At 38.4% G+C, this 57,671-nt stretch carries 62 protein-coding genes, 1 tRNA gene and 1 riboswitch (1 of these 64 running past the window's edge); of the genes, 48 read left to right on the top strand and 15 right to left on the bottom strand.

Going from position 1 to position 57,671, the window contains the following annotated elements:
* A protein-coding gene (locus R8923_RS06925) for a peptide ABC transporter substrate-binding protein (RefSeq protein WP_485872041.1) crosses the window boundary here: on the top strand, positions 1-1,014 show its 3' portion. 648 nt of this gene lie to the left of the window's left edge; the window shows 1,014 of its 1,662 coding nt (coding positions 649-1,662); its start codon lies beyond the left edge, outside the window; its stop codon occupies positions 1,012-1,014.
* Between the two features lie 51 nt (positions 1,015-1,065).
* On the opposite strand, the gene yeiL is transcribed toward R8923_RS06925, so the two are convergent.
* The gene (gene yeiL / locus R8923_RS06920; protein ID WP_485872040.1) at positions 1,066-1,719 is read right to left on the bottom strand and encodes a transcriptional regulator YeiL; all 654 of its coding nucleotides are present in this window, start codon (positions 1,717-1,719) and stop codon (positions 1,066-1,068) included.
* A gap of 89 nt (positions 1,720-1,808) precedes the next feature.
* On the opposite strand from yeiL, the gene R8923_RS06915 reads away from it, so the two are divergent.
* Together R8923_RS06915 and R8923_RS06910 are read left to right on the top strand one after the other, a co-directional pair.
* On the top strand, positions 1,809-2,492 hold the full coding sequence (locus tag R8923_RS06915; RefSeq protein WP_485872039.1) for a YjjG family noncanonical pyrimidine nucleotidase: 684 nt from the start codon (positions 1,809-1,811) through the stop codon (positions 2,490-2,492).
* Between the two features lie 36 nt (positions 2,493-2,528).
* Positions 2,529-3,185, top strand: a complete 657-nt coding sequence (locus R8923_RS06910) for a protein with hydrophobic anchor (protein ID WP_485872038.1) — start codon at positions 2,529-2,531, stop codon at positions 3,183-3,185.
* A 10-nt stretch (positions 3,186-3,195) separates the two neighbouring features.
* On the opposite strand, the gene R8923_RS06905 is transcribed toward R8923_RS06910, so the two are convergent.
* Positions 3,196-3,555 (bottom strand): MerR family transcriptional regulator, encoded by a 360-nt coding sequence (locus tag R8923_RS06905; protein WP_485872037.1) that lies wholly within the window; start codon positions 3,553-3,555, stop codon positions 3,196-3,198.
* A 122-nt stretch (positions 3,556-3,677) separates the two neighbouring features.
* Here R8923_RS06905 and R8923_RS06900 point away from each other — a divergent pair, with 122 nt between their 5' ends.
* The 8 genes from R8923_RS06900 to R8923_RS06865 all read left to right on the top strand — a co-directional run bounded on the left by R8923_RS06900 (position 3,678) and on the right by R8923_RS06865 (position 10,587).
* Positions 3,678-4,502 (top strand): aldo/keto reductase, encoded by an 825-nt coding sequence (locus R8923_RS06900; RefSeq protein ID WP_485872036.1) that lies wholly within the window; start codon positions 3,678-3,680, stop codon positions 4,500-4,502.
* 359 nt (positions 4,503-4,861) lie between these two features.
* Positions 4,862-5,407: a DUF5626 family protein gene (locus R8923_RS06895; RefSeq protein ID WP_485872035.1), complete on the top strand. Its 546-nt coding sequence runs from the start codon at positions 4,862-4,864 to the stop codon at positions 5,405-5,407.
* Between the two features lie 18 nt (positions 5,408-5,425).
* A complete protein-coding gene (locus R8923_RS06890; protein ID WP_485872034.1) occupies positions 5,426-5,524 on the top strand; it encodes an LPXTG cell wall anchor domain-containing protein in 99 nt (32 codons plus the stop codon).
* Between the two features lie 177 nt (positions 5,525-5,701).
* Positions 5,702-6,856, top strand: a complete 1,155-nt coding sequence (locus R8923_RS06885; RefSeq protein WP_485872033.1) for an acyl-CoA dehydrogenase family protein — start codon at positions 5,702-5,704, stop codon at positions 6,854-6,856.
* 1 nt (position 6,857) lies between these two features.
* Entirely contained in the window at positions 6,858-7,070 is a 213-nt protein-coding gene (locus R8923_RS06880; protein WP_485872032.1) for an acyl-CoA carboxylase biotin carboxyl carrier protein subunit, read from the top strand.
* A gap of 1 nt (position 7,071) precedes the next feature.
* On the top strand, positions 7,072-7,833 hold the full coding sequence (locus R8923_RS06875) for an enoyl-CoA hydratase-related protein (protein ID WP_485872031.1): 762 nt from the start codon (positions 7,072-7,074) through the stop codon (positions 7,831-7,833).
* Between the two features lie 3 nt (positions 7,834-7,836).
* Positions 7,837-9,312, top strand: coding sequence for an acyl-CoA carboxylase subunit beta (locus tag R8923_RS06870; protein ID WP_485872030.1), 1,476 nt, complete (start codon positions 7,837-7,839; stop codon positions 9,310-9,312).
* A gap of 12 nt (positions 9,313-9,324) precedes the next feature.
* Complete coding sequence (locus R8923_RS06865) at positions 9,325-10,587, top strand: hydroxymethylglutaryl-CoA reductase, degradative (RefSeq protein WP_485872029.1); 1,263 nt, start codon at positions 9,325-9,327, stop codon at positions 10,585-10,587.
* 4 nt (positions 10,588-10,591) lie between these two features.
* Here R8923_RS06865 and R8923_RS06860 read toward each other — a convergent pair whose 3' ends face one another.
* The 5 genes from R8923_RS06860 to R8923_RS06840 form a co-directional block, all read right to left on the bottom strand.
* Positions 10,592-11,326: an endonuclease/exonuclease/phosphatase family protein gene (locus R8923_RS06860; RefSeq protein ID WP_485872028.1), complete on the bottom strand. Its 735-nt coding sequence runs from the start codon at positions 11,324-11,326 to the stop codon at positions 10,592-10,594.
* A 340-nt stretch (positions 11,327-11,666) separates the two neighbouring features.
* Complete coding sequence (locus tag R8923_RS06855; protein WP_485872027.1) at positions 11,667-12,761, bottom strand: RES family NAD+ phosphorylase; 1,095 nt, start codon at positions 12,759-12,761, stop codon at positions 11,667-11,669.
* Positions 12,748-13,701: a sce7725 family protein gene (locus R8923_RS06850; protein WP_485872026.1), complete on the bottom strand. Its 954-nt coding sequence runs from the start codon at positions 13,699-13,701 to the stop codon at positions 12,748-12,750. Before R8923_RS06850 ends, R8923_RS06855 begins: the two co-directional genes overlap by 14 nt.
* A 3-nt stretch (positions 13,702-13,704) precedes the next feature.
* Entirely contained in the window at positions 13,705-14,562 is an 858-nt protein-coding gene (locus R8923_RS06845; RefSeq protein WP_485872025.1) for a sce7726 family protein, read from the bottom strand.
* Between the two features lie 310 nt (positions 14,563-14,872).
* Positions 14,873-14,956, bottom strand: a tRNA-Leu gene (locus tag R8923_RS06840).
* A gap of 110 nt (positions 14,957-15,066) precedes the next feature.
* A riboswitch (Fluoride riboswitch) is annotated at positions 15,067-15,127 on the top strand.
* A gap of 54 nt (positions 15,128-15,181) precedes the next feature.
* Between R8923_RS06840 and R8923_RS06835 the strand changes: the two genes are divergently transcribed.
* The 8 genes from R8923_RS06835 (at position 15,182) to tsaD (ending at position 20,485) form a co-directional block, all read left to right on the top strand.
* Complete coding sequence (locus R8923_RS06835; protein WP_485872024.1) at positions 15,182-15,559, top strand: CrcB family protein; 378 nt, start codon at positions 15,182-15,184, stop codon at positions 15,557-15,559.
* Positions 15,552-15,908: a fluoride efflux transporter CrcB gene (crcB, locus tag R8923_RS06830; protein ID WP_485872023.1), complete on the top strand. Its 357-nt coding sequence runs from the start codon at positions 15,552-15,554 to the stop codon at positions 15,906-15,908. The genes R8923_RS06835 and crcB overlap by 8 nt, the downstream gene beginning before the upstream one ends.
* A gap of 86 nt (positions 15,909-15,994) precedes the next feature.
* A complete protein-coding gene (locus R8923_RS06825; RefSeq protein ID WP_485872022.1) occupies positions 15,995-16,363 on the top strand; it encodes a hypothetical protein in 369 nt (122 codons plus the stop codon).
* A gap of 122 nt (positions 16,364-16,485) precedes the next feature.
* Positions 16,486-17,589, top strand: coding sequence for an Lmo2079 family surface lipoprotein (locus tag R8923_RS06820; RefSeq protein WP_485872021.1), 1,104 nt, complete (start codon positions 16,486-16,488; stop codon positions 17,587-17,589).
* A 289-nt stretch (positions 17,590-17,878) separates the two neighbouring features.
* Positions 17,879-18,337, top strand: coding sequence for a tRNA (adenosine(37)-N6)-threonylcarbamoyltransferase complex ATPase subunit type 1 TsaE (gene tsaE / locus R8923_RS06815; RefSeq protein ID WP_485872020.1), 459 nt, complete (start codon positions 17,879-17,881; stop codon positions 18,335-18,337).
* A complete protein-coding gene (gene tsaB, locus R8923_RS06810; protein ID WP_485872019.1) occupies positions 18,334-19,023 on the top strand; it encodes a tRNA (adenosine(37)-N6)-threonylcarbamoyltransferase complex dimerization subunit type 1 TsaB in 690 nt (229 codons plus the stop codon). The genes tsaE and tsaB overlap by 4 nt, the downstream gene beginning before the upstream one ends.
* Positions 18,996-19,463, top strand: coding sequence for a ribosomal protein S18-alanine N-acetyltransferase (gene rimI / locus R8923_RS06805; protein WP_485872018.1), 468 nt, complete (start codon positions 18,996-18,998; stop codon positions 19,461-19,463). The genes tsaB and rimI overlap by 28 nt, the downstream gene beginning before the upstream one ends.
* A complete protein-coding gene (gene tsaD / locus R8923_RS06800) occupies positions 19,460-20,485 on the top strand; it encodes a tRNA (adenosine(37)-N6)-threonylcarbamoyltransferase complex transferase subunit TsaD (protein ID WP_485872017.1) in 1,026 nt (341 codons plus the stop codon). Before rimI ends, tsaD begins: the two co-directional genes overlap by 4 nt.
* A 256-nt stretch (positions 20,486-20,741) precedes the next feature.
* Here the strand turns inward: tsaD and R8923_RS06795 are convergent, their stop codons facing one another.
* Both R8923_RS06795 and R8923_RS06790 read right to left on the bottom strand, forming a co-directional pair.
* Positions 20,742-21,236, bottom strand: coding sequence for a hypothetical protein (locus R8923_RS06795; RefSeq protein WP_485872016.1), 495 nt, complete (start codon positions 21,234-21,236; stop codon positions 20,742-20,744).
* A gap of 123 nt (positions 21,237-21,359) precedes the next feature.
* Positions 21,360-23,321 carry an ABC-F family ATP-binding cassette domain-containing protein gene (locus tag R8923_RS06790; protein WP_485872015.1) on the bottom strand — a complete coding sequence of 654 codons (1,962 nt, stop codon included), beginning with the start codon at positions 23,319-23,321 and terminating at the stop codon, positions 21,360-21,362.
* Between the two features lie 283 nt (positions 23,322-23,604).
* Here R8923_RS06790 and R8923_RS06785 point away from each other — a divergent pair, with 283 nt between their 5' ends.
* From R8923_RS06785 to R8923_RS06715, 15 genes are all read left to right on the top strand, one after another.
* Positions 23,605-24,249, top strand: a complete 645-nt coding sequence (locus tag R8923_RS06785; protein ID WP_485872286.1) for a redox-sensing transcriptional repressor Rex — start codon at positions 23,605-23,607, stop codon at positions 24,247-24,249.
* 222 nt (positions 24,250-24,471) lie between these two features.
* A complete protein-coding gene (locus R8923_RS06780; protein WP_485872285.1) occupies positions 24,472-25,176 on the top strand; it encodes a DUF2238 domain-containing protein in 705 nt (234 codons plus the stop codon).
* Between the two features lie 136 nt (positions 25,177-25,312).
* Positions 25,313-26,017 (top strand): sirohydrochlorin chelatase, encoded by a 705-nt coding sequence (locus tag R8923_RS06775; RefSeq protein WP_485872014.1) that lies wholly within the window; start codon positions 25,313-25,315, stop codon positions 26,015-26,017.
* A 2-nt stretch (positions 26,018-26,019) separates the two neighbouring features.
* Complete coding sequence (locus tag R8923_RS06770; protein WP_485872013.1) at positions 26,020-26,457, top strand: precorrin-2 dehydrogenase/sirohydrochlorin ferrochelatase family protein; 438 nt, start codon at positions 26,020-26,022, stop codon at positions 26,455-26,457.
* A gap of 96 nt (positions 26,458-26,553) precedes the next feature.
* Positions 26,554-28,959, top strand: a complete 2,406-nt coding sequence (gene nirB, locus R8923_RS06765; protein WP_485872012.1) for a nitrite reductase large subunit NirB — start codon at positions 26,554-26,556, stop codon at positions 28,957-28,959.
* Complete coding sequence (gene nirD, locus R8923_RS06760; protein ID WP_485872011.1) at positions 28,956-29,270, top strand: nitrite reductase small subunit NirD; 315 nt, start codon at positions 28,956-28,958, stop codon at positions 29,268-29,270. The genes nirB and nirD overlap by 4 nt, the downstream gene beginning before the upstream one ends.
* A gap of 2 nt (positions 29,271-29,272) precedes the next feature.
* A complete protein-coding gene (cobA, locus tag R8923_RS06755) occupies positions 29,273-30,235 on the top strand; it encodes a uroporphyrinogen-III C-methyltransferase (protein WP_485872010.1) in 963 nt (320 codons plus the stop codon).
* 158 nt (positions 30,236-30,393) lie between these two features.
* Complete coding sequence (locus R8923_RS06750; protein WP_485872009.1) at positions 30,394-34,068, top strand: nitrate reductase subunit alpha; 3,675 nt, start codon at positions 30,394-30,396, stop codon at positions 34,066-34,068.
* Positions 34,058-35,623 (top strand): nitrate reductase subunit beta, encoded by a 1,566-nt coding sequence (gene narH / locus R8923_RS06745; RefSeq protein ID WP_485872008.1) that lies wholly within the window; start codon positions 34,058-34,060, stop codon positions 35,621-35,623. The genes R8923_RS06750 and narH overlap by 11 nt, the downstream gene beginning before the upstream one ends.
* Positions 35,616-36,191 (top strand): nitrate reductase molybdenum cofactor assembly chaperone, encoded by a 576-nt coding sequence (gene narJ / locus R8923_RS06740; RefSeq protein ID WP_485872007.1) that lies wholly within the window; start codon positions 35,616-35,618, stop codon positions 36,189-36,191. Before narH ends, narJ begins: the two co-directional genes overlap by 8 nt.
* A complete protein-coding gene (narI, locus tag R8923_RS06735) occupies positions 36,181-36,858 on the top strand; it encodes a respiratory nitrate reductase subunit gamma (RefSeq protein ID WP_485872006.1) in 678 nt (225 codons plus the stop codon). The genes narJ and narI overlap by 11 nt, the downstream gene beginning before the upstream one ends.
* Before the next feature lie 64 nt (positions 36,859-36,922).
* Entirely contained in the window at positions 36,923-37,405 is a 483-nt protein-coding gene (locus R8923_RS06730) for a GAF domain-containing protein (RefSeq protein ID WP_485872005.1), read from the top strand.
* Entirely contained in the window at positions 37,389-38,426 is a 1,038-nt protein-coding gene (locus tag R8923_RS06725) for a sensor histidine kinase (protein ID WP_485872004.1), read from the top strand. The genes R8923_RS06730 and R8923_RS06725 overlap by 17 nt, the downstream gene beginning before the upstream one ends.
* Complete coding sequence (locus R8923_RS06720) at positions 38,423-39,073, top strand: response regulator transcription factor (protein WP_485872003.1); 651 nt, start codon at positions 38,423-38,425, stop codon at positions 39,071-39,073. Before R8923_RS06725 ends, R8923_RS06720 begins: the two co-directional genes overlap by 4 nt.
* Before the next feature lie 111 nt (positions 39,074-39,184).
* Positions 39,185-40,363, top strand: coding sequence for a nitrate/nitrite transporter (locus tag R8923_RS06715; protein ID WP_485872002.1), 1,179 nt, complete (start codon positions 39,185-39,187; stop codon positions 40,361-40,363).
* 36 nt (positions 40,364-40,399) lie between these two features.
* Here R8923_RS06715 and R8923_RS06710 read toward each other — a convergent pair whose 3' ends face one another.
* Positions 40,400-42,223, bottom strand: a complete 1,824-nt coding sequence (locus R8923_RS06710) for an LTA synthase family protein (RefSeq protein WP_485872001.1) — start codon at positions 42,221-42,223, stop codon at positions 40,400-40,402.
* A 185-nt stretch (positions 42,224-42,408) separates the two neighbouring features.
* Between R8923_RS06710 and bcaP the strand changes: the two genes are divergently transcribed.
* From bcaP to R8923_RS06685, 5 genes are all read left to right on the top strand, one after another.
* On the top strand, positions 42,409-43,812 hold the full coding sequence (bcaP, locus tag R8923_RS06705; protein ID WP_485872000.1) for a branched-chain amino acid transporter BcaP: 1,404 nt from the start codon (positions 42,409-42,411) through the stop codon (positions 43,810-43,812).
* A 72-nt stretch (positions 43,813-43,884) separates the two neighbouring features.
* The gene (locus R8923_RS06700) at positions 43,885-44,745 is read left to right on the top strand and encodes a VOC family protein (protein ID WP_485871999.1); all 861 of its coding nucleotides are present in this window, start codon (positions 43,885-43,887) and stop codon (positions 44,743-44,745) included.
* A gap of 50 nt (positions 44,746-44,795) precedes the next feature.
* Positions 44,796-45,749 carry a magnesium transporter CorA family protein gene (locus R8923_RS06695; RefSeq protein WP_485871998.1) on the top strand — a complete coding sequence of 318 codons (954 nt, stop codon included), beginning with the start codon at positions 44,796-44,798 and terminating at the stop codon, positions 45,747-45,749.
* Between the two features lie 21 nt (positions 45,750-45,770).
* Positions 45,771-46,412, top strand: coding sequence for a GntR family transcriptional regulator (locus R8923_RS06690; RefSeq protein WP_485871997.1), 642 nt, complete (start codon positions 45,771-45,773; stop codon positions 46,410-46,412).
* 393 nt (positions 46,413-46,805) lie between these two features.
* Complete coding sequence (locus R8923_RS06685; RefSeq protein ID WP_485871996.1) at positions 46,806-47,459, top strand: GntR family transcriptional regulator; 654 nt, start codon at positions 46,806-46,808, stop codon at positions 47,457-47,459.
* Positions 47,460-47,486: 27 nt separating this feature from the next.
* Here the strand turns inward: R8923_RS06685 and R8923_RS06680 are convergent, their stop codons facing one another.
* Complete coding sequence (locus R8923_RS06680; protein ID WP_485871995.1) at positions 47,487-48,017, bottom strand: GNAT family N-acetyltransferase; 531 nt, start codon at positions 48,015-48,017, stop codon at positions 47,487-47,489.
* Positions 48,004-48,846, bottom strand: coding sequence for a DUF975 family protein (locus R8923_RS06675; RefSeq protein WP_485871994.1), 843 nt, complete (start codon positions 48,844-48,846; stop codon positions 48,004-48,006). Before R8923_RS06675 ends, R8923_RS06680 begins: the two co-directional genes overlap by 14 nt.
* Positions 48,847-49,023: 177 nt before the next feature.
* On the opposite strand from R8923_RS06675, the gene R8923_RS06670 reads away from it, so the two are divergent.
* The 3 genes from R8923_RS06670 (at position 49,024) to R8923_RS06660 (ending at position 50,996) form a co-directional block, all read left to right on the top strand.
* A complete protein-coding gene (locus tag R8923_RS06670; RefSeq protein WP_485871993.1) occupies positions 49,024-49,227 on the top strand; it encodes an Lmo0654 family protein in 204 nt (67 codons plus the stop codon).
* 59 nt (positions 49,228-49,286) lie between these two features.
* A complete protein-coding gene (locus R8923_RS06665) occupies positions 49,287-50,015 on the top strand; it encodes a metallophosphoesterase (protein ID WP_485871992.1) in 729 nt (242 codons plus the stop codon).
* Between the two features lie 78 nt (positions 50,016-50,093).
* Complete coding sequence (locus R8923_RS06660) at positions 50,094-50,996, top strand: alpha/beta hydrolase (RefSeq protein ID WP_485871991.1); 903 nt, start codon at positions 50,094-50,096, stop codon at positions 50,994-50,996.
* A 424-nt stretch (positions 50,997-51,420) separates the two neighbouring features.
* Here R8923_RS06660 and R8923_RS06655 read toward each other — a convergent pair whose 3' ends face one another.
* The 3 genes from R8923_RS06655 to R8923_RS06645 form a co-directional block, all read right to left on the bottom strand.
* Positions 51,421-51,984, bottom strand: a complete 564-nt coding sequence (locus R8923_RS06655) for a DUF420 domain-containing protein (protein WP_485871990.1) — start codon at positions 51,982-51,984, stop codon at positions 51,421-51,423.
* A gap of 176 nt (positions 51,985-52,160) precedes the next feature.
* Entirely contained in the window at positions 52,161-52,976 is an 816-nt protein-coding gene (pdxK, locus tag R8923_RS06650; protein WP_485871989.1) for a pyridoxine/pyridoxal/pyridoxamine kinase, read from the bottom strand.
* Positions 52,977-52,993: 17 nt separating this feature from the next.
* Positions 52,994-53,860 (bottom strand): Cof-type HAD-IIB family hydrolase, encoded by an 867-nt coding sequence (locus R8923_RS06645; RefSeq protein WP_485871988.1) that lies wholly within the window; start codon positions 53,858-53,860, stop codon positions 52,994-52,996.
* Positions 53,861-54,013: 153 nt separating this feature from the next.
* Between R8923_RS06645 and R8923_RS06640 the strand changes: the two genes are divergently transcribed.
* The 6 genes from R8923_RS06640 (at position 54,014) to R8923_RS06615 (ending at position 57,455) form a co-directional block, all read left to right on the top strand.
* Positions 54,014-54,571 (top strand): maltose acetyltransferase domain-containing protein, encoded by a 558-nt coding sequence (locus R8923_RS06640; protein WP_485871987.1) that lies wholly within the window; start codon positions 54,014-54,016, stop codon positions 54,569-54,571.
* 3 nt (positions 54,572-54,574) lie between these two features.
* The gene (locus tag R8923_RS06635; RefSeq protein ID WP_485871986.1) at positions 54,575-54,847 is read left to right on the top strand and encodes a YwdI family protein; all 273 of its coding nucleotides are present in this window, start codon (positions 54,575-54,577) and stop codon (positions 54,845-54,847) included.
* A 13-nt stretch (positions 54,848-54,860) separates the two neighbouring features.
* On the top strand, positions 54,861-55,244 hold the full coding sequence (locus R8923_RS06630; RefSeq protein ID WP_485871985.1) for a DUF423 domain-containing protein: 384 nt from the start codon (positions 54,861-54,863) through the stop codon (positions 55,242-55,244).
* Between the two features lie 441 nt (positions 55,245-55,685).
* A complete protein-coding gene (locus tag R8923_RS06625) occupies positions 55,686-55,931 on the top strand; it encodes an SH3 domain-containing protein (protein WP_485871984.1) in 246 nt (81 codons plus the stop codon).
* A gap of 281 nt (positions 55,932-56,212) precedes the next feature.
* Positions 56,213-56,914, top strand: a complete 702-nt coding sequence (locus R8923_RS06620; RefSeq protein WP_485871983.1) for a hypothetical protein — start codon at positions 56,213-56,215, stop codon at positions 56,912-56,914.
* 274 nt (positions 56,915-57,188) lie between these two features.
* Positions 57,189-57,455, top strand: coding sequence for a hypothetical protein (locus tag R8923_RS06615; RefSeq protein WP_485871982.1), 267 nt, complete (start codon positions 57,189-57,191; stop codon positions 57,453-57,455).
* Positions 57,456-57,671: the final 216 nt, after the last annotated feature.

The following is a 57,671-nucleotide window of genomic DNA, read 5'->3' as shown; positions in this document are numbered from 1 at the left end:
TATAACGGCGCTTTTGTCATGAAGGGCTGGAACAATACAAGTAAAACATGGGAATTCGAGAAAAATGATAACTATTGGAACAAAAAAGACGTTAAAGTGGATAAAATTAATGTGCAAGTCGTAAAAGAGCCTGGTGCGGCAGTAAACTTATACAATACTGGAAAACTCGATCGCGCAACGTTAACGGGTGATTACGCGAAGCAAAAAAATGCTGATCCTGACTATCAAACCGAACTTGAAGCATTCGTTTACTATTTGAAATTCAATCAAATTTTAGATGGGAAAGATACACTCTTCAAAAATGCGAACGCGCGCAAAGCTTTTGCACTGGTTTTAGACAAACAGCAATTAGTGGACACGGTACTTGGCAATGGTTCAGAGGCAATAGACGGATTTGTCCCATCAGAATTTACCTTTAATCCAGAAACAGGGGAAGATTTCCGTAAAGAGAGTGGCAAATTACAAGAAACAGACCAAAAAGCGGCTAAAGAGTACTGGGCTAAAGCTAAGGAGGAACTTGGGATTGATAAAATTACGATTGAACTCCTTGCTGATGATCAAGATTTCAACAAAAAATCGAGTGAATTCATTCAAAACATGTTGCAAACGAATTTAGATGGTGTAACAGTGAAAATCAAGACGGTACCCTATAAATCTCGACTTCAACTCGACGAAAATAAAGACTACACCCTACAATTAACACGTTGGGGTCCAGATTATCAAGATCCAATTACGTTTTTAAATATTCAAACAACGGACAATAATTACAACCGCGCGAACTACTCCAATAAAGAATTTGATGCACTTATTGCGAAAGCATCTGGTGAACTTGCAACAAAACCGGAAGAACGCTTTCAGACAATGATTCAATCAGAAAAAATATTGCTTGATGATGCAGGCATTGCACCACTCTACCAAGCAGGTCTAGCAGTGCTTCAAAAACCAGAAGTAACAGGGGTTGTTCACCATCTATTCGGCGCTCCGTATAGCTACAAGTGGATTCAGAAAAAATGAATTTAAAAAAGCAAAAGCGAGTGAGAAATTCGCTTTTGCTTTTTTCTTTTCCTAAAGTTTAGTAAGTGCTTCTCGATTTTTAATGGCGTAGTTGCGCCCATTCTTTTCTAAAATTCCTTTTTGCGTGAAATCATGTAAAACAAAAAGTAAGTGGCGGTAGCTAACGTGTAAATATTCGGCAACTTCAGTATGTTTTTCGTGATATATGCCGTCTTCTTCTGTGAGCAGGATAAAACGTGCTAAGCGTGTTTGAAATGGCAAATTCAAACTTTTGGTTAGTGTTTCAGTGCGATGCAAAGCTTTTTTGCCTAAAAAAACAGCCAAATTTTTCATGAAAGTTGGATTTTCAAGTAGTTGCGTTTGATTTTCTTTTAAAGGAAGTGCGAATAAGACGCAATTTGTATGGGCGATAACGTCTTTAGGAGTGTCTTCGATGGCTAAAAGCGTTAATTCACCGATATAGGAAGGGGCGGAAATAAAATCGATAAGGGATATTTTCCCGTTTTCAAGCGTCATTTTAATTTTTGCTTTTCCAGAAATAAGGAAAAAAAGTTTTTCTGGAGTGATAGATTGGTGGACGATAAACTCATTTTTCTTCACAGCATAAAGTTCTAATTTTGAAAGAATCTCGTTTGGAAAAATGGCTTCTAGTTTGTTTTTTTTAAGTCTCTCTGAAATTTCGTGCGTATTTGTTATTTTTTTCATATTACATTCCTCGTTTTAGATGTGAGATTTCTCCTATTATTATACGGAAAACTATGATAAGATGCTAAAAAAGAGATGGGGGAGTCAACATGCGTTATGAGACATTGCTTTTTGATGTAGATGATACATTATTAGATTTCAAAAGAACAGAAGATGATGCGCTTATGAAATTGTTTGAAAGTGAAGGGATTTCAGAAACGAAGACGTTAACTTTTGTTTACAAAGAAATCAATGAATCGCTATGGAAGGCGTTTGAAAGGGGCGAGATTTCGCGCGATGAGGTGATTCAGACGCGTTTTGAAAAACTTTTCGCGACACAAAATAAAGCGGTTGACGGCGTTTTGCTTGAGGCAAAATATCGTACTTTTTTAGAGGAAGGACACGAACAAATTGCAGGCGCCGCTGAATTAATCGCACATTTAGCCCCTCATTATTCGCTTTATGTTGTGACAAACGGTGTATCGAAAACACAGTACCGAAGGTTGCGTGATTCTGGCTTAGATATTTTCTTCCAAAAAATCTTTGTCTCAGAAGATACGGGCTATCAAAAGCCGATGATTCAATTTTTTGACTACTGTTTTGCGCGGATTCCTGCTTTTGATAAAAAGAAAACACTGCTAATTGGTGATTCGCTAAGCTCTGATATTTTTGGTGCGCGTGTTGCGGGCATTGATAGTTGTTGGTTTAATCCGCATGGTGCGGTGTTTGATGTGGAAACTACGCCAACTTATGAAATTCATTCACTGCCTGAGCTCTTAAATGTTTTAAGTTAGATAGAAATCATGGTAAGCTAGAAGCGGAGGTTTGACATGTTACGATTAATTATACTTATGAGCACGATGCTTCTTCTTACGGGCTGTGCCGATGTTATTAACACTGTGAAAATAAATAAGGACGGAACGACTGATTTGAATTTTGATGTGGGGCTTGGCGCGACAGCGGGATTTCTTGCGGGGCCGGCAATTAAGGAGCTGACACCAAAACTTAAGGATGCGGGATTCACCGTTAAAAAAATATCGCAAAACCAGTTTTCTATTCATAAAAAAATTGAAAAATCGGCTAAAAAGATGGATTTTAAAGAGGAAGCTACAAAATACGGGGTGAAATTTCAAGAAAAAGATGGTTTTTTCATGAAAAAAATACGTTTAGATGCCGCGTTTGATGTACCTGAGATTTTAAAGGAGCAACAACTTGGCGAGAAAATTCCAGCGGCACTCTTGGCGCAAGTGGACTATACGCTTATCTTAGATTTCCCAATTGATACAATTGGGGCAAACAACGCGGATGAAAAAGACGGCGGGAAGCTCACATGGCACATTCCATTAGAACAAAAAAATCACCTTTATTTTGAAATTGATGTTCCAAATGTAAAAAATATTGCAATTACGGCTGGAACTGTTCTCATATTACTAATTGCTGGATTCATAGTTCTTATTAGAAGACGTAAAAAACGGAAAATCAGTTGATTTTCCGTTTTTATTTTTGCATACCTTCATAACATGCTAATTTGGCTTCAATTTTTTGGAAGGCAAAATCTAGTTCTTGTTGTTTCTTTTCAAGTTCTTTGCGGTGTTCTTTTAAAACATTGATGCGGTCTTGGACAGTGTTGTCACCTTGTTTTGTGAGTTCTACGATTTCTTTTTGTTTGGCGAGTGGCATACCAGTTCGGCGCAAGCAAACAAGCAAATCTAGCCAGTGTAAAGCTTCCTCATCGAAGACGCGATTATTATTTTCATCCCGAGAGAGAAAAGGAATTAACCCAACACTTTCATAGTAACGAATGGTATAAGCAGAAAGCCCGACTTCCGCGGACGCTTCTTTTATGGATAATGGCATAAGAAAACTCCTTCTTTTTTTTAAAAGAATAGCACGGGTGAAAAATATTTGCCAAATATTTGCTTTCGAGTATACTCGAAGGTGTAAGATGAGGTTGAATTTGATTTTAGGAGGCTAAATTTATGAGCATAAAAGATACTGTAAAACTAGCGAATGGTGTGGAAATGCCGCGTCTTGGTTTTGGTGTTTGGCAAGTAAAAGACGGCGAGGAAGCAGTAAATTCTGTGAAATGGGCAATTGAGGCCGGCTACATTAGTATTGACACGGCAGCGGCATATCGCAATGAAGAAGGCGTAGGTCAAGCAATTCGTGAGTCTTTCGTGCGGCGTGAAGACTTATTTGTAACGACAAAGCTTTGGAATGCGGATCAAGGCTATGAAACGACGCTTGCTGCTTTTGAAACGAGTCTAAATAAGCTAGGTCTTGATTATGTGGATTTATATTTAATTCACTGGCCAGTGGAAGGTAAGTTTAACGAAACTTGGCGCGCGTTTGAAAAGCTTTATCGAGACGGAAAAGTGCGCGCAATTGGGGTTTGTAATTTCCATGAACATCATTTAGAAACACTCTTAGAAACGGCAGAAATTGTGCCAATGGTTAACCAAATTGAACTTCACCCACTTCTTTCTCAAAAACCGCTTCGTGACTTCTGTGCCGAAAAAAATATCGTAGTGGAAGCCTGGTCCCCGCTTGGAAGTGGCAAAATCCTAAACAACCCAGAAATCAAAAAAATCGCCGAAAAATACGGTAAATCCGTGGCGCAGGTTATCATTCGCTGGGATTTACAACACGGCATCGTAACCATTCCAAAGTCAGTGCATAAAGAACGCATTATAGAAAACGCAGATGTGTTTGACTTCGAATTGACTAAAGAAGATATACAAGCGATAGATGCCTTAAACAAAGATGAGCGAACAGGCCCAGACCCAGATAATTTTAATTTTTAAAAAGTGAGGGTTACGACTCATTTAGCTGTTATTTAGACGATAGACAAGGTGCTTAGGCTCTTTGTCTATCGTCTTTTTTATTTTATGTGAATTTGTCGGGTAGAATGGGGGCTAAATCACTCTGTTTAATAAAAAAGTTTTTGGAAATGTAGAATTAAAAATCAATTTTAGATTTAGTTTTATTTACTTTTCGCATATTCATTATTTATATTTTAACTAAATTGAATCTAAAATCTTGTATAAAATAGTTATAATAATATTGCTATTTTTTAATCAATTCAAAACAAAGTGTATCGTTTGAATACGAGATATGGTATATTATATTTAGAATATAAACATCATTAGAAAGGGGCATTAAGATGAAGAAAATATTTTTTGGAGTACTTGTATTTTGTTTTGTATCAAGTTTTACTTTTTTTATTATGAGTGAGGATGCCAGCGCAGAGGAAATTTATAATATAAGTAAGACAGTTGGCGAGGGCAACATGTCATTAGATTTGTTTGACAATGAAATGGTGAGTGACAGTTACTTAAATGAAGAAGGTGAGGAAGTAGAAGTTCAAGTTGAGAACATGGGGGATGTGATTGATACAAGCCGCCCGCTTCTTAAAGCATCTAGGTCACTGAGTACTGGAACAAAGAAATACAAGATTTCATATAATAGTGGGGTAATTAATGTTTGGTTCTATGTTAATGTTAAATATGCAAATGGTAAAAGTACAATTACAAAAGCATATGATGGCAATTATAAAGTTTTTGGAACCTATGTAAAATCAGATGTACTGACGAGAGACTCAAGTACTCAAGCTACATATAAGTTTAAGTTTGTGACATTTGGGATTAGTCATAGTGGCTATCTTCGAGCAAAAGTGGGTGGTTCAAAATTAATAATTTCTCACGATTAAGCTAAGGAGGGATGTATTTTGACTAATGCTACTATTGTTATTTATATAATAATTGCTTTGGTTATTGTCGCAATTATAGGTGGTTTTATAAAAAAAAGGAAAAAAGATAAACAATGAATATTTTTGAGCCGCTTCAGATAGGTTTTTTGTACAGTGTGCAGAAAGCCTATTTTTTATGATGTGGTGTAGTTAGTGGACTTTTTGTTACTTATAAATCTCCAAAATTGCTTTTGCAAATGGGAATGATTATCATAGAATAGAACGTTATTTCAAGTTTTTAAGGAGGCAAAAATAATGGATTTTAGACTTTCTGCTGAACTTTCGGAATTAAAAGAAGATGCGCGTCATTTTGCGGATACATATATACGACCGTTTGCTTCTGAATGGGATGAAAAAGCCTATTTCAGTCGTGAACTTTTTCAAAAAATGGGTGAGAAGGGCTATCTTGGTTTGCCATTTGCAAAAGAATACGGCGGAAGCGAACGAGGGACGCTCGCCTATATGACGGTGGCAGAAGAAATCGCAAAAGCAAGCCTCGGGGTTGCGCTTAGTTATGTGGCGACGGTTTCAATTGGGACGGCACCGATTGCGATGTACGGGACGGCCGAACAGAAAATGAAATTTTTGCGCCCACTTGCAGAAGGTCGCGAGCTTGCGGCCTTCGGTTTAACCGAAAAAAATGCAGGTTCTGACGCGGCGGGAGTGGAAACAACGGCGGAGCTTTCTTTCGACCATTTTATCGTGAATGGGACGAAACAGTGGATTACGAACGCGAGTTATGCGGCGGTTGTCACGATTGCCGCGGTGACGGGTTATAAGGAAGATGGTGGGAAAATTATTTCTTCGCTTATCGTTCCGATGAATTTGCCTGGAATCACGGTGACTAGACCATATGACAAGATGGGCGTTCGCTCCTCGGATACAGGTGAAATTCATTTTCAAAATGTAAAAGTACCTAAAGAAAACCTTTTAGGGGATCAAAACGCAGGAATGAAGCAACTTTTGAACGTGTTAAATGGCGGGCGAATTTCGATTGCGGCAATTTCTGTTGGTTTAGCGCAAGACGCCTATGATAAGGCGATTCAGCATGCAAAAGTGCGCGAACAATTTGGTGGTCCAATTTCAAAATTTGAGTCTGTCCAGTTTAAACTTGCGGATATGGCGGTTGAAACAGAAGCAGCGCGCTTACTTGTTCAAAAGGCATGTTTCCTTAAAGATGGCGGTGAAAATTTTATTAAAGAAGCTGCCTATGCGAAAGTATTCGCCTCTGAGACGGCCACAAGAAATGCCAACCGGGCGTTGCAAATTTTAGGTGGCACAGGTTACATGCGTGATGCTGGTGTTGAGCGGCTAGTGCGTGATGCGAAAATATTAGAAATTGGCGAGGGGACGTCTGAAATTCAGCGCCTAGTCATTGCACGACAACTTTTAAAAGAAGGAGCGAAATAAAATGGAAGAAATTAAAGCGACGATTACAGGGACTGTTCATAGTTTTGAAAAACATGCGGGAGATGATGTTAGAAAAGGCGAAACAATTGCGCAAATTGAATCGATGAAAATGCTTATTCCTGTTGAGGCACCGAACACTGGGAAACTAGTTGAATGGTCTGTTACAGCGGGGGATTTTGTAAACGAAAATGACGACATCGGGATGCTAGATTAAGATGGCGCTCATTCAAATTGAACGTCTGTCGACACATATTGTATTGTTTAAAATGAATCGACCAGAAGCGGCGAACGCACTTTCAAATGAGCTACTCAAAACGTTTGACGCGGCACTGAATGATTTAGGCGAAGCACGCGTGTTAATCATAACGGGCGAAGGGGATAAGGTTTTTTCAGCAGGCGCCGATTTAAAAGAGCGTCAAAAGCTCACAAATGAGGAAGTGTGGCCAGCTGTCGCACGTATTCGACACCTGATTAAGCGTGTATCTGAACTTGAAATCCCTACAATTGCAGCCATAAACGGTCATGCATTTGGTGGCGGACTTGAACTTGCACTTGCTTGTGATATTCGTGTGGCGCATAAAACGGCCAAGCTTGGCTTAACCGAAACGAGCCTTGGCATCATTCCAGGCGCATTTGGAACCGTCAATTTAGCCCGCCTAGTTGGCGAAGCTGCTGCACTTGAAATGATTTTAACTGCCAAACGGATTACAGCAGATGAGGCAAAGCGAATTGGGCTTGTAACAGATGTCTCAGACGATGCGCTACATATCGCAATGCAAATTGCAGAAGCGATTTCACATAATGCTCCGCTTGCGGTCAAACGGGCAAAAGAAGTTCTAAAAGCTGTGTCTAGTAACTTGGAACTTGCCTTTTTAGCAGAAGAAAAAGCTTATAAATCGCTTATTGAAACGTCGGATCGCATAGAAGGACTTCAGGCGTTTAGTGAGAAGCGGGCGGCGCGATTTTTAGGGAGGTAGACGATGAATTTAGAAGATAAAATCCGCTCTGGCGGTGCAGAAAAATATCATGCGGCGGCGAAGGCAAAAGGAAAATTATTTGTGCGTGAACGGATTGCGCTCTTACTAGATGCAGATAGTGAATTTACCGAGGATGCTTTATTTGCGAATGTTCATGCGGGAGATTTGCCAGCTGATGGTGTGGTTACTGGGCTTGGTCAAATTGATGGCAGAAAAGTGGCTATTATCGCAAATGATTCTACCGTAAAGGCTGGTTCCTGGGGGTCGAAAACGGTTGAAAAAATGATTCGGATGCAAGAAACTGCTGAAAAATTGAGCATTCCGCTGTTTTATTTAATTGATTCAGCAGGCGCAAGAATTACGGATCAAGTCGAAATGTTCCCAGGAAGACGCGGAGCTGGGCGGATTTTTTATAACCAAGTGCAGTTAGCCGGTAAAATCCCGCAAATATGTTTGCTGTTTGGTCCTTCAGCGGCAGGCGGTGCCTATATTCCTGCGTTTTGTGATATCGTGGTCATGGTGGAAGAAAACGCCTCGATGTATCTCGGCTCGCCGCGTATGGCTGAAAAAGTCATCGGCGAGAAAGTTACGCTTGAAGAAATGGGCGGCGCTCGCATGCACTGCACCGTATCGGGTTGTGGGGACGTGCTCGTTTCTTCGGAAAAAGAAGCGCTTTTCTTCGGTCGCGACTACTTGTCCTATTTGACATACGAAAAAGCAAGCCGCGAAAACGCGAAACCTTTAAGTGGCGTCATTCCGGAAAACGAGAATGCACCACTTAACATGTACCGAGTTATTGATGGTCTAATTGATGCAGAATCATTTTGTGAAATTAAGGCGCTATTTGCTAAGGAAATCATTACGGGCTTTGCACGTTTAGGTGGGAAAACAATTGGGGTGGTCGCGAATCAGTCGCTTGTAAAAGGTGGCGTGTTGTTTCCGGATTCAGCCGATAAGGCGACCAAATTCATTCAAATTTGTAACGCTTACCGCATTCCACTGCTCTTTTTAGCCGACGTACCTGGATTTATGATTGGCTCACAAGTTGAAAAAGCGGGCATTATTCGCCGTGGTGCTAAAATGATTGCGGCTGTCAGCGAAATCACGGTTCCACTTATTTCGGTCATCGTCAGAAAAGCTTACGGGGCAGGACTTTATGCGATGGCAGGGCCTGGTTTTAATCCAGATGCAACGCTGGCACTTCCGACAGCGCAAATTGCCGTGATGGGTCCAGATGCCGCTATCAATGCAGTATACGCGGGCAAAATAGCGGAGCTTCCGGATGCTGAAAAAGCACTTTTTATTCAGGAAAAAATAAAGGAATACGAAGCAGATGTTGATGTGTATAAGCTCGCGTCCGAGATGGTTGTGGATGATATCGTGGAGCCAGAAAACCTACGACAAGCGCTTATTTCAAGATTTTCATTTTATGAAGCAAAGCGCAAAACGATTTCACATTTTAAAATTTATCCGATGTAGAGGAGGCGCAAAATGTTCGCTGGTTATTATAAAAAAACGCGAGAGGAGCGGCTTGCAATTCTTCGCGACTACGCTGATTTGACAGATGCGGAACTCGCAAGTCTACAGGCAGAAGGTGCGCTCCCGTTTGAAACGGCGAATCATATGATTGAAAATATGATTGGTACTTTTCAAGTTCCACTTGGTCTTGGTTTAAATATGGTGATGAACGGCAAAGAATACGCCGTTCCAATGGCAACCGAGGAGCCTTCGGTCATCGCCGCCATGAGCTCTAGTTCCAAATTGATTGCCCGTTCTGGCGGGATGACTGCAACGAGTTCTGGTCGTCTTATGGCTGGACAAATTGCCGTGTACGGCGTGACTAATTTTGAGCGTGCGAAAGTCGCAATCGAAAAAGAGCAGGTGGAGCTAATTGATACGGCGAATGCGGCGTATCCTTCGCTTGCAAAACGCGGCGGGGGCGCACGCGAAATTGTTATCCGCGAAATTGAAACGACTGAGGAAAAACTGCTCGTGGTCCATCTACATGTGGAAACACGGGAAGCGATGGGTGCGAACATGATTAACACGATGGTTGAGGCGCTTGCACCGGAAATCGAACGCCTAACAAGCGGAACTGCCGAAATGAAAATATTATCGAACTTAACAGACATGGCAACGGCAACTGCCACTTGTACGATTCCCGCAAACCTCCTTTTAGACAAAAATAATGGTGGAAAAGAGGTGCGTGACCGCATTGTGCGGGCTACTGCGTTTAGTGATGCGGATATTTACAGGGCGGCAACTCACAACAAAGGCATTATGAACGGTATTGACGCGGTTTTACTAGCGTTTGGCAATGATGTCCGCAGTATTTCTGCAGCCGCCCATGCTTACGCCGCAAAAGACGGACGCTACAGGCCAATGAGTCGCTGGTCGGTAAATGATGCAGGCGATTTAGTGGGCGAGTTAACGCTTCCCATGCCGGTTGCAACTGTTGGTGGCTCTATCGCGATTTCGCCACTTGCTACTTTGGCACAAAAAATCGCCAAGGTGGAAAATGCCGAAGAGCTCGCGATGTTAGCCGTTTCTGTTGGACTTACGCAAAATTTAGCTGCCCTAAAAGCCTTAGTAACAGAAGGCATTCAGCGCGGTCATATGTCGCTACAAGCGAAATCAACAGCCATTTCTGCTGGCGCAACTGGCGCTGAAATTGACTGGGTGGCTGAAAAGATGCTCGAAGCCGGGCAAATTAATTTAAGCTATGCGAAAAAAATAATAGAAGAAGTCCGCTAGAATTCTAGTGGGCTTCTTCTATTTCCGCAACAACCGGATAATGATCGGACGCGAAAAGTCCGTCAAATGTTTTAGTCACAACATAAAATTGCAGAACGCGAAATTGTTGGGTGAAAATGAAATCAATTTCTTCATGATTTTTTTCATCAGTCGAAAAGCCGTTAAAAGTGGCCTGTGTATTTTCCTTACCAGCATTTTGAAAGTGTGCATTTAAAATGTCAAACGCCTCAGATTCACGGGTAGAATTAAAATCGCCCAGCAAAACAAGCGGAGCATCTTGCGGCAGTCGCTCTTTAAGCAGTTTTGCGGAATATGTACGCGCTTCAATTGAAATGTGATCAAAATGTGTGTTAAAAACATAAAAGCTACCACCCGTTTGCGTATCCAACAATTTTACCCAAATGCAAGTGCGTTTAAAAGCGGCATCTTTGTAAGCGGACGGGATTTGTTCGGTTTGAGAGAGCCAAAAATGGCCCGTATCGAGCAAATCAAACCGTGCTTTCAGGTAGAAAATACTGATGGCCTCGCCCGTCTGCCCACCGTCGCGAAACAAACTATAATGCTCATAAAGTGACTCCTTATTTAAATCCCATAACTGGTTTGGCACAAGTTCCTGAGCTCCGAAAACATCAAACGCCTCTTCGCGAATAATTTGTTTAATAAGTGGCAATCTGACGGACCAAGCAATATCACCTGTTTTTTCAATATCACAACAAATATTAAAACTGGCTACCTTCATATAACTCGCCTCCATAAATTGGTTTCGCTTTCATTGTATCGTTTTTTGAGAAAATAAAAAGTGTTTTGCTTGGCAAAAGCTGAAATTTGTAAAAATAAGTAAGTTTTATTAAAAAAAACGAGTTTCAGAAACCTAATCCTAAAACCCGTTCTCTACATATAATGCGGCCGAGAGGACTTGAACCTCCACGAGCTAATGCCCACAAGACCTCAACATACACTTTATTTTAGCTTAATGAGAATGCAATCATGAGCCTCGACATACTTAATACCTTTCTAATGTTGATTTTCTTTAAAAAAAATCGTAATTCTTGTAGATTACGACTGTAATAGTCTTTCGACTAGTCATTTCTAGATGAGCTGTAATGAATATTATTAATAATATGCTCCTCAACATAAATGCCTTCAAATAAATTTTGGTCAAAAATTGCTAGATTAAATCCATCAGTATGCATTGTACTTTTATACCTGATACCATGAAATTTACTTTCTCCTACATCATTAGTTTGTGACTTAATAAAATCACTGACATATTGTGTAGGGATATACTCAAGTGTATCGTCATTTTTTCTAAGTGGTTTAGCAATTTCTTCTCCTATTTTTTTTAAATGTTGCTTATTTACAGCAAGTTCTGTATAATCTTTGATTCTTTCAGAAAAGGGACTCAACTTATTAATAGCAGTAAAATCAACAACATGGATATCCTCCTTAAGTTTAAATTTTGCTACAGCTACTATATCTCTCGCACCAGCCCTAGTTTCATGTATTGCTGTTGTCTCGTTATTAGACAGATATAGAGCAGATATTCCCTTAGTATTAGCTCTACCATCCGTTGCTAGCTCCTCAGGTGGAGCCCCCATCTTATCTATATCAAAAGACTCATCTTTAACTATTCTTGCTCTAAAAAAATGCTCTTCTTTTTTTATGGTCAATCTGGCAATATCGCAAAATTTACCCAGTATATCTTTGTTGATATGCTCTGTATGAAATCTATTTTTAGATTTTATATCGGCTGTAAACTCATCCCAAGAAACTCCTTTAAGAATAGAATGCTCTCTAAGGTATGCCCCGTCTGAAAATTCTTCAATACCAATAGGATTACAAAATACCTCTGGGTCAAATGCGTAGTCTTCAGAGCAAATTTCCTTAATTAGCCTATATGCTGATTCTTTGTCTATGGAGAAAATATCCCAAGTATCAACTAACTCATCTTTCAACATATTATTCTTTTCTTCTGGATAGTTCTTAAGCCTTGACACAGGTGTGTATATATTCAACAAATCACTGAACAATCCTACAATTTCTTGATGCCTAGAATCTGTATCGTAAATAAAAACTTTTTTTCTTCTACACGTTTCACATTGCCCTTGTATTCCAAAGCTCTTAATAATACTTTTTATTTCATAGTCTCGGAAGCACATCTCACAACATATCACTGTTCTCACCTCGATGCTGAAGTAAATATTGATTCATTAATTCTAGATGATGCATCACAGACACCTTCTTAACTGTACCTAAACCCGGATATTTTTTATCTTCATAATATTTTCTGAATTGTTTAAGCCCATAAGTGTCGATGTCCACATTATCAGACCATTCAATTAACTTCCGCAATGCTTCTGAAAACTTCCCAGCGGGATCAGTTATATCGTCGTTAGAATCAGATACAAAGTGCTTTACTCTGAGATTATTTTCCTTATCAAAATAAACAATATGGATAACAACCGCATATGGGGCAAATCCTTTTTCCTTAAAATCTGATCCTATGACAGAATAATCTGAGAACCCTTTATACCCCTCATCGCTAAAAAATTTATGATCCGATGAAAAGAACTCATCATCTATACCACAATAATCGGAATTCCTATCTTTTTTCTCAAATTTGTCTGCAAAAAGAATTTTATTAGTGTTTACCCCTCTTCTGAAAGCGCTGTCATCAGGGATAAGACTAAAAATAGGCTTAGTTTCAATAAGTATTGTATTGAATGTAGCTAAATGATTTACTTCTTTACTATTGAAAATGGTTATCAACTGTTTTTTTGAAACTTCTAACATTCTAATTTCATGAAGACTATTTTTGTTCATTATATGCGCATTTATAATTGAGCTATTACTCATTAACTTATTAAGATGCTCCAGATTCTTTGTACTTAGCTTATCTCGTTCTTCTTCAAAATTCCCAACCATAGGATTCGTAATGAAACCAATATTCATATCCTGTTCATTAAAACATTCTAGTGTTTTTAGTAGTGTTGATGTGGGTTTTAAAGGCTCAATAATTGGGATAATTACTTCTTTACTTATTAGATTATTTTCAACTAGCTCCCGTAATGCTAATAGTTCAAATTGCTTACCTCGTAAATATGGAAAATACATTTTCTATTCCTCCCAGTTATGTTTTAAAAAGCTATCTAACTTAGTATAATCCTCTTTAGTATATTTAGAGAAATAGGCTAAGGATTTCAACTCATATGGAACAATATCATCATAGGCATCTATTTGAACACGCGCCCTTTTCTTTAATATGACTAACATCGCCTCATACGAGTGATTTATTGGAATTTGCTTGAAATACTTAAAACATTCTTTGTAGTAGCTAAATTGATTGGTTTCAGGCAGCTCACCGTAGTAATCCATTATTATTTCTTCGTATTCTACTCTTCTTAACACTTTAAACATTGTTATAAAGTCTAATTTACCTCTATCCTGAACTGGTTCTTTTCTTAAGCTAATAGTATTTCTACGTGTTAAAATACTAATTCCCACATTAGTATCTTTTAAAAGGTCCATAACTTTAGCATAATTGTTCTCCGAAGTAACTACTGACACATGATCAAAAGCTTTATAGTAATCTGCCAATTGTGAAAATAGTCTATCGAATGTATCCAGCTCCGTTTTGATTTCATAAACTATAGCTTTCCCGTTTATCAAAACAAAATCTGCCTTTGACCTATTAATTGGTACCTCTGATAACGCTGTTGTGGTGTTTAAACTATGTCTACCTAGAAGTAATTTATTCAACAAAGTATTTTTATAAAAATACTCATTTCTATACTCTTTATTCATATAGTTATAGACTTCACTTATAATATCTTTATTCGATATTTCAGTTCTTAACTCTAAGTTAACATATTTCTCCACACAATTATTATAAATTGATGTAGATTTATTATCTAGCAAATTTGAGAATATTCTTTGAGTAAAAAACCTATTTAAGATTATGTTGTTTTCAGTCATTTTACTCACCTTTTCTTCATTAATAATTTCTTCTGCTTTCTTTCAATTATACCATATCTAACATAATTCACCTAGACTATTACTACTTTTTTCATAAATTCCTCTAAAACAAAATCATCGTCAAGCACAGTCATTTGATAAACGATTGACTTCTCTCCTGTACTTAATCGAGACTTTTTTATGGAAAATGACCTTCTCACTATGTCAGAGACTCATTTAACCTGTAAAAAAAGCTTGTGGTCATAGCGTAATGGCATACGCGCAGGACTCACAAACTTCTTGATATTAGAGTATTCTCAATCTAATATAATGCGGCCGAGAGGACTTGAACCTCCACGAGCTAATGCCCACTAGGCCCTCAACCTAGCGCGTCTGCCGATTCCGCCACGACCGCGTAATTTGTACCAACAAAAAGTATTATAGTATTTTTTTAGAGGTTTTGTCAACGATTATAAGTGATTTTGCATAAATATTTTTCTTGCAAAAAAAGCGCTAAAAGCATATAGTAAAAGAGGCGATGGAGTTCGCTATTATTGCGTTTTGCGCTGATGACTCCTGTTGAAAGAGACATAGTTTGCTATGTTTTTTTCAACAGGAGTTTTTGATTGGAGGAGTAAATATGTATTTTTTATATGTCGGCATCTTTAGCGCGCTAGGTGGCATGACGCGTTATGGGATTAGCTTACTTATGGGGGGGAATACCTTTCCCGCTGCGACCCTCACGGTGAATTTAATAGGGTGTTTTTTGCTTGCAGTTGTGACGCAGGCGGTTGCGGCAAATCCGAAAGTGCGGCCGGAGTTCATTGCGGGGCTCGGAACTGGTTTTATCGGGGCATTTACAACATTTTCAAGCTTTAGCGTGGAAAATATCCAGTTAATTCAGGCAGGACACATTGGAATAGCAGGACTTTACATCGGAATCAGCTTGATGGGTGGCCTTGCCTTCGCAAAACTCGGTTACTTCTTTTCTGCAAAGTGGGTGAATCGTCATGCTTAACTTTTTGCTTGTCGGCATTGGCGCGGCTTTTGGTGGGATGACGCGTTACGGAATCTCGGTTTGGATGAAAAATAAGTGGAAGACCGATTTTCCGTGGGCAACCTTCCTCATCAATCTTTCGGGTTCTTTTCTTCTAGGCCTGCTTGTTTCGAGTCAGCTTTCTGATTTGTGGCAGCTCCTTATTGGGACTGGATTTATGGGTGGCTATACAACATTTTCGACTTTTAAAGTGGAAAGCACGGAACTGTATTTACAAAAAAGAACGGGAATTTTGTCGGTATATATGATTTTATCGTATGGTTTAGGCATTTCGTTTGCCGGTTTAGGTTTTTTTATAGGGAGTTTATAAGAATTGTTTAAGAAATACGCTTAAGCTTGTTTAAAAGACTGTAGGCATGCTATGCTAAGGTCAACAAACGTGCGAAAGGATAGACAATGAAAAAAATTATTTCGATTTTAATAATGAGCCTCTTTCTACTTGCGGCATGTTCAAATGATGAGGCTGTTAATTATTTAGTAATAGATGGAAGTATAACGGATGCAAGTGAAATCACGAGTAGAAATCAAGTGACAGCTTCTGGAATATTAACTTGGCAAGGTGCTGCGGAAAGTGATGCATCAAATGTTGTTTTTACCTTCGATAACTCAACTTCGATTGTAAATGAGTCTGGTAAGGCAATCGAATCAACAGATTTCCAAAAAGGCACGAAGTTTCAAGCTATCTTTCCAGAAGGTGTAAAATTAGTTGCCCCGTCTCCAGGAACAGTATCTGCAGCCGCAACGAAAATAATTGTAAAAGACTAGGTATATCACATAAAATCTAGTGGCTAATAAATAGCCGCTAGTTTTTTTGTATTTGATTGTATTCATTGCGAAATTATGATAAATTGAAGTAGTTACATAGTACAAGCACAGGAGGATTTTTTATGAAAAAAGGGTTAGTTTTATCAGTTTTGTTAGTCTTAATGTTAGTACTTGCAGCTTGTGGGAAAACGCCGCAAGAGAAATTTGCTGACACGTATTCAAATGCACTCGATGTTCCAGATCAATACACTCAAAAAATGTCGTTTAAAATTGATAATCTCGAATCAGACGATATTTATGGTAGTGATGCGGCTACAATAGCCATGCTTAAGAAAATGCAGCTTGATGCAACAGCGTCTATTGATAAAAAAGCGGAGAAATCTTATGTGGAATTCAACCTCATCTCAAACGGCGCCCTTAATTTTAATTTTGAAGTGGACGTTTTGATGAACAATAAAACAGGTGAGTCGTATATTCCACTCGATACAATTGTTAATCCAAATGAAAATTTAAAGGCGCTTCTTGATCAACAAACTGGCGGAATTTTTTCTAAAATTAATCAAGCATATCCGGATTTGAAAGATAAATATATTAGTACATCAGAACTTTCAAAATCATTAGGCGAGACAGGTGATGAAAAAACTAAACCATCTGAATCGGTCGCGAAAGCAACGGAAGATTTACAAAAGAAGATGAATGAAACCGTTACAGATTACTTAAAAGGTATGGATGAAAGTCGCTTTACAGAAGATGATGATGGTAATCTGACAACAACTTTAACTAAAAAAGATTTTGTTAACTTACTGAAAGACTTTAATAAAATGCTTGGCGAAGATAGTGTGAAGAAAGATATTCAAACAATTGCTGAATCACAAGGTAGTGTAACGGACTTTGACAAGGAGTATAAAGAATTCCGTGCGGATTTAACAGATGCAATTAAAGAAATGCAAGAAAACAAAACAATGAAGGCAAGCGTAAAAATATCATTGAAACCAGATGAAAATGATAAATTTAAATCGATGACAATGAAAATTGCAGTAGAAGATACAAAAAGCAATACAAAACTAGGCGGAACGTTTAAAGTCGAAAATGTTGCTTTCAAAAAAATCCCCGCCTTCCCGAAAGATGATGAAATTGTCAGCACTGAAGAAATTCAAACCATCATTCAAACTGTTATGATGCAAAGTGTATATGGCGATACAGACTTAACAGATTCTAATTTTTAAAAGGGACAGTGAACTAAGAACAGCCACGAGGCTGTTCTTCAGACTGCTGACAAACGGCAATCTTCGTCGTTAAACCCTCCGTTCCGATGCTCTCGTACTCAAAGTACGCTCCACTTCGGTACTCGGTTTTGCCTAGAATCTCACCATTTGTCAGCAATCTGATTTTGCGCGGGACATTTTGTTTTGTGTAAACTTTAAGTTTTTCTTCAAGCTGAGAACAGCCACGAGGCTGTTCTTTTTTTTGTTCTATGGTATGATAGGAACAGAAAATGATAGACAGGTGAAGAAAATGAAAGTCGAAAAACATATAAAAAATGCAGAAGAAACAATCACACTGGCAAAAAAGATAGGTCAAAAAGTGGATACTTCGTTCGTTATTTTGCTTGAAGGCGATTTAGGAGCGGGAAAGACCACCTTTACAAAAGGGCTTGCTGAAGGATTAGGAATCAAACAGCTCGTGAAAAGTCCCACCTTTACAATTATTCGTGAATATACGAGCGGACGCTTACCGCTTTATCATATGGATGTTTACCGTTTAGAAGAGGCATCTTCTGATGAGCTTGGCTTTGATGAATATTTTTTAGGCGATGGTGTATGTGTCGTCGAATGGGCACACTTTATTAGCGAAAGCTTACCAAGCGAGTATTTGAAAATCACCATTTCACGGATTTCAGATGATGAGCGGAACTTGGAATTTGAAGCAATAGGTGCGTGTTATGAGGCTTTCTTGACGGAGGTATTGGAATGATATTAGGCATTGATACGGCGACTGACACAATGAGTATTGCACTTTTTAATGAGGGGCAAATCACCGGAGAGCTGACGACAAATTTGAAAAAAAATCATAGCGTGAGACTGCTTCCAGCCATTCAAGAACTCATGCGAGAATGTGGCGTAGCGGTAAGCGATTTAACAAAAATTGCCGTTTCTAAAGGTCCTGGCTCTTATACTGGACTTCGAATTGGGGTCACGGTAGCTAAGACGCTGGCATGGGATCTGAATGTGCCTATTGTAGGCATTTCGTCTCTTCAAATTTTAGCCAAAAGTGGGATGTACTTCCCGGGGAAAATTGTGGCACTAATGGACGCGCGGCGGGAGAACGTTTATGCGGGCGTGTATCGTCAAGGGGACGTGCTGGAAACTTTAATTTCTGACCAACATATTGCGCTTACAGAACTACTTTTGAATTTTAGAGGGACGTCTGAAAAAATTTTATTTATTGGAACAATCCCGCTAAACTTGCAAGAAAAAATTGCGGGTGAATTGGGACAGCATGCGGTGTTTGCTAGCGCTGATACGAACTTTGCACGAGCGGCTAGCCTCGTTACTCTCGCTGAACATGAAAGCGGCACGGAGGCAACAAATTTCACACCTGACTACTTGAAGCTTGCAGAGGCCGAAAGCAAATGGCTCGAAGCGAGGAAGAAAATATGATTTCTTTTGAAAAAGCAACGCAAGAAGACGTCGATGCCCTGCTCCAAATTGAGCACGCTGTATTTAGTTCCCCATGGTCGCGTGAAGCCTTTTTAAATGAGTTCACAATCAACCAATATGCCCATTATTTGCTAGCCATTTTAGACGGGCAAATTATTGGCTACGGTGGCGTTTGGCTTGTACTTGACGAAGGTCACATTACAAATGTCGCCATTCATCCCAATTTTCAAGGACAAAAATACGGCGAGGCGCTACTAAAAGCGCTGTTAGATTTAGCGAAACAAAACGGTGTTATAAATATGACACTTGAAGTACGTGTATCGAATACGCGAGCACAAAACTTATATCGGAAATTTAATTTTCAAAACGGTGCAATTCGCAAAAGTTACTATCCAGATAACGGCGAAAATGCACTTGTAATGTGGGTGAATTTATCATGACAAAAAAAGAAACGATTATTTTAGGCATTGAATCAAGTTGCGATGAAACGGCAGCTGCAGTCGTAAAGGGCGGCAAGGAAATCTTGTCGAATGTTGTCGCATCTCAAATTGAGAGCCATAAACGATTTGGCGGTGTTGTACCTGAAATTGCCTCGAGGCACCACGTGGAACAAATTACCATCGTCATCAAAGAGGCGCTAAATCAGGCGAATGTCACGCTAGATGACGTAGACGGAATTGCCGTAACAGAAGGCCCTGGTCTTGTGGGAGCGCTACTCATTGGGGTAAACGCAGCTAAAACGCTGGCTTTTTCTCATCAAAAACCACTCATTCCAGTACACCATATCGCGGGGCATATTTATGCAAACCGCTTTGAAACCGAAATGCAGTTTCCGCTACTCGCGCTTGTTGTGAGCGGAGGACACACAGAGCTTGTTTTGATGAAAGCACACAATGAATTTGAAATTATCGGTGAAACGCGCGATGATGCGGCTGGTGAGGCGTACGATAAAGTGGCTCGGACGCTTGGTTTGCCTTATCCCGGGGGAGTTCAGATTGACCGCTTGGCAAAAGAAGGGGAAGATACGTTTCATTTTCCGCGCGCCATGCTCGGCGATGGTAGCTACGATTTTAGCTTTAGTGGCTTAAAATCTGCATTTATTAATTTGCTCCATAATATGCGCCAAAAAAACTTAGAACCGAGTCCGGCTGATTTAGCAGCGAGCTTTCAGGCGAGCGTTGTCGACGTTTTAGTCGAAAAAACAATTGCTGCCGCGAAAGAATACGGTGTAAAACAATTGCTTCTAGCAGGAGGTGTTGCCGCGAACCTTGGTTTGCGCGAACGAATGATTCAAGAAGCTGAACTTGAAATCCCTGCCACCCAATTGATTATCCCGCCACTTTCACTTTGCGGAGACAATGCCGCAATGATTGCAGCTGCTGGAACCGTAGCTTATGAAGAAGGCAAATTCGGAGATCTAGCCTTAAACGCCAGACCAGGTTTGCTGTTTGAAGAAGTTTAAAAACATGGGCGAGAATTCGTCCACGTTTCTGGCTATTGACAAACAGTAATCTTCGGAGTTTTTGGCTCTATTCCAGTACTCGGATTTGCCTAAAATCTCGTCATTTGCTAGCAATCTGATTTTTGCTGTACCTAAGTGTAGAGTTTTTCTACAAGCTAACTATGTATCCTTTATTCAAATAATGAGTAAAAATATAAGCTACCAGATAGTTTAATATATTTGGTAGCTTATTGATTAATTATTAAATTAAAATACTTTAAATATCTCCGGGCGCTTCTAGTGTTTCAAACAATTTTATCCTTTCATCTGTCAATGGATAAAATTGTTCACTTAACTCATAAACACATACTCCCCAGTTGCTTTCTTCTGTAATTGTAGCATCTATTTCCATGAATTTTTTTATGAAATTCTCATACTCAATCTCATCTCTTGTGTCTATTAAATCCATAACCTTCTCGATAAATAATCTTTGACATTGCATAAAAGCTTTTATGGTTTTATTGCAATATAAAATATCATCTTCTTCTATTACAAACACTTCTCCTGTTTGTTGACAAAGGCCATAGAACTGTACTATTGTACATCCAAAAAGTATATAACTTCTACCATCTCTTTTATACAAATACTGCGATTCCGTAAAAAATTCTATGCCATTGTTTCTGTAAGGTAGACATGATTTTACATCTACAAGTTCTCGCTGTATTTCAATTAGCCGCTTCTTTATGGTTTCTAATCCATATGGTGGTTTCATATATTCTCCCCACATTTCATCAACTATCTTATATTGTAATCGTTAAAATCTCTGTTTTAGTGTTAAGAATGCAATGCGTGCGAATTTCATCATCTGCTAGTAGCCCGACATGGACGAACTCTTTTATGCATTCAATTCCTCTATTTCCTCACTTACGATTTCCCAGTCAGCCATAAGCGCCTCAGCAATTTGTTTTATAGCATCTAGTTCTTCAGTAATCACAAAACTTTTTTCGTGGTCGTTAAAAACCGATGGAAGTGTCAATTCATGTTCGAGCGAAGCGATTTTTCCGTCACATTCTTCCATTTTTTCCTCAATAAGAGCGAGCTTTCGTGTTTTTTGTCGTAATAATTTTTGTGCTTCCTTACTTTGCTGGTAAGCTGCCTTATTAGAAGGGTTTTCAGTTTGTAAGGGGAACTTGCCATTTTGAAGCTTTTCTTCCATTTCAAGACGTGCAATTTCCTTATTTTCCGCGAGTTTCTCCTGATAATAATCATAATCGCCCAAATAACGCGTTGCCCCGTTTGGACTAAGTTCAATGATATCTTGTGCGATGCGGTTAATAAAATAACGGTCATGCGAAACGAATAAAATGGTACCCTCAAAATCAATCAGCGCCGCCTCTAAAACTTCCTTACTTTCAATATCCAAATGGTTGGTCGGCTCATCTAAAATAAGCACGTTCGCCCCAAGTAGCGTTAGCTTAGAAAGCGCAAGACGGGCTTTCTCACCGCCACTAAGCGTATCTACAATTTTTAACACATCATCTTCTGTAAAAAGAAAATTTCCAAGTGTCGTGCGGACAGCCTTTTCATCTAGTTCCGGATATTCATCCCAAAGTTCTTGTAAAATCGTTTTTTTGGAAGAAAGCTTAGCTTGCTCTTGGTCGTAATACCCGATTTTAACGCCAGCGCCAAAGCGAAAATCGCCCTTCAAAACAGGGATTTCACGAATGAGTGATTTTAAAAGGGTGGACTTGCCAATACCGTTTGGCCCAACTAGTGCAATACTGTCACCGCGCTTCATTTCAAACCGAACATTTTGCGCCACCAATTGCTCTTTCGAATAACCAATGGCCACATCTTCAACAAATAAAATATCGTTTCCAGGGATGCGGTCAAATTGAAATCCAAAATGGGCCGCTTTTTCATTTCCTTCTGGCCGATTTAAGCGGTCCATTTTCTCCAGTTTTTTCCGCCGGCTTTGCGCCCGTTTAGTGGTTGACGCACGGACGATATTACGAGCAACAAAGTCTTCCAATTTAGCTATTTCCGTCTGTTGTTTCTCGAATTCCTTCCAATCTTTTTCAAGCTGCTCCTCCTTTAAAACAAGAAAACGACTGTAATTTCCAACATAATGCGTGATTTTTGTGCGGGAAATTTCATAAACTTGGTTCACAACCCGGTCCAAAAAGTAGCGGTCGTGCGAAACGATGAGAAGCGCGCCTGCATAATTTTGCAAATACCCTTCGAGCCACGAAAGCGTTGCAATATCAAGGTGGTTCGTTGGTTCATCTAAAATTAAAAGATCTTGTTTGGATAAAAGTAGTTTTGCAAGTGCAAGTCTCGTTTTCTGGCCACCACTTAATGCCGCGACTAATTTCTCATAATCTTCTTCGAAAAAATGGAGCCCATGAAGCACGGAACGAATTTCGGCTTCATACGTGTAACCACCCCGTTCTTTGAAAAGGTGTTGCAGCTCATCGTAACTATCTAAAGCTTGCTTTGTAGCCAGAGCATCTGCATACATGTCGCCATCTGCCATCTTTAATTCCATCTCGCGTAGCTCGCGTTCCATGTTACGTAAATCTTCAAAAACGGTTAGCATTTCATTCCAAATCGTTTTGCTGGATTCAAGTCCCGTATTTTGTGCTAAATAGCCAATTCGCACATTTTTCGGTTTTGAAATTTGCCCCGCATCATAGCCAGTTTGCCCCGCAATGATTTTTAGAAGCGTAGATTTCCCCGCCCCGTTTCTGCCGACAAGAGCAATACGGTCATTCGTTTTAATTTCTAATTTTATATTTTCTAAAATTGTTTCAGCACCAAAGTACTTGGCAATTTGTTGTACTTGTAAAAGAATCATATTTTTCTCTCCCATCCTTTTCTAGTTTATCTTAAAGACGTGTCTGTTGCAATCACACATTTAGTCTTGTGAAATCATTAGCATTAATTGTGATTTTACGTTACAATGTAAGTAGAGGAATAAAATAAAAGCTGGTAAAATAAAGGTTTTCTAAATATGTGAGCAAAAAGTTTGTGCATTTTATGTGAAATGTTTATAGTATATAAGCAAGCATGTGAACGAGAGAACAGTTAGAATGCTTGAAAACGAACTATATTTTATCAGGAAGAAGGGACTAATTGGCATGATGGATGAAACGACAAAAATTCCACAGGCGACAGCAAAACGCTTACCGCTATATCATCGCTATTTGAAATACTTACATGAATCAGGAAAAGAGCGCGTATCTTCAGCAGAGTTAAGTGAAGCTGTAAAAGTGGATTCTGCAACAATTCGCCGCGATTTCTCATATTTTGGCGCACTCGGTAAAAAAGGATATGGCTATAACGTATCTTACATTCTAGACTTTTTTGGAAAAACACTCAGCCAAGATAAAGAAACTAACGTTGCCATAATTGGAGTAGGGAATCTTGGAACCGCGCTACTTCATTATAACTTTATGAAAAACAATAATATTCGAGTATGTGCCGCATTTGATGTGGATCCTGCAAAAGTAGGTAGCGTTCAACAAGATATTCCGATTTATCATTTAAATGATATGGAAGAAATTTTAAAAGAAAATAATGTTGAAGTAGTTATTTTAACCGTACCATCTGATGAAGCACAAACAACAGTGGACAAACTTATCGAAGCAGACGTGAAGGGCATTTTAAACTTTACACCAGCACGAATTAGTGTGCCTAAACAAGTACGTGTCCACCACATTGATTTAACGACTGAACTACAAACGCTTATCTACTTCTTAGAAAACTATCCATCTAAAAACTAAAATAATGGAATAGCTGACCTTATTAGCTTAAATAAAAATGGTCTTCAAATTAAAGTAAAACAAAATATTTTACGCAAAACCAAACTGATGGCAAATGATGCGACTTTCGATAAAGCCAAATACCAAAGCGGAGGCTTTTACGATGAAGATTACCAACTGTCATCAGTTTGGCTAGCACTTAAATGTGCTTGTTTTCGATAAGAGGTGAAAAGAATGAAACGACTGAAAAAATTAAATTGGACGCAGTGGGTCGCCCTTTTTATTTTTGTATCCATGGGAATCTCGATGATTGTAACAATTTTTGAAATTTTTACGGCCCCAACAGTACAGCCAGCAGATGGTCCGAAAGTGACGCTCCGAAGCGATTATATTTTCTTATTAGTAGAAATTATTTTAGGAATTATCATTTTAGCATTGCCATCGATTGTTTCTAGACGCTTTAAATTTGAAATTCCAGGACTTGTTTACCTTATGTTTATCGTTTTTCTATATGCATCGATTTATCTTGGGACCATTCAACAATTCTACTCGAACGTTCCACATTGGGATAAAATCTTACACACATTCAGTGGCGCAATGCTAGGTGCGATAGGATTTTCCTTTGTTAGCTTGCTAAATGCGAATGATAAAGTCGTTGTGAATATGAAACCTGGTTTTGTTGCAATATTTTCCTTCTGCTTTGCAGTAACGCTTGGCGCTTTTTGGGAAGTTTATGAATATACGTTTGACGCTATTTTAGGATTAAACATGCAGCGTTTTGAACTCTCTAACGGAACGCCACTCGTTGGGCGGGCTGCTCTCGAAGACACCATGACAGACGTGATTGTAGATATTATTGGTGCATTAGTAATCGCCATTATCGGATACTTAGCACTAAAAAAAGGTCGTCCGTGGATGAAACAATTCGAATTTAAACGAACAAAATAAACCTTTATAAAACGTTGAAGTCGGTTAATAACTGTACCTCAACGTTTTTTATTGAAAATGGGATTTTCCCTAATAGACATTTTGTGTAGCCTCAATTTATAGTGAGAGGACAGGTTTTAAAGAGCGGAGTGTTAAAATGAGAACTGGAATTTTATATGTTTCACATGGAAGTCGTGTAGCGCATAATAATGAAAAGGTATCCCGATTTACATCTGAAATATATCCTCTTTTGGGAAATGAAATCCCGCAACAAACAGCTTTTTTAGAAGGCGATGAGCAAACCATTAAATGGGGAATCAATGATTTAGCCAAAAAAGGTGTTGAAAAAATTATCGTCATTCCATTACTGCTTTTTACAGCTACTCATGTGAATGAAGATATTCCGCGTGCCTTAGCGGAATCCACAAAAGAAAGACCATTCCTTACATTTAAAATAGTATCGCCGTTAGCTGAAATGCCAGGCATTGAAAATATCTTAGTCCGGAGAATTTGTATGCATGTACATACGAAAATGACAACACTTTATTTCATTGCCCATGGCTCAGCGAAGTATCCTGAAATTCCTGCCAAATTACATGCAATTTGTCAAAAAGTAGAAGCACAACTAGGCATTAAAACAAAATCCGCTTTCTTATATGGTGAAAAGCCGTATATGGAAATTTTACAGCAAGAAAAAGGTGAGTTGCTCATATATCCTTTTTTCCTTTTAGATGGATTACTCGTTTCTAAAATCGAAATAGCTGTGCATGAAAAATTTCCAGAGGCGACTATTCTACCTTCGCTTAATTTAGATGATGACTTGAAAGATCTTATCATAACTGAAATTAGGAAGGAGCTTTAAAAATGGGCTATATCGTTAATCTGTCACTTACAAATAAAAGAATCGTTGTCATCGGTGGAGGAAGAATCGCAAAACGAAAAGTAGAAGGATTGTTAAAAGAAGAACCCAATTGCCGCATTCATGTCGTAGCACCAGAAATTCGAAGTGATTTTCCAAAAGCTCCCAACCTTACTTTTGCTAAAAAGATCTATGAAAAAGAAGATTTGCTTGAGGCCCACCTCATTTTCGCTTGCACAAATGATGCCACCATCAATCAAACCATTGGTCGCGAAAAATCAATTTTCCAGTGGATAAATGATGTGAGCGACAAAACAGAAAGCGATTTTAAAAATGTCGCCCTAGCCAAGTATCAAAATTTCCAAATTGGAATCGCAAGCCGAGACGGCAACCCAAACGCCAGCTTACAATTTAAAAAATCCTTAGAGGAAAAGTTTAGGTAAATCCCTAATTCTTTCCCTCTTTTTTTAATGCTATCCTAAAAGGTGATAATATGTATCATATTATGTTCATAACATCACAAATTAGGAGTGGACGGCATGGAAAAGGAAAAATTAGTTTTAATTGGCAATGGCATGGCGGGTGTTAGATGTATAGAAGAAATTTTAGAACGCGACCAAAATCGATATGACATCACGATAATTGGAGCAGAAAAATATCCTAATTACAATCGAATCATGCTATCCAATATTTTGCAAAAAAAGATGACAGTGGACGAAACGATTACAAACCCACTTGAATGGTATACGGAAAATAATATCGAGCTACTAAATGATAATCGGGCAATCCGCCTAGACTCAGAAGCGCAAATGATTGAACTGGCTGACGGTAAAACGGTGAGCTATGACAAATGTATTTTGGCAACAGGCTCACGCCCGTTTATTTTACCAATCGAAGGAGCCGACTTAGAAGGTGTTGTCGCATTTCGGACAATCGAGGACACCGAAAAAATTTTAGATTATGCGAATCGATATAAAAAGGCGGCTGTTATTGGCGGTGGACTTCTCGGATTAGAAGCTGCAAAAGGCCTAGTCGATCAAGGAATGGATGTTACAGTAGTGCATTTAGAAAACTGGCTAATGGAAATGCAACTAAATGAAGCAGCTGGACAACTATTAAAAATGGATTTAGAAAAACAAGGACTAAAATTCCAAATGGCAACAAAAACGGAAAAAATTCTTGGAACAAAGCATGTTAGTGGATTAGCTTTTTCTGACGGGACAACTTTAGATACCGATCTGGTTGTCATGTCAATTGGCATAAGACCAGAAAAAGCACTTGCCGAGGCAGCTGGGATTGCTACTAATCGTGGCATTCTTGTTAATGATTATTTAGAAACGAGCGTTTCCAATATTTATGCACTTGGAGAATGTGTGGAGCATCAAGGAACTTGCTATGGCTTAGTAGCCCCTTTATACGAACAAGGAAAGGTATTAGCCGATTATTTAACTGGGAAAGAAACCGAAGGCTATAAAGGAAGTATGACGCACACCGCGTTAAAAGTATCTGGCTGTGATTTGTTTTCAGCAGGACTCATAAAAACGGATGATGAAATAAAAGCGATTGAAGCACATGATGAGTGGAACAATAGTTACAAGAAAGTATTTATTAAAAATGGTCGTGTGGTGGGGACAATTTTATACGGAGATACGGCAGATGAAAATCGCTTTTTAAAAATGATTACGCAAAAATTAGATATTAGTGATTTAGGCCCCGTGTCACTACTTACATCGCCAAATGATGACACAAGTGATGATGTCTCAACTTGGGAAGATAGCGAAACCGTTTGTGGCTGTAATGGTGTTACGAAAGGTACTATTTTAGAAGCCATAAGCACACATCATTTAACATCTGTTTCTGAAGTGACTAAAATGACTAAAGCAGGCGGGTCATGTGGGAAATGTAAAGATAAAGTGCATGATTTACTTGGGATTGCGCTTGGCGGCGAAGTAGTTCAGGCGGCTACTGGCATTTGTGGTTGTACAAACCTATCGCGTGATGAAATTGTGCTGCAAATTCATAAAAGAGGTTTGAAGTCCAGTTCAGAAGTTTACCGGGAACTTAGTTTTAAACAAAAAGAAGGGTGTTCAAAATGTCGCCCAGCCATTAATTTTTATTTGAATGTTGCTTTTCCAGGTGAGCATGAAGATGAAAAAGCATCGCGCTACGTCAATGAACGGCTATATGCCAATATTCAAAATGACGGAACTTACTCAGTTATACCGAGAATGCGCGGCGGTAAAACAAGTCCGGAGCAACTGCTTTTAATTGCTAAAACGGCAGAAAAATATAATGTTCCGCTTGTAAAAGTAACTGGGAGCCAGCGTATTGGTATGTACGGCGTGAAAAAAGAAGACTTGCCTAAAATTTGGGAAGAACTCGATATGAAATCCGCTGAAGCATACGCGAAAGCAGTTCGCTCTGTGAAAACCTGTGTTGGAAAAAATTTCTGTCGTTTTGGTACGCAAGATTCGATGGGGTTGGGCATTAAGCTTGAAGAAAGATATGAATTTATCGACACCCCGCATAAGTTTAAAATGGGTGTTTCAGCTTGTCCGCGAAGCTGCGTAGAAAGTGGCGTCAAAGATTTTGGGGTCATTGGTGTTGAAAATGGCTTCCAAATTTATATTGGAGGAAACGGCGGAACAACGGTTGAAGAAGGCAAATTGCTAACGATTGTAGAGACCGAAGAAGAAGTTATCGAAATTTGTGGTGCGATGATTCAGTATTACCGAGAAACTGGTATTTATGCGGAACGAACGTCTCCTTGGATGCAGCGGCTTGGTTTTGAACACGTTCAAAGTGTGTTGTTAGATAAAGAAAAACGTGCGTTACTTTTAGATGCGCTAAATGAAGCTGGAAAGCGTGATGAGCCTTGGAAGGCAGTTCGTGAGGACGAAGTGTTACAGAAAAAACTTTATACAGTTGGGAGTACAGAAGAATGAGCACAAAACAAAGATTTTTAGTGGGCAATATTCAAGATTTACCAAAGCAAATGGGTTATGAATTTTTGGCAGGCGATGAAAAAATTGCGATTTTCAGACTAAGCAATGACAAAGTGAAAGCGATTCGAAACGTTTGTCCGCATAAAAATGGGCCTTTAGCGGAAGGAACTGTTTCTGGTGACTTCGTTTTTTGTCCACTACACGACTATAAAATCTCTTTAGAGGACGGTTTGGTTCAGGAACCAGATGAGGGTTGTGTTGCGACTTATGAAGTAGACGTTTTAGATGATCTCGTCTATGTACTGGTGTAGTTATGGGAAAAGTTTATTTAGTTGGGGCAGGACCTGGTGACCCAGAACTTTTGACAATGAAAGCAATGCGTCTGTTAAAAACAGCAGATGTTGTTATTTATGATCGCCTCGTTAATCCCATTTTTTTACAATTGACGAAAAGGTCTGCAAAGCTTATTTATTGTGGTAAAAAGCCCTATCATCATGCAATGAAACAAGAAAAAATCAATGCGGCATTAGTGAAATATGGTCATACAAATGGGCAGATAGTTCGTTTGAAAGGCGGGGATCCGAGTATATTTGGCCGGGTGAAAGAGGAAATGGATTGTTTAGAAAAAGCAGGATTGCCATATGAAATTGTACCAGGAATCACAGCCGCATCAGGCGCTGCAGCGTATGCAGGGATTTCACTTACCGACCGGGATGATAGTCGTCATGTGACGTTTTCAACCGCACATTGTAAGGGGGATGAATTCATAAGCGCACAACTAGCTGCGTTTACGGAACACGGAACGGCATGTTTTTACATGGGCATGGAAAATCTTCCTTTTATTAAAAAAAAGCTTTTGGAACAAGATGTAAGTTTGGACTTGCCCGTTGCCATTATCTCGTGGGGCAGTTACGGAAGACAGCAAAAATTAGTTGGCACGTTAAAGACTATCGAGAGGATTGTGGCAAAGTCGGAAATTAGAAATCCAGCGTTAATAATCGCTAGTGAGGTTGTACGTAAGGCGCCACCAGAAAGCTGGTTTGAAAAGCTTCCTCTTTTTGGAAAACGTATTTTGTATGTTTCTCTAAATGCTTTTTCTTTTGATAAAATGATAGAATTTACTTCCCGCGGTGCTGATTTTTGGTTTATTCAAGTCGGTCCAAATCGCGATAAACGTTTTGATGATTTGACGAATAAATTTCTTCAAGAAAAAGGTTTCACAGATATTTATTTTGAAAATGAAACAAGCAAGGAATTGTTTCAAACAAATTGTTAATAAGCGATACCGAGACAAATGGCAAATGGTGGTTTAACGCCATTTGCCATTTGTCTCTTTTCAGCATAATTAGAGAAATCCCTAATGTTTAAATCTATAGGTAAAAAGTATAGTTGAAAGTAAGAAAGTCTCTTATTTTATAAGCAGAGGTGAGAATCGTGAAATATCGAAAAAAAGGACTTAAATTTTTTAAGAAAACCGAAAAATTTAATGGAAATTGGACAATTTTAGAAGAAAAAAGCCGTTCGTGGGAAAAAATGTATCGCGATAGATGGGCTCATGATAAAGTGGTGAGAACAACCCATGGGGTCAATTGCACGGGTTCTTGTAGTTGGAAAGTTTTTGTTAAAAATGGAATTATTACTTGGGAGAATCAAGCGACAGATTATCCGTCTTGTGGTGTGGATATGCCAGAATTTGAACCCCGTGGTTGTCCGCGTGGTGCAAGTTTTTCTTGGTATGAATACAGTCCACTTAGGGTGAAGTACCCGTATATTCGCGGCTTACTTTGGAGAATGTGGCAAAATGCGCTTAAACAGTATCCTAATCCAGTGGCGGCATGGGCAAGTATTGTAGAAGATCCAGAAAAAGCAGCCGCTTATAAAAGTGCACGTGGTAAAGGTGGGCAAGTTCGTGTTTCCTGGCATGATGCATATGAGTTAATTAGCGCGATGCTACTTTATACCATTAAAAAATATGGACCAGATCGCGTGGCGGGCTTTACACCTATTCCTGCAATGTCAATGATTAGTTATGCGGCAGGTTCGCGTTTTATTACATTGCTTGGTGGTGAAATGCTAAGTTTTTATGATTGGTATGCAGATTTGCCACCCGCTTCCCCGCAAATTTGGGGTGAGCAAACGGATGTCCCTGAATCGAGCGATTGGTACAATGCAGGCTACATTATGATGTGGGGATCCAATGTACCACTAACGAGAACACCAGATGCCCACTTTATGACAGAGGTTCGCTATAAAGGAACAAAAGTGGTTGCAGTTGCGCCAGATTATGCTGAAAATGTAAAATTTGCAGACAACTGGCTCGCGCCAAATCCTGGCACGGACGCAGCACTTGCGCAAGCAATGACACATGTTATTTTAAAAGAATTTTATCAGGAGAAAAAAGAAGCTTTATTTTTGAACTATGCTAAGCGATTTACGGATTTACCGTTTTTAATCCTTCTTGATGAAGAAAAAGAGGGCTATAAGGCAGGTCGATTCCTTCGTGAAACAGATTTGGGTGTGGAAAGTGAACACGGAGAATGGAAAACATGCCTTATTAATGCGGAAACTGACCAAATATCAACGCCAAACGGCACAATTGGACAGCGCTGGGATAAAAATGAAAAGTGGAATTTAAGCCTTGAAAATGAGGATGGTACAGAAATTTCACCAAAACTTTCATTAAAAGAAGAAGGCAATATTGAAAAAATTGCTTTTCCATTTTTTGATGAATCAGGAAATGGCACGTTTTGGCGTCACATCCCAGTTCGAGAAGTAACACTTCATGATGGCACAAAACGTTTTGTTGCAACGGTTTACGATATTATGCTAAGCCAATATGGTATTGAGGCATTTCAAGGAGATACACTTGCTGCTTCAAGCTTCGATGATGCAAATAGTTTCTATACACCAGCATGGCAAGAAAAAATCACTGGAGTAAAAGCAAGCATCGTCACACAAGTTGCCCGCGAGTTTGCCCAAAATGCAATTGATACAAAAGGTCGTTCCATGATTATTATGGGGGCTGGAATTAATCACTGGTTTAACAGCGATACTATCTATCGTTCCATTTTAAACTTAGTCATCTTAACTGCCTCCCAAGGCGTAAATGGTGGAGGTTGGGCGCATTATGTAGGTCAAGAAAAATGCCGTCCTATTGAAGGGTGGCAAACGGTTGCTTTTGCAAAAGACTGGCAAGGGGCTGTTCGTCAGCAAAATGGTACTAGTTTCTGGTATTTTGCAACGGATCAATGGAAATATGAGGAGATGGAAAATGCCGCACTAAAATCGCCACTTGCAAAAGATTTGCGATACAAGCACCCAGCTGATTACAATGTTTTAGCCACGCGCCTTGGCTGGCTACCATCGTTCCCGCAATTTAATAAAAGCTCACTATCTTACGGAGAAAAAGCACCAGAAAAAACGAATGAAGAGCTAATTCAGGAACTTGTGAAAGATTTAGTGTCTGGGGAAACAAAATTTGCTGTAGAAGACCCAGATAATCCAGACAACTTCCCAAGAGGTCTTTTCGTCTGGCGCTCTAATTTGATGTCCTCTAGTAGTAAAGGCCAAGAATACTTTATGAAACATTTGCTAGGAACAACTGATAATTTGCTGTCCAAACCAAATGATGAGTTTCGTCCAGAAGAGATGGTGTGGCGTGATGAGGAAGTGCGCGGAAAGTTAGATTTACTTGTCACTCTTGATTTCCGAATGACAGCAACACCAATGTATTCAGATGTTGTTTTACCAGCAGCAACATGGTATGAGAAAACGGATTTATCAAGTACGGATATGCACCCATTTGTCCATCCATTTAATCCAGCTATTAACCCGCTATGGGAATCAAAATCGGATTGGAATATTTTTAAAGATTTAGCACAAGTATTTTCAAAAATGGCGCACCATATTTTTGATAAACCAGAACGAGATATTGTGATGCTCCCGCTTGGTCATGACTCAGAAAAAGAAATTGCGCAGCCATACGGGGAAATTAAAGACTGGAAGAAAGGCGAAATTGAAGCAATTCCTGGGAAAACAATGCCGATTTTCCAAGTCGTAGAACGTGACTATACACAAATTTTCGATAAGTTTATTTCGTTTGGTCCTAACGTCTCAAGCGGTCTAGTTGGTGCGCACGGGACACAGTTTTCAGTGGCGCCAGAATATGAGGAAATCAAACAAATGAATGGCACATATGTGGATGACACAATTAAAAATGGTAAGCCAATCATTAGCGATGAGCGTCAAGTTGCGGATGCCATTTTAAGAATTTCAAGTGCCACAAATGGCAAAGTAGCTGTACGCGCATGGGAAAGTGCGGAAGAAATGACGGGTATACCGCTTGTAGATCTCGCAAAAGACCGTGAGGCAGAAAAAATTACATTCCAAAGTATTACGGTACAACCTCGCGAGGTGATTCCAACGCCCGTTTTCACAGGTTCAAATACGAACGGAAAACGCTATTCTCCGTTTACAACCAATATTGAACGTTTAGTTCCGTTTCGGACGCTCACAGGAAGGCAGCAATTTTATATTGATCATGAACTGTTTTTACAGTACGGCGAAGCCTTACCGATATACAAACCGACACTACCACCTCAAGTTTTTGCCAAAAGAGATGATGTAGAAAAAGAAGTGAGCGAAAATACGCTAACGCTCCGATATTTGACACCGCACGGGAAGTGGAATATTCACAGTATGTACCAAGATAACCAACACATGTTAACCCTTTTCAGAGGTGGACCAAATGTATGGCTAAATAATGAAGATGCCGAAGCTTCTGGGATAAAAGATAACGATTGGTTAGAGGTGTATAACCGAAATGGTGTCGTAACTGCAAGAGCGGTCGTGAGTCACCGAATCCCTAGAGGAACAATGTTTATGTATCATGCGCAAGACAAACATGTGAACGTACCAGGCAGCATTTTAACTGGAAACCGAGGTGGAAGTCATAATTCACCGACAAAAATTCATGTGAAACCAACACAAATGGTCGGTGGGTATGCACAGCTAAGCTATGGTTTTAACTACTACGGACCAATTGGAAATCAACGAGATTTATATGTAAATGTGAGAAAACTAAAAGAGGTGAACTGGCTTGAAGATTAAAGCGCAAATTGGAATGGTAATGAACCTTGATAAATGTATTGGCTGCCATACTTGTAGTGTGACATGTAAAAATACGTGGACAAATCGACCTGGTGCAGAATATATGTGGTTTAATAATGTAGAAACAAAGCCAGGAGTGGGTTATCCGAAAAGATGGGAAGACCAAGAAGAATATAAGGGTGGTTGGACTTTAAATAAAAAAGGAAAACTTGAATTAAAATCGGGCTCAAAATGGAGCAAGGTTGCACTTGGGAAGATTTTTTATAATCCAGATATGCCAGAGTTAAAAGACTACTATGAACCATGGACGTATGATTATGAAAATTTATTTTCCCCAGAGCAAAGAAAAAATCAACCTGTTGCAAGACCAAAATCCGTTATTTCTGGCGCTAACATGGAAATTGAATGGGGGCCAAACTGGGAAGATGATTTGGCTGGGGCACCGAATACACTACCACAAGATCCTAATATGAAGAAAATCGAATCGGAAATTCGTTCTAATTTCGAAACAACGTTCATGATGTATTTACCACGTCTTTGTGAGCATTGTTTAAATCCGGCCTGTGTGGCATCGTGTCCAAGTGGTGCGATGTATAAACGCGATGAGGATGGCATTGTTTTAGTTGACCAAGAGGCGTGTCGCGGCTGGCGCTATTGTATGACTGGCTGCCCTTATAAAAAAGTTTATTTTAACTGGAAAACGAATAAAGCTGAAAAATGCACGTTTTGTTTCCCAAGAATCGAAGCGGGTCTTCCAACGGTTTGCTCAGAAACATGCACTGGTCGCATTCGATATTTAGGTGTGATGCTATACGATGCTGACCGTGTAAAAGAAGCAGCAGAAACGAAAGATGAAAAGGAACTTTACGAGGCACAACTCGATTTATTTTTAGACCCAAATGATCCAGCTATAATAGAACAGGCACGAAAAGACGGCATTGCGGAAGATTGGATTATAGCGGCTCAAAATTCGCCTATTTATAAAATGGCAAAAGAATATAAAATTGCGTTCCCGCTACATCCCGAGTATCGGACAATGCCAATGGTTTGGTATGTACCACCACTATCACCGATTATGAATTACTTTGAAGGAAAAGATTCCATTCAAAATCCAGATATGATTTTCCCAGCTATTGAAGAAATGCGCTTACCTGTCGATTATTTAGCGAGTATTTTAACAGCGGGCAATACGTCGGTTGTAAAAGAAGCACTCCATAAAATGGCCATGATGCGCCTTTATATGCGTAATGTCTCATCTGGAAAAGAGTTTGATGTTACAAGGCTAGAACGTGTTGGTCTTACAGAGGAAAACTTGAAGAAGATGTATCGTTTACTTGCCATCGCTAAATACGAGGATCGTTTTGTTATTCCAACAAGTCATAAGGAAGAATACATGGACACATATCGTGCGCAAGGGGAAACTGGATTTAGTGATGCTTGTAGCGGTTGTAGTTTGGCGCCTGAACATACACAAATAATGCAAGCACACACAGATGGCAAAACAACACAAGAAATGTATGAAGAAAGTTTCTACGGGGGGATTTGGCGTGATTAATGCATCTATTTTAAACGAAAAACGAGCCATTTTTGGGAAACTATCGAATTTACTAGATTACCCTGAAAAACAATTTATGAATGAGCGCTATGTGCTCGGAAATCTAGAATGTGCTGAAGCTGAAACAAAAAAGCATCTTCAAACATTTTGGCTGTTTTTAGAAGGAAAACGTCTTTTCGAAGTCGAACAATTTTACACAGAAAGTTTTGACTTTACGAAAAAACTCTCCCTTTATATGACATATTATAAATTTGAAGATGCAAGAGAGCGTGGACAAATGCTTGCCAAATTGAAATTTTTGTATGAAATGTTTGGCTTGCTCGCAGTAGACGAAGAATTAACGGATTTTTTACCATTGATGCTTGAGTTTTACGAGGCGGGTGACTGGTATCAAGATGAAAGATTTCAAGACTTACAAGTTTCTTTTGGTGTCGTCGAAGACGGGACATACTTTTTACTTCAAAATTTAAAAAAAGAAAATCATCCGTATGCTTCATTAATTGAGGCATTACGGATAGAGCTAAGAGCATGTATGGTTAAAAAGGAGGGATCAGCTCATGTGGAATAATTTTTTGTGGGCTATTTTGCCATATCTCGTCTTTATAAGCTTTATTGTCGGTCATATTTTTCGCTACCGTTATGATCAATTTAGTGTGACAGCAAAATCTAGTGAACTTATTGAGAAGCGGCAATTAATGATTGGGAGTATTCTTTTTCACGTTGGTATTTTATTTGTTATTGGCGGACATTTTATTGGCTTAGTTATTCCAAAAACGTGGACGGAAGCAGTGGGGATAAGCGAACATGCCTATCACACTGTTGCGGTTGGTATTGGTTCTGTATTTGGTGTGATGACTTTTTTAGGTATGTTTTTACTAACGTACAGACGGCTCAGCCATAAAAGTGTGCGACGACTTAGTTCGTCAGGGGATATTATCGTGAATATCACCTTACTATTAACCGTGCTTCTAGGAATATTAAGCACTTTATTTGGCACAAAAGAAGTACCTGGTTTTGATTACCGTGAATCTATTTCCATATGGTTTAGACAGATTTTTATGTTCAAACCAGACGCAAGTTTGATGAAGGACATCCCACTTCTTTTTAAACTTCACATCTTGAGTACATTTATCATTTTTGGATTGTTTCCGTATACGCGACTTGTTCATGCATGGAGTGTCCCGCTCAGTTATCTAAAGAGAAGATATATTATTTATCGGAAAAATCCATCATAAAGAGACTACTCATTTTATTTAAGTTGCGTTATAGTAGTAGTAAGATACTACGGGAGGCGCAAAGATGAATAATGAATTAGCCAAAGAAATTACGGACTTTTTAATAGAAGCAAGGCTGGATTTATCTGTGGATTTCCTTAGCATTGCGATGAATACAAGCAAAACAACTCGCAAAGAAATTAGATGGCTATTTGCTTCTGGAAATCGCAATAATCGCTATCAAAAAATTGTTTTACAAGTTGGTAAAGGGATCGCGGGTATTGTTTGGAAGACAGGAAGAACCATGACAGTGACCAATTTAAAAAAAGAAATGAAGGGTGCTTTAGAAGAATATCCAATTGCTATTACTGAAAATCTTGTTTCCGTTTTAGCAATCCCCATCTTAATCGAACAAGAAGTAGTAGCCATTTTTCTTGGTGGGTACCGAAAAGAAACCCAAATTGAAAATGCCAAATTGGAACAACTTGAAAGAGTGGCATCCAAGCTCGCACCTAAGCTTAAACAGTTTATAAACGGAAAGGATAATTCAGATGAATACATTCGCTGAGCATCCTCATCTTATTCAGCTTTTCTTCGAGAAAACGAGCGATGCGGTTTTTATTATGAATTATGAGCAAAGAATTATTAAACAAAATCAGGCAGCGGAGCAACTAATTAATGCGGCCTTAGTGGATTGGCAGGAAATTAGTAGTTTTTGTTACGTTTGTAAAGGCTGCACATCAAAAGTTGCTGAGCATTCATGTTCAGACTGTCACATCAAAAAGCGTGAAAACGGTCGCTCGTTCCAGATTTATATAAAGCTAAAAAATGGTCTTGAGATTCCATATAGTGCCAGTTTCTCTGTAATAGATGAAGAAAAGGAAAGATGTGTTCTCATTTTACGTAATTTGACTGAGCAACAGGAAACAGCGAAGCAACTGCAAAAGTCAACATTAACAAAATATGTATTAAACGCGCATGAAAATGAACGAAAAAAATTATCGCGTGAGCTACATGATGGGATTGCCCAAGAGATGTATAGTGCACTCATGGAAGTAAGGAAACTCAAATATATGGAAAAAGGGGCTGCATTTGATAAACAAATGGATGATGTCGAAACTTCTGTCGCGAACTTATTAACAGAAATTCGTAATATGGCAGTTGATTTGCGTCCAGCCGCACTGGATGATCTAGGATTATACTCGGCCTTAAAGTCTTATTGTAAGCGCTATGAACAAATATTCGGCGTGGAAGTAGCCCTTATATCGGATGTACAAAATGAACGTTTCCCTTCCATGATTGAAACGACGCTTTACCGTGTAGCTCAAGAAGCAATGCTTAATGCAGCGAAATATGCGGATATAGATGATATAGTGGTGACGCTTCGAAAAAGAGAGAATACACTAATTTTAGAAATTATTGATGATGGTATCGGCTTTACAATGGCAGATATGGAAATCAAAGGTTCTGGGCTAGGCTTGTTAAATATGCAAGAACGTGTGGAACTTTGCGGTGGCACCTGTAACATTCATTCTAATCTTGGAAAAGGCACAGAAGTGATAGTCAAAATAGGGGTTGATAGTTTATGATACGAATTATGGTTGCAGACGATCATGTTGTTGTAAGGCGAGGATTGTCATTTATTATTAACACACAAGATGATATGGAGGTTGTGTGTGATGCGGCTGACGGTTTAGAGGCCATGCTTAAATTCGAACAAATGGAAATAGATGTTGTTTTAATGGATTTAAGTATGCCTCCAGGGGAGAACGGACTTTTGACAACGAAAAAAATTAAAGAAAAGTATCCTCAAGTAAAAGTTCTCATTATGACGATGCATGATGATGAAGAATACTTGTTTCGTGCACTTAAAATCGGGGCATCTGGTTACTTACTTAAAAATGCGCATGATGAGGAGATGCTAGAAGCCATTCGTGCTGTTCATTCTGGCGGGATTTATATTCACCCAAGTGTTGCGCCAGCTCTAGTTCGAGAATTTTTATCCAATCATGAAGTGGAAGAAAAAATTAATTCATATGAATTACTCTCAAACCGGGAACAGGAGATTTTGCCTCTCATTGCTCTAGGCTATGGTAATAAAGAAATCGCACAAAAATTATTCATTTCAGTAAAAACTGTTGAGGCGCATAAAACGAGTATTATGCACAAGCTTGAATTTGAAAAAAGAACAGAACTTGTTCATTATGCCATCAAGAAAAATTTAATTGATTTATGAGATGCTATTTAAAAAAATAGCGTCTTTTTTTTTAGGTATTTCCCCTATAGATGATTACTTGTGAAAAGATTATCATTAAAGGAGATAAAACATTATAAAGGGGAATTAGATATGTCTAACTCGAAGAAAGATTCAATTATTGCACTTGTTATGGCAACCGTGGCGATGGCCGTATCATTTATGGTTTGGGCAAGTTTATCACCTGTCGCAAATCAAATTGCTATAAGTTTTAATTTGTCAGCATCGCAAAAAAGCCTTTTAATTGCAACACCTGTTTTGCTTGGTTCAATCATGCGAATTCCAATGGGAATATTAAGTGACCGACTGGGAGGAAAGAAAGTATACATTGGGACAATGATATTCATTATTTTACCATTAATTTTTGTTCCCACGGTGCAGTCTTTTCCACTTCTCATTCTTCTTGCGCTACTGCTTGGGATGGCTGGTACAACGTTTGCAATTGCCATTTCGTATGTATCCGCATGGTTTCCACCTGAAAAGCAAGGTCTTATTCTCGGTATTGCCGGTATGGGGAACATTGGGAACGCACTTGCTGGCTTAATTATTCCTCGAATTAATAGCAACTGGGGATTTGATTGGATTTATTATTCACTCATTATTGCACTCGTAATCATTATTGTTTTATTTGCTATTTTAGCAAAAGAAATGCCAATCTCTAAAGAAAAGAAAACACTCTCTCAACAACTTTCGGTAGTAAAGGATAAAAATACTTGGTTCTTATCACTTTTTTATTTTCTGACGTTCGGATCATTTGTTGCGCTAAGCAATTATTTACCATCCTTTATGTCCGATCAGTTTTTAATGAATCCTGTAAACGCTGGACTAGTTTCAGCTGCCTTTGCTGCTGTTGCAACATTAATGCGACCAGTCGGCGGAGTAGTGGCAGATAAAATGAATCCAACCAAATTACTTAGCGGATTGTTTATTTTTGTTATCTTATTCGCGCTTATAATGGCTATTTTACTAGAAAATTATGTTATTTTTACAACCTGCATCTTCCTTACGGCTTTAGCAATTGGACTTGGTAATGGGGGCGTATTTAAAATGGTTCCAATGGTTTCAAAAGGAAATACAGGAGCCGTCACAGGCTTCGTAGGTGCAGCAGGAGGACTTGGCGGATTTTTCCCACCACTTGTTCTTGGCGCAGTTAAAGAGTCTACAGGTTCGTTTGCATTAGGCTTTGTTTTCTTAGCTATCTTTGCATTTCTATGTCTCATCGTTGTATGGATGGTTTATATACGACCAAAGATGAGCAGACAAAATATATAAAAAAATGCCCTTCCAACAAGCTGGAAGGGCATTTTTTTATTTTTCAACATCTTTTTGTTTCGGCAAGTTATTCACATAGCTATCAGAATACTGGAGTAGTTTTCGACTGGCTTCAAAACGTTTTTTCACATCAGAAGATAACTCTTTACTTGCACCGTTATAATAGGTGGCTTTACCTGTTTCAAAGCTCTCATCTGGTTCGTACATATAATCATTTGCCATGTAGCTACCTTCTGGCATGGTGTAGCGTTCGGGCACAAAATTCGTTTGTGTATTTAAAATGTCCTCCCCAAACATAATTTGGTCCGTTGCTTTAATCCCGAGAAGGTTTAGAACGGTTGGCATCACGTCAATTTCGCCGCCAATATTATTGATTTCCCCCGTCTTTTCTACGCCTGGAATGTGGAGGTAGAACGGAATGCGATAATCGTCAGCGGGTTGAGCTTTTAGTTCACTAGAGCGATTGACATAGCTTTTTTGAGTGTTAGTTAATTTTGTCGTATCAATAATATGATGATCGCCGTACATCACAACGACAGAATCATCCCAAATCCCATTTTCCTTTAATTTATCAATAAAGGCACCAAGCTGCTTATCTGCATAATGCACGGCTTGGAAATAATTTCCAAGTTCTGTTCCTTCCAAATTTTTTGGAAGGTCAAGCGATTGTTTGTTTTCAGGAATCTTAAATGGCATATGACTACTTACCGAAATAAGCTGAGCGTAAAAATTTTCATCATTTTTATAATGTTCTTCTAAAATCGGCATGGCTTTATTATACAAAACTTCATCACTCGGCGAAAAACCAATCACGTCATCGTCGCCGAAGAAAGAACGATCATAAAACTTATCAAACCCTACTGCTGGATAAAAATTGTCCCGATTATAGAAACTCGCGTCGTTCGTATGGAAGGTTGCCGTTTTATATCCCTTTTTAGAAAGTGTACGCGGCAATGACGGAATAACGCGGTCACCGTAAGTTTGCGTATTCGTGTAATAGCCACTAGGGAAGGTAGATGTATAAACAGACCATTCCGCGTCAGCTGTATTGGATTTTGAAACCGTTTGGAAAAAGGAATCTGAATAGAGTGTTTCACTTTCTAGTTTATCAAGCGTTGGTGTAACGGACTCACCATTTATTTTCACGCCAGTTAAATTGCGCTGGAAAGATTCTAGTTGGATAATAATTAAGTTTTTTCCTTTCGCGACGCCGAAGTAATCTGGGTTTTTTTTAAGGTCAACCCCTTTTATCGAACGAATATTATTGGCTGTAATATCTGCAGCACGAACGTCAGTTGTTCCAGCGAAGGCAGTTGCTACATTGAATGTAAACACGCCCATTTTTTCAGCACGTTTTGTATCACTAATAATATTTTTATGCATCATATCATATGTGAAAAAGCCAATTAAAAGAATAAGAACAGTAAACGAAATGCCAAAAGTTCCTCTTTTCAATTGGAAAGTTTTAAAACGCACCCCTTTTTTTAAATCCAAATAAAGAACAAGCGGGAGTAAGAGGAGATTCGCAAAAAATAGCCAATCATACCATTTTAATAGGCTAGTAGCGCTATCTTTTACAACACCGACTTCTCCAATTAGTGAAAGACTGTGGTAAGTTGGAATTTCATTGTAAAAACGCCCATAAAGAACGAAAACAAGCATTAAAATTCCAAGAAAACACGTGAGTCCTGCATATACATACACTTGCGCACGAGGACGTACAAAAGCATGTATGAGGAGTAGTAAAATAAGTACAAAAGATAAATCAGCCGTAAAGCTAAGCCAATTCGGGTTTTGAAAAACTTGGAAATAGGCTAAGGCAAATTGACCAACAATTAAAAGCAAGTAAATAATTAACAAAATAAAAGCCTCTTTCTTTAAAAAAATAGGTTAAGTTTCCCCAATTATATCTATTTTAACGCACCCCATTTTGAAGTGCAAATATTGTGGGAAATTTTGCGAGTTGATACTTTAACGCCATTGACCTTTAAAGTGTGAAAGGGTATGATAATAAAATAATAATTTTTACATTAAGGGGAGTTTACATGTCTATTTTTAGAAAAAAATTAATTGAAGATTTATTGCCAAAAAAAGGAGGGCATATTCAATTAAAACAAACACTTGGTGCCTTTGATTTAATGCTCCTTGGTGTGGGTGCCATTGTTGGAACGGGAATATTCATTTTACCAGGTACCGTTGCTGCGCTTCATTCCGGGCCAGCCATTGTCTTTTCGTTTATCATTGCAGCCGTTGTTTGCGCACTTGCCGCCCTTTGTTATTCAGAATTTGCCTCTTCTGTACCAGTAGCAGGTAGTGCCTACACGTATGGTTATGTTATTTTCGGTGAATTCATTGCTTGGGTGCTAGGCTGGGCGCTATTACTTGAATACGGGCTTGCTGTTGCTTCTGTTGCAAGTGGTTGGTCGTCTTATTTAAATGCCTTTTTAAAAGGATTCCACATTGAAATCCCAACGGCAATTTCAGGTCCCTTTAATCCTGCTGCCGGGACATATATAAATATTCCAGCCATTTTAATCATTTTCATTACAGCTTTTTTACTTACAAAAGGGATTCGTGAGTCTACTCGCGTGAATACAATTATGGTTGTTTTAAAAGTAAGCGTTATTCTGCTTTTCATCATCGTTGGGGCATTTTATGTGAAGCCATCCAATTGGCACCCGTTCATGCCATTTGGATTTAGTGGTGTCCTAAACGGAGCCGCGCTTGTTTTCTTCGCCTATTTAGGATTTGACGCGGTTTCAAGTGCCGCTGAAGAAGTGAAAAATCCAAAACGCAACATGCCAATTGGAATTATCGGATCACTTTTAATTTGTACCATTCTTTATATGCTCGTCTCCGTCGTCTTGACGGGTATTGTACCTTATACAGAACTAAATGTAACTGATCCAGTTGCGTTTGCGCTTCAAGTCATTAATCAAGACTGGATTGCAGGAATTATTTCTTTAGGTGCCGTTGTAGGGATGCTTACAGTTATCCTTGTAATGACATATGGTGGTACGCGTTTAGTCTATGCGCTGGGTCGAGATGGTCTACTGCCGAAAGTGTTAGCTGAAATAGATCCAAAACATAAAACGCCTGTTAAAAATACGTGGATTTATGCATCAGTCGTTGCTGTTTTGGCAGGTCTTGTTCCACTTGGAAAACTAGCAGAGCTCGTTAATATGGGGACTTTAATTGCGTTTATGATGGTTTCTCTTGGTATTTTATTCTTAAGGAAAAATAAAGAAATTGCGCCTGGAAGCTTTAAAACACCATTCTATCCTGTTTTACCTGTTATATCCTTCTTACTTTGTGGATTCCTTATTACACGCCTAGAAACGCTTACCTGGATTGTATGCGGTATTTGGTTTGTTGTTGGAGTTGTGATTTATTTTGGATATGGGAAGAAACACAGTACACTAGAAAAACAAGAGACTTACAAAAAGTAAGTTGAATTATTCGCATTTTTTCCCCCCTTATGTTGTAATAGAAGGTACAAACTTTAAAGGGGGAAATGAGCGATGAGTGACACGTTTAAGTTAGGTGCGGTCGTTTTAAAAGTGGCGAATTTAGCCAAAATGGAGAGCTTTTATTCAACGATTCTCGGTCTTGTGAAACAAGCAGAAACGGAGAGTAAGGTGTTGTTTGGTGCGGAAAAAAACGGCGACACGCTTCTCATTCTAGAAAAAGTAGTAAACGGTAAAAAACCTGATGCGCCGAGGTCGGGTTTGTTTCATATGGCGTTTTTACTACCAAATCGCGCGGCGCTTGGGGATATGCTGATTCATTTGATTAAATCGAAGTACCCACTTGACGGGGCGGGTGATCATGCCTACAGTGAAGCTATTTATTTGGCGGATCCGGAAGGGAATGGCATCGAGATTTACCGTGACCGTCCATTTGCCAAATGGCGTATAAACGCGGACGGAACTTACCCTGCTGTAACAGAAGAAGTTGATGCAGACGCCATTATTGATGCGGCTACGCGAGAACCGTTCCAGCAAATCCACCCGGAAACTAAGATCGGGCATGTTCATCTACAAGTACGTGACATCGAAGCAACAGAAGAATTTTATGGAAAGATTCTTGGTTTAAACATTCAAACCAAAATTCCGTCGGCCCGTTTTTTTGCAGAAGGTCGTTATCATCACCATATCGGCAGTAATATTTGGGCGGGCAGAAATTTATTCCCGCGTGCAGAAAATGAAACAGGCTTGGCCTACTTTACAATTTTAACGTCTAAAATGAAAGAATGGGAAGCGCGTCTTCTAAAAGCAGGTTATGAAATGGAAAAACACCCTTTTGGTTTACAAGTCAGTGATCCAAACGGAATTTTAATTGTGCTAGAAGATGGTTCGAATTTTGAAACAGACAAAATGTAAAAAAGTTGGTAGAATAAAGATATCTTTTTTGGATAAACGGGGGAAACCAAATGATTGAATTCTACGCAGCGCACAGCAAGCAAGAAATGAAAAAATTGGAAGCCGCTAAAAAGGGATGCTGGATTAAAGTTGTCTCACCGTCTGCAGCTGAGATTGAAGAACTGAGTGCGACGTATCACATACCAAAACATTATTTTCATGATGCGCTTGATGAGGAGGAGCGGTCACGAATCGAATTGAAGCGGACGGATGAAGAAAAACGCCATTCGCTTGTCATTGTGGACTGTCCTTATGAAACGAAAGATGAGATGGGCTATGCCACATATGAAACAATGCCAATTGGTATTGTTTTAGCAGATGACATTTTTATGACAATTTCGATACGCGAGGTGCCCGTTTTAACATCAATTATTAAAACGCCAATCGATAATTATGATACGGCTAATCATACCCGTTTTTTACTGCAAATTCTTTATGCAGTTTCTTATTTTTATTTAAAATACTTGGATCAATTAATTCGTTTGATGAATGAACTGGAAGGGAAAATCAAGCAAGCGATGAAAAATGAACAGCTTTATGCATTTATGGCTGTCCAAAAAAGTCTAGTGTTTTTTGCTACCGCCTTACAATCGAATAAAGCAATTTTAGACAAGATGCAAGATGTGGAACATTTTATGCAAAATCAAGAAAACCATGATTTGCTTCGCGATGTGGTCATCGAAAATAAACAAGCCATTGCGATGACGGATACATATACACAAATTATAAGTGGGATGTCAGATATTTTTTCATCCGTCATTTCCAACAATTTAAATATGGTCATGAAGTTTTTAACTTCTTTTACGATTATTTTATCTCTTCCAACAATTGTTAGCAGCATTTACGGGATGAATGTTAAACTACCTTTTGCTCAAGAGGCAAATGCTTTTTCAGGGATTATGTTGTTTACAATTGTTCTTACACTCATTGTGACGGTTGTTTTTTGGCGAAAAAAATATTTCTAGTTTGACATAGGAGGAAGCAGAATGGAAAAACAAACATACGAAAAACTAGCTTATCATACGATAAAAGAGAAAATATTGAGTGGGAATTTGCGAGTAGGAGACCGAGTGACTGAAACTGTCATTGCAGATGAGCTGAAAATTAGCCGTACACCTGTCCGAAAAGCCTTAGTCAGCTTGGAGAAAGAAGGATTAGTCGAAGTTCGCGCAAACCGAGGCGCCATTGTCATCGAAAGTAGTATGTCTGTTAATCGATTCGTAGAGTTGTTAGAGATATCAGAAGTCATGGTAAATCAGACTTTGAATAAAATAGAAAATAAGCGAATTCAAATAGATGTGACATACTTTAAAAATGAAATCGAGCAATTAAAGCTGCTTTATAAAAAAGGAGCAGAGGAGCAATTTATAGCGGAGTTATTCAATTGCTTCTTCGCTTTCATTCGTTTGATGCAAAATACTTATGCTAACCGATTTGTGCAAATGATTGAAAATGATTTTAACTTAAAAGCACAAAAAGATATTAAAATCATTCCTTTTATTTTAGCTGAAAAAACAATACAATGTTTAGAAACAATACTTCAAAATATGCAAGACAATGATTTCGATAGCGCTAGAAAAGAAGTGCAAACTATTATGAATCAATATATTATACAAACTTTTCGTTAATACGAGATGAGAATAAAGAGCATTTCTCATCACATACTAAGTGCATGAAGCGTATAATTATTTTTTGCGCGGATTGTTCGATAGTGTTGGAAAAAGCCATCGGGGATAAAATGGTTATAAAGACCTATTTTTTTAGTACACAAAAACTAACTTTATTATGAACAAAAATTTTTTCTTCTAAATTTTATTATGAGGAAAATAAATAAATGGCTATGTATAGCAGTTTCACAAACTATCTTTCTAAAATAATCCACATTTTGAGTTTTTTATTTTCTACATATGAAGATACATTAAAATAGGGAAGATGATGCATTCAAAAAAAACTAGCTTTGTTTCGTGAGAAGCATATGATATAATATGAGAAAGTTCATCGGTTGAAGGAGCGTTAGAATTTTGAAAAGTAAACGAGAATACAAAACCCTTGATAAGGTTGTTTATTACAGTGTCATTGAAAAGATTAAGAATGGTGAATTGAAGCCAGACGAACATCTAACAGAAGAACGATTGTCAAAAGAGCTAGGCGTAAGTCGTTCGCCAATCAGAAAAGCAATTACTGCTTTAGTAGCAGAAGGTGTTTTAGATTACCGCACTTACAGCGGAGTCGTTGTTAAGGATTCGATTGTTGATTCCACACGTTATGTGCAACTTCTTGAAGTTATCGAACTATTTGTGAAAGCAACATTCGATAGAATTGAACAATCAGAGGAAGAAATGGATATCAAAGAGCTTGAAAAATGTGTACAATCTATGGATCGGGCTTCTTATTTACGCGATTTGGATGAATACATTTTTAATGAACATCAATTTTTCTTACGATTAATCAACTACTCTGGAAATCCTTATTTTAAAGATATGGCCAAGAAAGTATTTTTCAACATTAAATACTTTTCTGCAGATGCAATTACGAATCACAACGAAGAAATGCGTGAACGTAACATCAAACAATTTGGTGTAATTATTTCATTTTTGGATAAGAAAGACTATGAAAATGCCTTTTTAGAAATTAAAAAACTATTTTTAAATTACGGCACATATGCTTTTCGTTAATCCTGGAAATAAAAAAGTGCGACCCTTCTAAGAGGGTTGCACTTTTTTTTGATATAAACTATAGCCATCTTTATCATTTAGAAAGCTAAAAGTTGTGGCATATAATTGGTTGAGCATTTTATTGGAAGCGAGTGTGTCTAAACGGACGTAAGGAATATGTGATAGAGCAGCTAGTTCTTCGGCGAATTGTAGCATTCGAGATGAAAGCCTCAGACCTTTATAGGCCCTTGCGATCATCAGGCGGTGGATGTAAAACGCAGGTTCTGCAGCACGTTCTTCCCATAAATTTTTATCCCAATTGCTTGGGGTCCGCCGCACAATCATTGTTCCTGCTGTTTGATTTTTTTGGGTTAAAAGAAAAACTTCATTTTGTTTGATGCGCTCACTTATTTGGTGGACGTCTGTCCCATTTAAAATATCATTCCACTGCGTAGAACCCGATTTTTTTAACCAAGTAGCAGTGTCAAGCATTAATTTTTCAATGTCTTGATAATCTTTTGGAGTAGCTTGCCGAATCTGGAAGTCGATGTTATTTATTGTAAATTTATTTTGGTGCATCGGGTTTTTCTTCCTCCGATTGTTCAAAGTTTGACTCATCTTTTTTGAAAGAGAATGTGTCATCAAAATACGGAGTTTCGTCTTCCTGTGAGGATGCCATTCCACCGAATAATTCATCATGGAAAACAGCAAATGTTGTTGTCATATATGGAAGCAGATAGATAGAAATAGCCATCATCACGAGCCAACCAAGTAAAATTAGGAAAAGTCCTCCTACAGAAAGGCCAAAGCCCATGGCATTAATAACCGTATCACCGCCGTTTGTATAATTATATTCCCCAGTGAATGCACCAATACTAACAATAATGGCTGATGCGATAAAGATAGCGATAGGAATTAAATACCAAAGCAAGAAAGTAAGCGAAAGACCAAATAATTTCCCTTTATAGCCATTCATCATGTGTCGACTTTCTGTAATAGCATCAAGTGCTGAAATTTGTGGATTATCTCTTAAAATAAAGAAAGTTTGGGAATAAGAATAACCTTTAATAATTCCTGGAATAATGAATAAGAGTGACCACAAAAGTGTAAAAATAGAAACAAGTAAAAAAGCTAGAAAAGTTCGACCAAAATCTTTAAATGCACTAAACATATAGGCAATATCTGGTTCATCTTGTCGACTAATCGCTAAGAAAAACCAAGTGACACCTATTGATATAGGTCCTGTGATGAGCATGCCAGCTACCCAGCCTATTACTGGAATCCAACCTACTGCACCTGAAACAGCTGCTGTAATAATCGTACTAAGAAAATAAACACCAATCGATATTCCCCAATGTCCCTGCAATGCACTTTTTGCAGCACGCCGCATTTCTGCATTTGTTAACATAAAAAACCTCTCCTTTTATTAATCTTTATGTACTTAAAATAGCATATTCTAATCAGGAGTTACAGCAAAAGGCTGATAATTTAAAATTTCTTCTAAATTATTAATAAAAGAGGATTGTTTTTCTATTTTTAGGGAAAAGGAGAGTTAGTCTTTGATTTTTTGATGGAGGTGTTGTTTGTGAAAGAAGCTGAACGGAGAGAATTAGAGGACCGCTTACTAGAACTTAGACATGAATATCAGGATTTAGTTGCAGAGTCGCGTGACTTTGAGGATCCACAGTTGCAAAACGGTCCAATGAATGCTGCTGAAGTAAGACTTAGCGGTATCAGACTTGAAATCAAAAAAATTGAAAAACACTTAAAAAAAGATTCGATTGAATAAATAGGCATAAAGCGTCCTTTTTAATCGGACGTTTTTGTTTGAAATAGAGGTGAATACGTTTGAAACCGATTTTTGTTGTTGGCGATGTGCATGGTGAAATAGGCTTACTTGAAAAAATTCTTGAGAACTGGAACCGGGAAGAGGAACGCCTTTTATTTGTAGGAGATTTAATTGATCGAGGTGAAAATCCAGGTGCTGTACTTCGACTTGTTAAACAATTATCCGAAAAATATGATGTCATTGTGTTAACCGGTAATCATGAAAAAATGCTACTTGATTGGTTAAGCGACCCATCAGAAAAAATGGCATATTACATTAGCCAAGGTGGCATGGAGACCATTCAATCGCTTTTGCGGGAAAATATTGAAGAGAAAATTACGCCAGATGAGCTTAGTAAGCGTGTTGTGGAGGAATCAGGGGAACTCATTAATTTTATTCAAAACCTCCCTTTATACTACGAAGAAAAGCAGTACGTTTTTGTTCATGCAGGAGTGGACTTGGCGATTCCCGACTGGCATGAGACGGAAGAAAAGCTATTCTACTGGATTCGTGAACCTTTCTTATTTGGAGAAAATCGTACTGGCAAAGTATTTATTTTCGGACATACGCCTGTCCAAAATTTACATAGTGATGGCTCGAGCAATATTTGGATTTCAAAAGATCAAACACGCCTTGGAATTGATGGTGGAGCGGTATTTGGTGGCAGCTTAAATGCTATTGTTGTGGAGGAACAAGCCGTGACAAAATTATACCGAGTTGGAAAAAATGAGCCTTTTGAAACAAAATAAAGTGAATCGTTTGATGGATAGCGATTTTCTATGTATTTTGCTACAATAGTCTCATTCTAGTTAAAAGGAAGTGTCTTCATGCGGAAAGCAACCGTATTAAGTTTGCTGGCCGTGTTTTTTGTTTCTATAGTCACCTTTTTTGGTGTTATATATGTAAAAACACAACAAGAAGAGGCAAAAGCGAAGGAAACGATTATTCCAACAGTTTTTGTTCATGGATATAAAGGAACGGCGAACTCATTTGGTCATTTATTAAGTCGAATTGGAAGTGACTCTAGTTCTAAACACATTGCGATGCAAATTATGATTAAGCCAAACGGTCAATTAAAGGTAAGAGGGCATCTTGATAGCAATTATAAAAATGGCGATTCAGCGATACAAATTTTATTTGCAGACAACAGAGCGAGCCTCGCTAAACAAACGCTATGGCTCCAAAATGCAATGAAATACATTCGGGAGAAAGAACATATTAAAACAGTCAATTTAGTCGGCCATTCTATGGGCGGGCTAGCCATTTTAAGCTATCTCGAAAATACGCCAGTAGACGCCGCATATCCCGTACCACAAAAGTTTATTGCAATCGCAACCCCGTTTAATGGCATTGATAAAGCGGACTACTTTAAACTACAAAAAGACCCCGCCGCCCATGATTTAAAAGCCGGCTCTGATGCGCTTAGAAATCTTGTGAAAAACAAAACAAGGATTCCAAAAAATATTCAAATGCTCGCCATTGCAGGGAATCAAAATCATACAGGAACAGATGGGCTAGTTCAAGTGGATAGCGTATTTTATGCGAAGAATTTTTTTCCAAAAGGCAAATACCAAGAACGCCTTGTCTCTGGAACAAATATAACGCATAGCGGCTTACATGAAAACTTTGAAGTAGATGCCTTATTAAGTCAATTTTTATGGAACTTACCAGATGGAATGGAGAGCGACAACGATTCAAATCTAGATACTGTTCCAAATGTGAAAAAATAAAGATAGCCATTTGCTAATCACAATACAGGTAGAAAAAATGAGGGAATTTCTCTGCCTGTATTGTGATTATTTATAATCAAGTAGCTTGACTGCTTTTTAATCTCACTATACACATTGATTATTGATTTAGTCATGGTACTTTTTAACCGTACATTGTGTTTAGGCACTGACAATGCTAAGCTAGCAAAGGAAATGAATTTCGAACGAACAGATAAAAATGGGTTCCAAAAAATGAAGTGCAAATCATTGAGGAGAAGCAAGACTTATTTTTTGAAAAAGAGTAGCTTTATCTATTGTAAAACAAGTTGGAATCGCAATAAAAAACCTAAGACCAAGTGAGCACCATTGTATAAATGGGATAACTGCTTGATTTTAGGTTCTTTTTATTGTTACTAAAATGTGTATGCTAAGTGACTTTCTTTGTTTAGTAATAAGGCGCCATAAACAAATAAACTAAAACGCCAGTTAAACTAACATAAAGCCAAATTGGCATCGTCCAACGAACAATTTTTTTATGTTTGTCAACTTGCATTGTCCAGCCCCAAACGAGTGCGAACAGCGCAAGTGGCACGACAACAGCAGCCAAAAAGCTATGTGTGATAAGAATGAAAAAATAAATCGGACGAACAAATCCAGTTCCGCCAAATGTACTTGTTTCTGCTGAAAGAAAATGGAATGTTAAATACGATACAAGGAAAAATAATGTTGAAGTGAAAGCCGCTAAAATAAAACCGCGATGCAATTTAATATTTTTTTTCACAATGATGGCCCAAAGTGCAATGACTAAGAACACAAAAGTGAAGCTATTAAAAATAGCATTTATTCTTGGGAAAATTGTCAAGTCAAAATGAACGGCACCTTGATAACCAATTGGTGAAAAGAAAAGTAATAAAATAATAATAACAGCCACAGCAGAAAAAATCATAATCGGCCAAAAATAATTTTTATCCGTTGCCGCAGGCGTTAATTTCTCTTTATTTTGTTCCATGTAAAATAAATCCCCCTTAAAATAAGTTCACAATCATTATACATGATTATATCGAATAACAAAATAATAGACTAATGACAAATGGCAATCTTCGAAGTTTCTTGACCGTGTTACTTGCCAAGACATACATAAGATTCCTGTCGTTTATCATCAGTCTACTTTTTTACGTTTAAGAATTAACGATTTTCCGCTTTATTATAAGCTCCGTGCCAAACAGGACCGATAAACTTGTTTAAAGCAAAACCGCTTTGAATGGCAGCTGTCACAAAGTCTTTTGCTTTAGCCACAGCTTCAGGAACAGATAAACCTTTCGCAAGCCCCGCAGTAATTGCTGCCGCAAACGTACAACCAGCACCGTGGTTATAGTTCGTATTCACTTTTTCCACTTCATAAATCGTAAAGTCATTGCCGTCATACATTAAATCAATCGCTTTATCGCTTTCTAGTGCTTTTCCGCCTTTAATAACTACATATTTTACACCGAGTTCATGAATTTTTTTAGCTGCCGCTTTCATGTCCTCAACTGTCTTTAATTTGCCAAGACCAGAAAGCTGTCCCGCTTCAAACAAGTTGGGCGTTGTGACAGTCGCAACTGGAAGCAACAAATCACGAATTGCCTCCGCATTTTCCGGTTGAATAAGCTCATCCTCGCCCTTACAAACCATCACAGGATCAATAACAATATTGGTTAAATCGTGTGCATCAATGGCTTCGCGAGTCGCTTTAATAATATCTACCGAGCCTAGCATTCCCGTTTTCATTGCGTCAACAGGACCACCAGACAAAATAGTTTTAAGTTGCTCCTGCACAAGCTTCCAATCAATAGGTGTCACACCGTGTGACCAATTATTATCTGGATCCATCGTCACAATCGTTGTGAGCGCAGAAAATCCAAAAGTTCCATATTCTTCAAATGTCTTTAAATCAGCTTGGATACCAGCACCGCCACTAGAATCAGAACCAGCAACAGTTAACGTTTTTTTTATTGTCATTTTAAATCCTCCCAAAATTAATCATTTGTTTCAAGCATTTTATAAATGGCTTTTGCAACACCATGCTCATCATTTGTTGTCGTTTCATATTTGGCACGCTTTTTGACTTCTGGCTCAGCATTTCCCATCGCCACACTATAGCCAGCCATTTTAAGCATTGAAAGATCATTCATATTGTCGCCAATCGCAAAAGTTTCTTCAAGCGAAACCCCAAGACGCTCCACATAATATTGCAATGAAATCCCTTTTTGCGCCGCGCGATTCGTGATTTCGATGTTGTCAGAAAATGAAGATGTAATCGCAAGTTCATTAGACACACTCAGTTCTTTTTTGGCCCGTTTTAAAATATCAGGATTTGGCGAAAACGAAATGAATTTCAAGATGTTCATCTCCTCATTTTCAAAAATCCGATTGACATCCTTAATTTCATGCACATCTTTCGCCTGAAAGCGTTCTTCAATTTGTTCGGTAATTTTTTTTACAGGCTTGTCTGGATGCATTTTGTGATACATTTCAATCAAAAATTCTTTTCCCTGTTCTTTGTTTGTCGAAATTGGTCCAATATCAGTAAATAATTCCGTATACATGCCCAAATCAGATAGAATTTGAAATGTTTTTCGCGCAATATCTTTGTCGAGTGTATGTTGTAACAAAATTTTTCCATGTTCATTACGCACTTCCGCGCCGTTCATACAAATGGCTGGGGCATACAAATTTGCTTTGTGAATTAGTGACATTGCATCATCATACATACGTCCAGTACATAAAACAAAATGGACACCCTTAGTTCTTGCGAATTCAATCGCTTTTACATTCTCCTCAGTAACACGTATGTCGGAATTTAATAGCGTTCCGTCCATATCAGAAGCAATAACTTTAATCATAAATAAGAATCCTCCTAATGTTTTCCCTTTAAATAGCATAGCACTTTTTAGATAAAAATGCAGTTGTCTTGTTTAAAAAGCGCCACATTTTGCGTCCCCCGTGAAAGTTAGCTATAATAAAGCGTGAAGTATAGTGGAAAGAGGTGTTAGAATTTGAAAAAAGAAGTCGAAAAAATGCTTGCAGGCGAATTATATAACCCTTCAGATCATGAACTCGCGCATGGTCGCATGCGTGCACGCAAACTTATACGTGAAATTAATGATACGATGGACGCAGTAACGCGGTCAGAACTCCTAAAACGCCTATTTGGCAAAACCGGTGAAAAAGTATTTATAGAGCCGACACTTCGCGTTGATTATGGCTCAAATATTTATCTTGGTGAAAATTTCTTTGCGAATTTTGATTGCGTCATGCTCGATGTATGCGAAATACATATTGGTGATAATTGTATGTTCGCTCCAGGTGTGCATATCTACACCGCGACGCATCCTCTTGAACCGACTGAACGAAATAGTGGGCTCGAACTAGGCAAGCCCGTTAAAATTGGTAATAATGCCTGGATTGGCGGACGAGCCGTTATTAATCCCGGTGTCACGCTTGGCGATAACGTTGTTGTGGCATCAGGTGCCGTTGTCACAAAAAGTTTTGGTGACAATGTTGTCATTGGCGGCAACCCAGCGCGCATTATTAAAGAAGTTAAAGGAGTTTAAAAGGTGAACGTTTCAGATCAGGCATTATTTCAAAAAATGGAGGAAGAGCTGCGTCAGGCGAAAGAACTTCGTGGCGCCGAACAAAAAGCGCATCTTCATGCGTTAAAAATTCTAACAGAACTAGCTCTTTCTGAAACTAAAACGGATGTTGCGACACAAAATGATGCGGCGAACATTCAAAAGGTGAACACACCAACTGTTCCTCCGGCTTTAAACCAAGGAGAAAAACTCGAAATGTCAGACGGCGCGAATGGCGATTCGCTGTTTGATTTCTAAAAGGGGGAAAATGATGAAAAAAGGTCTTATAACCGGCGGCGTTTTTGCGATGCTTGCCGTCATGATTGGCGCTTTCGGTGCCCATGCATTAAAGGATATTTTGGGTAGCTACACCGCCACATACGAAACGGGCGTTCAGTACCAAATGTTCCACGCTGTCGCGATTTTAATTTGTGGCGTCATCCAAGAAAAACGAGATAGTCGCCTCATTAGCGCTGCAATAATACTGTTTTCAGCGGGCATCGTATTGTTTTCTGGCAGTCTATATATTTTAAGTATCACGAAAATCACATTTTTAGGAGCCATTACACCAATTGGCGGCGTTTGTTTTATTTCAGGCTGGCTTTGTTTCATCATTGCCATAGCAAAGTCGCGTCGCGTTTACCATTCATTTTAAAAAGACACCAACATTTTATTTCAAACAAAAGTCTTTCGTCATAAAACTTTAATATAATCATTTTGAAAAAGAGGATTATTTATATTTTTGCGGGGTATTTAACTATCATAAGCAACGATAACTTATTCACTTTTTCTCCCTTTTTAGTAATAAGTTATCCTTTCTTACCTTAAACTCCCTTTTTGTGGCGCTAGTTGGCTTATATGAGGCTATGGCGTCTTTTTTTTGGTTATTTGCGATCCTGTTATGTGCCAAATCCTTTGTTGAATCATCATTTTACTACTACTTGCCTCGTCAATCCTTTTTCTTTGTCAAATGTTGGGTTTCATCATTTCCATTTCTTTCCTTTGGGCAAATGGGCGCAGAAGGTGAAAGTCGAGATTTTGATTTAGCAGAAAAGAACAGCAATCGGAGAATGTAAAAACAGGAGCATCATAGACGATGAAGAGTTTTCATTTAGTAGGTCAAGCCTTGGACCTTACACACGCTAAACCGCCAACAACGGCACCGAAAAAGAAAGCAGATCGCCAGTTTAATGAAAAAGGTGTGTATACGGCTCAAACAACCGTCGCAATCAAATACGAGCCGAAAGTGAAAGCGGTGCAAGTGGCGAAACTAACAAAAGGGGAAAAAGTGCACTATTCCCGCGTGGCTTTTTCCGATGGTGATATCTGGGTGCAATACTAGCGTTCAAATGGAAAAAGGGCATGGGCATGTGCGGGGAAAGCAAGTGCGGACAACAGCAAGAATGCAGAACCTTTTGGAACATTGAAATAAACAGTGAACTATAACCATCAATGAACTGATAAACCCCGCATTTTTGTAGGGTTTATTTTTTGTAGTTTGTCAAGGGTGGATAGTGCAACTTTATATCGTTTTTATTCATAAATATACACAAACTGGGCACACTTTAAAAGTAATAGTTATGTTATGCTCGATTTGTAACATAACTAAAAAGAGGAGTGAAAATGTTTAAAAAGTTAGGTTTGTGTTTATTTATCGCTTTAGGGCTATCGTTGGTTATATCTCTAGTGCCAAAAGAAGCATGCGCAGAAGATAATACAAATTTGCCAACAAGCAATGAAATTCAATATATTAGAAATAAAGATTTAAATAAGCAGCAAGTTGATCAACGTTTTGGACTAATTGCAAGTCGCTATAAAGAAGGAGAGTCGTTTTCAATAGAAGACGCTGAATTTATTGTTCATTATTCCATACAAGATACGAGGGTACTCAATCAAAATCCAATATTCCGTGGCGTATATTTCTACAAAGGGACTGTTAGTCGTTCATTTAATAAAACCAAAACTTCTATGGGTGTGAAAGTTAATTTTTATGGGAAAATTTCAAGCCACATCAATAGCCTCTCAGTTGGCGGGCAGTGGTACTCTGGAAAAACAACAGCTAAAATAAAAAGTGGGAGCGCTAAAGTAACAAAAATAAAAACTGTAGTATCACAAAATACTTATGGAGTGATCGGAAACAGTGGCACATACGTCGGACTTATTCACAAGTCTTCACTTTCTAGCACAACAAGTAAAAAAGGTGCGACAGTGAATTATTTAGATTCAAAACGGAAATATACCGCAATACTGCCAGTATACAGTTATGCTACGACTTATGTTTCTGTTACAACAACATCAGGAACGTTTAATTTATATGGCATATAATAGAAGAGGTGAATAAATGGGAAGCGTTAGTATTCTAGGTTTAGTGTTGGCGATTGCACTAACTGTTCTAGTAGTATATATCGTGTTTAAATTAATCCAAAAGTTAAAAAAATAATTATGTTTGTTAAGATTTAAGTTAGTTACTTGTGTAAAGTATAATTATTTGATAATGTACAAAATATTTTTCGATGAACTTTTCAAGATTACCCCCACATTTTTGTGGGGGGTTGTTTGGTTTTAGAAATAAATTTGAAGAAATTAAAAAAACACTAAGGTGGAAAATAACAAGTTTGAAGGAATTTTTTTACAGCATGACGGGGATTTAAATAGTACAGGCTTCAAGCTTCAACATCATTATACAAAAGCGGCAAAAGTTGAAGAGCTTCTAAGTGCCGGAGAGTGTTCTGAGTTAGGCGAAACCGCCCAAGATTCAACTTTTTATGAGAATAATATTGGGAATTTTAGTTTTAACTCAATGTGGGCGTTGATGCAATCCATTCACAAAGTAGATTATATTTATATTTTTGATGATGGAGAATAGTTCGTTTTGACTAATTATAGCGAACTGGAGGGATTAGAACTTGACTTATATTATGAAAACAGATAACACTGACCAACGCTTATGGAGAGATTTCGAAATGGATAAGCTACCTAAAAAGAAGGGTGAAAAAACGCCCTTCTTTATCATGTCCATTTTTCCAAAAAATTTACAAAATCTACATGGACGGTAAAATAGTAGTATGTTATATTATAATTG

The organism is Listeria tempestatis (assembly GCF_963575625.1).
GTDB lineage: Bacteria > Bacillota > Bacilli > Lactobacillales > Listeriaceae > Listeria > Listeria tempestatis.
Note: the sequence above shows the minus strand (reverse complement) of the source record. Positions and strands in the feature narration are given on the sequence as shown.

Excerpts from the sequence above, each read along its gene's own strand:
- yeiL (WP_485872040.1), bottom strand. The coding sequence starts at position 1,719 with ATGAAAAAAATAACAAATACGCACGAAATTTCAGAGAGACTTAAAAAA.
- R8923_RS06915 (WP_485872039.1), top strand. The coding sequence starts at position 1,809 with ATGCGTTATGAGACATTGCTTTTTGATGTAGATGATACATTATTAGAT.
- R8923_RS06910 (WP_485872038.1), top strand. The coding sequence starts at position 2,529 with ATGTTACGATTAATTATACTTATGAGCACGATGCTTCTTCTTACGGGC.
- R8923_RS06905 (WP_485872037.1), bottom strand. The coding sequence starts at position 3,555 with ATGCCATTATCCATAAAAGAAGCGTCCGCGGAAGTCGGGCTTTCTGCT.
- R8923_RS06900 (WP_485872036.1), top strand. The coding sequence starts at position 3,678 with ATGAGCATAAAAGATACTGTAAAACTAGCGAATGGTGTGGAAATGCCG.
- R8923_RS06895 (WP_485872035.1), top strand. The coding sequence starts at position 4,862 with ATGAAGAAAATATTTTTTGGAGTACTTGTATTTTGTTTTGTATCAAGT.
- R8923_RS06885 (WP_485872033.1), top strand. The coding sequence starts at position 5,702 with ATGGATTTTAGACTTTCTGCTGAACTTTCGGAATTAAAAGAAGATGCG.
- R8923_RS06880 (WP_485872032.1), top strand. The coding sequence starts at position 6,858 with ATGGAAGAAATTAAAGCGACGATTACAGGGACTGTTCATAGTTTTGAA.
- R8923_RS06875 (WP_485872031.1), top strand. The coding sequence starts at position 7,072 with ATGGCGCTCATTCAAATTGAACGTCTGTCGACACATATTGTATTGTTT.
- R8923_RS06870 (WP_485872030.1), top strand. The coding sequence starts at position 7,837 with ATGAATTTAGAAGATAAAATCCGCTCTGGCGGTGCAGAAAAATATCAT.
- R8923_RS06865 (WP_485872029.1), top strand. The coding sequence starts at position 9,325 with ATGTTCGCTGGTTATTATAAAAAAACGCGAGAGGAGCGGCTTGCAATT.
- R8923_RS06860 (WP_485872028.1), bottom strand. The coding sequence starts at position 11,326 with ATGAAGGTAGCCAGTTTTAATATTTGTTGTGATATTGAAAAAACAGGT.
- R8923_RS06850 (WP_485872026.1), bottom strand. The coding sequence starts at position 13,701 with ATGTATTTTCCATATTTACGAGGTAAGCAATTTGAACTATTAGCATTA.
- R8923_RS06845 (WP_485872025.1), bottom strand. The coding sequence starts at position 14,562 with ATGACTGAAAACAACATAATCTTAAATAGGTTTTTTACTCAAAGAATA.
- R8923_RS06835 (WP_485872024.1), top strand. The coding sequence starts at position 15,182 with ATGTATTTTTTATATGTCGGCATCTTTAGCGCGCTAGGTGGCATGACG.
- crcB (WP_485872023.1), top strand. The coding sequence starts at position 15,552 with ATGCTTAACTTTTTGCTTGTCGGCATTGGCGCGGCTTTTGGTGGGATG.
- R8923_RS06825 (WP_485872022.1), top strand. The coding sequence starts at position 15,995 with ATGAAAAAAATTATTTCGATTTTAATAATGAGCCTCTTTCTACTTGCG.
- R8923_RS06820 (WP_485872021.1), top strand. The coding sequence starts at position 16,486 with ATGAAAAAAGGGTTAGTTTTATCAGTTTTGTTAGTCTTAATGTTAGTA.
- tsaE (WP_485872020.1), top strand. The coding sequence starts at position 17,879 with ATGAAAGTCGAAAAACATATAAAAAATGCAGAAGAAACAATCACACTG.
- tsaB (WP_485872019.1), top strand. The coding sequence starts at position 18,334 with ATGATATTAGGCATTGATACGGCGACTGACACAATGAGTATTGCACTT.
- rimI (WP_485872018.1), top strand. The coding sequence starts at position 18,996 with ATGGCTCGAAGCGAGGAAGAAAATATGATTTCTTTTGAAAAAGCAACG.
- tsaD (WP_485872017.1), top strand. The coding sequence starts at position 19,460 with ATGACAAAAAAAGAAACGATTATTTTAGGCATTGAATCAAGTTGCGAT.
- R8923_RS06795 (WP_485872016.1), bottom strand. The coding sequence starts at position 21,236 with ATGAAACCACCATATGGATTAGAAACCATAAAGAAGCGGCTAATTGAA.
- R8923_RS06790 (WP_485872015.1), bottom strand. The coding sequence starts at position 23,321 with ATGATTCTTTTACAAGTACAACAAATTGCCAAGTACTTTGGTGCTGAA.
- R8923_RS06785 (WP_485872286.1), top strand. The coding sequence starts at position 23,605 with ATGATGGATGAAACGACAAAAATTCCACAGGCGACAGCAAAACGCTTA.
- R8923_RS06775 (WP_485872014.1), top strand. The coding sequence starts at position 25,313 with ATGAGAACTGGAATTTTATATGTTTCACATGGAAGTCGTGTAGCGCAT.
- R8923_RS06770 (WP_485872013.1), top strand. The coding sequence starts at position 26,020 with ATGGGCTATATCGTTAATCTGTCACTTACAAATAAAAGAATCGTTGTC.
- nirB (WP_485872012.1), top strand. The coding sequence starts at position 26,554 with ATGGAAAAGGAAAAATTAGTTTTAATTGGCAATGGCATGGCGGGTGTT.
- nirD (WP_485872011.1), top strand. The coding sequence starts at position 28,956 with ATGAGCACAAAACAAAGATTTTTAGTGGGCAATATTCAAGATTTACCA.
- cobA (WP_485872010.1), top strand. The coding sequence starts at position 29,273 with ATGGGAAAAGTTTATTTAGTTGGGGCAGGACCTGGTGACCCAGAACTT.
- narI (WP_485872006.1), top strand. The coding sequence starts at position 36,181 with ATGTGGAATAATTTTTTGTGGGCTATTTTGCCATATCTCGTCTTTATA.
- R8923_RS06730 (WP_485872005.1), top strand. The coding sequence starts at position 36,923 with ATGAATAATGAATTAGCCAAAGAAATTACGGACTTTTTAATAGAAGCA.
- R8923_RS06725 (WP_485872004.1), top strand. The coding sequence starts at position 37,389 with ATGAATACATTCGCTGAGCATCCTCATCTTATTCAGCTTTTCTTCGAG.
- R8923_RS06720 (WP_485872003.1), top strand. The coding sequence starts at position 38,423 with ATGATACGAATTATGGTTGCAGACGATCATGTTGTTGTAAGGCGAGGA.
- R8923_RS06715 (WP_485872002.1), top strand. The coding sequence starts at position 39,185 with ATGTCTAACTCGAAGAAAGATTCAATTATTGCACTTGTTATGGCAACC.
- bcaP (WP_485872000.1), top strand. The coding sequence starts at position 42,409 with ATGTCTATTTTTAGAAAAAAATTAATTGAAGATTTATTGCCAAAAAAA.
- R8923_RS06700 (WP_485871999.1), top strand. The coding sequence starts at position 43,885 with ATGAGTGACACGTTTAAGTTAGGTGCGGTCGTTTTAAAAGTGGCGAAT.
- R8923_RS06695 (WP_485871998.1), top strand. The coding sequence starts at position 44,796 with ATGATTGAATTCTACGCAGCGCACAGCAAGCAAGAAATGAAAAAATTG.
- R8923_RS06690 (WP_485871997.1), top strand. The coding sequence starts at position 45,771 with ATGGAAAAACAAACATACGAAAAACTAGCTTATCATACGATAAAAGAG.
- R8923_RS06680 (WP_485871995.1), bottom strand. The coding sequence starts at position 48,017 with ATGCACCAAAATAAATTTACAATAAATAACATCGACTTCCAGATTCGG.
- R8923_RS06675 (WP_485871994.1), bottom strand. The coding sequence starts at position 48,846 with ATGTTAACAAATGCAGAAATGCGGCGTGCTGCAAAAAGTGCATTGCAG.
- R8923_RS06660 (WP_485871991.1), top strand. The coding sequence starts at position 50,094 with ATGCGGAAAGCAACCGTATTAAGTTTGCTGGCCGTGTTTTTTGTTTCT.
- R8923_RS06655 (WP_485871990.1), bottom strand. The coding sequence starts at position 51,984 with ATGGAACAAAATAAAGAGAAATTAACGCCTGCGGCAACGGATAAAAAT.
- pdxK (WP_485871989.1), bottom strand. The coding sequence starts at position 52,976 with ATGACAATAAAAAAAACGTTAACTGTTGCTGGTTCTGATTCTAGTGGC.
- R8923_RS06645 (WP_485871988.1), bottom strand. The coding sequence starts at position 53,860 with ATGATTAAAGTTATTGCTTCTGATATGGACGGAACGCTATTAAATTCC.
- R8923_RS06630 (WP_485871985.1), top strand. The coding sequence starts at position 54,861 with ATGAAAAAAGGTCTTATAACCGGCGGCGTTTTTGCGATGCTTGCCGTC.
- R8923_RS06625 (WP_485871984.1), top strand. The coding sequence starts at position 55,686 with ATGAAGAGTTTTCATTTAGTAGGTCAAGCCTTGGACCTTACACACGCT.
- R8923_RS06620 (WP_485871983.1), top strand. The coding sequence starts at position 56,213 with ATGTTTAAAAAGTTAGGTTTGTGTTTATTTATCGCTTTAGGGCTATCG.